This is a genomic window from Veillonella tobetsuensis (genome assembly GCF_001078375.1).
GTDB classification, from domain to species: domain Bacteria; phylum Bacillota; class Negativicutes; order Veillonellales; family Veillonellaceae; genus Veillonella; species Veillonella tobetsuensis.
In genome coordinates, this window is record NZ_BBXI01000009.1 from 173,015 (window position 1) to 230,685 (window position 57,671).

A 57,671-nucleotide genomic window follows, 5' to 3' on the forward strand; every position below is an offset into this window, starting at 1 on the left:
GACCTAACACATAATAAAGGGAATGAGTTAACCCAAACGGGTCGTGAGCAAGGTATTCGTAAATTAATGAGTGTTAATTTGTTGAAACGTTTAGAAAGCTCTGTTAATTCATTCCAACTTACCTTACAACGTATTTATAATCTTATTAATGATACTGTAGACAAGATAAACCGATTTGAGCAATATGGTACAAGTAGTATTGATATGTATGAATCTACTGATACCGAGTGGGATATCGATGATAGTAATACGGAATATTTTACTGTTGGAAATAAGGTTCAAATTGATTTAGCAGATATGGATTATAAAACATGGCGGGCTGAACTTACTTTAGATATTGAGGTATTAAATAGTTTGATGAGTATGTTGAATGTAATAACACCTAAATATGATGGTAAGTTACAATCATTGCTTAAGGTTATATCTGAGAAAATAGAAAATCCAATTAATATTAATAATAAGAAGGTTCTTATTTTTTCTGCCTTCTCAGATACTGCTGAGTATTTATATGAACATGTTAGTGCTTATATAAAGGAAAAATATGGACTTAATACAGCTGTTATAACTGGTTCTATTGATGGTAAAACTACTATTAAGAATTTTAAGGCTACCCTTAATAATGTATTGACATGTTTTTCTCCTATTTCAAAAGATAAATCTGTTTTATTGCCGAATAGTAATGATGAAATTGATATATTAATTGCTACAGATTGTATATCCGAAGGTCAAAATTTACAAGATTGTGACTGTGTTATTAACTATGATATTCATTGGAACCCAGTACGTATCATCCAACGATTTGGTCGTGTGGACCGTATTGGTAGTAAAAATGAAAGTATCAAACTTGTTAACTTCTGGCCTGATATGGATTTAGATGAATATATTAACCTTAAAGGTCGTGTAGAAACAAGGATGAAAATATCTATTATGTCATCAACGGGAGATGACGATCTTATTAACGCTGAGGAGAAGGGTGATTTAGAGTATAGAAAGCAGCAGCTAAAGCGTTTACAGGAAGAAGTAGTAGATATAGAAGATATGTCTACTGGTATTTCTATTATGGATCTAGGATTAAATGAGTTTAGACTTGATCTTTTAGAGTATATAAAAAATCATGGGGATATGGATACAAAACCAAAAGGGTTACATGCTGTTGTTTCATCATCTGAAGAACTTCCAGAAGGTGTAATATTTGTACTGAAGAATGTTAATAACTCTGTTAATATAGATAATCAAAACAGAATCCATCCATTTTATATGGTTTATATTGGTATGGATGGAGAAATTATTTGTGACTATCTAAATCCAAAACAATTGCTTGATGATATCAGATTATTGTGTAGAGGCAAAAAAGAACCGATTGTAGATTTGTGTCAAAAGTTTAATGAAGAAACGAATGATGGGAAAGATATGCAGGAATTATCAAATCTTCTTCGTGAAACAATTTATTCTATTATCGATACTAAAGAAGAAAGTGATATAGATAGCTTATTTACTGTTGGTGGAACCTCCGCACTTATCTCAGTAGTATCTGGCTTAGATGATTTTGAGCTCATTTCTTTCTTAGTAGTTAAATAAGAAGGAGATATATGATGCTAGGTTTATCAAAAGCTACAGAATTTAATCGGCGTATTCCTAAAGCTAAATTCTATGAGAATATAAATATTACGACTTCTTTAAAAAGATTGTTTGTAGATCATGTAAAGAATATTTATTGGAGAAATAAAATTGCGTCTACAACTACTAATTTGTCTGCAGGAAAATACGTAACAGAGATTGAAGTATTTGAAGTCAATCTTAATAGTCCTCAAGTTGATATAGACTTATTAAAATGTATTGATAGTGTAATTCCGTACCATATTCTTTATATCTTAGAATACAATGGTAAGTATCAGGCTTGGATTGGATATAAAGAAACTATGGATATATACAAGAAAAGATCTAAAGTGGATAGATACTATCATACAAATTGGTTTGAAGAAACGGAATTAGTAGTAAGACTTGAAGGTCTTAACCTTGATGATGTATATGAAAACTTAGTACGTCAAATTGCTGGTGATAAGTTACAATCTGATAGTTCTACTGAGAGTTTGAAACAGTCTGTAGAACGTGATAAAGAAATAGAAAGTTTGCAAAAGCAAATTAGTATATTACAAAATAAAATACGAAAAGAAAAGCAGCTAAATAAACAAATAGAAATAAACACTGAGTTGAAGAAGTTAAGAAGTGCATTGGAGAATATATAATGGAAAAAATGAGAATGGAATCAGTAGATATGACTGAAAAAAATATAGAAAAAATGGAATTATTGTTTCCTAATTGTATTACAGAAGCTTTAGATAAAAGTGGAAAGTTAAAAAAGGCTATAAATTTTGAAGTGTTAAAACAAATGCTTTCTGATGAAATTGTGGATGGTGATGAAGCCTATGAGTTTACATGGGTCGGTAAAAAAGCTGCTATCGTTGAAGCAAATAAGTCGATTCGAAAAACCTTACGTCCTTGTATTGAGGAAAGTATTGAATGGGATGATACTGAAAACTTATATATTGAAGGTGATAATCTTGAGGTATTGAAACTTTTACAGGAAAGTTATCTTGGAAAAGTAAAAATGATATATATAGATCCCCCATATAATACTGGAAATGATTTTATTTATAGAGATAACTTTTCATTAAGTATTAGTGAATACGAAGAACAATTAGGCGTATTAGATGAAGGGGGAAATATATTATTTAAAAATACATATAATAATGGTAGATTCCACTCTGATTGGTGTTCCATGATTTATTCACGTTTAATGTTGGCTAGAAATCTCTTATCTAATGATGGTGCAATATTTATTAGTATTGATGATAGCGAATTAGAAAATTTAAAGAAAATATGTGATGAAGTTTTTGGTGCCGATAATTTTATTAATATAATTTCATTAAAACTTAAAAATATAGCAGGTGCTTCTGGAGGAGGACAGGATAAACGATTAAAAAAGAATATGGAGTTTATTCTTCTTTACGCAAAGAATTATAAGGCTATAGAACCATTTGAGAATATTTATTCATATACACCTATTAGTCAATTGGTTGAATTTTATAGGAAAAATGGAATTAGTTGGAAATATACATCCGCATTAGTGAATTCTGGCGATAAAATATATGTTGCTTCAACAATTGATGGAGATGGTAATGAAATAAAAATATATAAACGTGAGAACTATAAGATTGAATCAATTTCATCAATTATGAAATCAGAAAATATAACTGAAAAAGAGGCTTATGATAAATATTCCAATTGTATTTTTCAGACTGCTATGCCACAAAGTTCTATTAGACCAAGAGTAATAGAGAAGCTTAAAGAAATTGGGATAGATAGTGATTTATACTCTATAGAATATATTCCTAAAACTGGAAGAAATAAAGGTAAATTATATGAGCAGTTTTATAAAGGGAAAAATTTCCGTTTATTTGCATGGCTTAGAGATGTAGCCGAAGAAATAGATGGTGTTCTATATAAAAAAGATTTACAAGGAACTTATTGGGATTTTGTAGGAGAAATTAACAATTTAACGAAAGAAGGTGATGTCTCTTTTTTAAATGGTAAAAAACCAGTAAAACTATTGATGCAAATGCTGAAGATGATTACGAATGAAAATGATATTGTATTGGATTTCTTTTCAGGAAGTGCAAGTACAGCACATGCTGTGATGCAACTAAACTTAGAGGATAATGGAAACCGAAAATTTATCATGGTTCAAATCCCTCAAGAAATAGATGATGACTCTGAAAGTACTTATAGTAATATATGTGAATTAGGCAAAGCTAGAATTAGACGGTCTGGTAAAAAGATTTTAAAAGAAAATACAGAAAAAGTGGCTGTTCAAAATTTAGATGTAGGATTTCGTGTTTTTAAGTTAGATGATTCTAATATGACCAATGTATTTTATTCAGTAGATGATTATTCACAAGGCTTACTTTCAAATTTAGAAACAAATATCAAGTCTGATCGTAATGACCTTGATTTATTATTTGGATGTCTTATTGAATGGGGATTACCATTATCTTTACCATATAATTCAGAAAAGATAGAAGGGTGTACTGTACATAATTATAATAATGGAGATTTAGTGGCATGTTTCAATGAAAATATACCAGACTCAGTTATTAAACATATTGCAAAAAAACAACCTCTCCGTGCAGTTTTTAGAGATAGTAGTTTTGCTAATAGTCCTTCTAAAATTAATGTAGGTGAGATCTTTAAGTCCTTAGCTCCGGATACAAAAGTAAAAGTTATTTAGGAGAGAAAGAGATGAAACTACAATTTAAGCATCAAAAATTCCAAGCAGATGCTGCGAAAGCCGTGGTTGATGTATTTGCGGGGCAGCCTTATCTAACTCCATCATATATGATGGATAGAGGTTCTGGATATATCCAGCAATCACTAACAGAGGATTCAGATTTTACTGGCTTTAGTAACCAGAAAATAGCAAAAGAATTAAATGATGAATTAATTCTTAATCGAATAAAGAAAATACAACGAGATAATCAAATTCAATCATCTGATAAACTAGAAGGTAGATATAATTTAACTATTGAAATGGAGACTGGTGTTGGTAAGACTTATACATATATTAAAACTATGTATGAGCTTAATAAACATTATGGGTGGAGTAAATTCATAATTGTTGTGCCCAGTATTGCCATACGAGAAGGCGTTTATAAAACTTTTCAAGTTACACAAGAGCATTTTGCCGAAGAATATGGTAAAAAGATTCGATTCTTTATATATAATTCTGCTCAATTAACTGAAATAGATCGTTTTGCATCTGATAGTTCAATTAATGTAATGATTATTAATTCTCAAGCATTTAATGCAAAGGGTAAGGATGCTAGACGCATTTATATGAAATTAGATGAGTTCAGATCCCGTCGTCCTATAGATATTATTGCAAAAACAAACCCTATATTAATTATTGATGAACCTCAATCTGTAGAAGGGAAACAGACAAAAGAAAGTTTAAAACAATTTAACCCATTAATGACTCTTCGTTATTCTGCAACACATAAGAGTGATAGTATATATAACATGATTTATCGGTTGGATGCATTAGAAGCTTACAATAAACATCTTGTTAAAAAGATTTCCGTTAAAGGAATTACTGAATCAGGAAGTACAGCCACTGAAAGTTATATTTATCTGGAAGGTATTAATCTATCAAAGTCAGCACCTACAGCAACTATTCAGTTTGACTATAAAGGTGCTAAAGATATTCGAAAGATAACTAGAGTTGTTTCGGAAGGCTATAACCTCTATGATAACTCAGGCCAAATGGAAGAATATAAAGAGGGGTTTGTTGTATCTAGAATCGATGGTCGCGATGACTCAGTTGAGTTCATTAACGGGGTAAAGATCTATGCTGGTGATGTAATTGGTAAAGTAAATGAAGATCAACTTCGACGCATTCAAATAAGAGAAACCATTTTATCTCATATTGAAAGAGAACGAGACCTATTTTATAAGGGGATAAAAGTTTTATCTTTATTCTTTATAGATGAGGTAGCAAAGTATAAGCAATATGATGCTTCTGGAGAGCCTATTAATGGTATTTATGCGGATATGTTTGAAGAGGAATATAAGGATATTGTTAATAATCTTCAAACAAAATTTGGTGAAGATGAGTATTTAAAGTATATTAATGCTATTTCTGAGTCTTCTACACATGCTGGTTACTTCTCCATTGATAAAAAAGGAAAAATGGTTGATTCTAAGCTAAAAGATAAAAAAGAGATGACATCTGATGATGTTGATGCGTTTGATCTTATTATGAAGAATAAAGAACTTCTTTTAGATAGAGACCCTAAGAAATCTCCTGTTAGATTTATCTTTTCTCACTCAGCTTTACGTGAAGGCTGGGATAATCCAAATGTCTTTCAAATTTGTACATTAAAACAAAGCAGTAGTGATGTGCGTAAACGTCAAGAAGTAGGTCGAGGCCTTCGTCTTTGTGTCAATCAAGATGGAGAACGCATGGATACGAATGTACTTGGTAATGATGTACATAATGTAAACGTTCTTACTGTAATAGCTAGTGAAAGCTACGATAGTTTTGCAAAAGGCTTACAGGCTGAAATTGCTGAGGCGGTTGCTGATAGACCTAAATCAATCACGCCTGAATTATTTATTGGAAAAGTAATTAAAGATATTCATAATAATGAACAGGTTATAGATGATAAATTGGGACGTGCTATTCATTTTGACCTTATTGTAAATAGATACATTGATAAAACTGGTGCTCTTACTGATAAATATTATGACGATAAGTCTAGTGGTCTAATACAGGTTGCTGATGAAGTAGCTGACTCCAGAGATGCAGTTATAGGAATCATTGATTCCATTTATGATGCTAAATCAATACAATTTGAAAATGCACGCAGTAATAATGTAGAGCTACACTTAGACGAAGATAAAGTTTCTATGCCTGAATTCAAGGCATTATGGAAAAAGATAAACTCCAAATCAGTGTATATCGTTGATTTTGATACGGATGAGCTTGTTAGAAATGCAATTTTAGCTTTAGATAGCAAACTTCGAGTTTCAAAACTTTTCTATAGAGTTGAATCTGGTACAATGAAGCAGATTAAATCAAAAGAGGAGTTAGAAACATCAGGTTCTTTTGTAAAAGAATCTGCTTCAACTTATGGAAGTAAAAATGCTGTAAACGCTAATGTTAAATATGATTTAGTCGGTAAACTAGTGGATGAGACCGGACTTACTCGAAAAGCAGTTATACAAATTCTTCAAGGTATTGAAACTGCAGTATTTAATCAATTCAAAGATAATCCAGAAGAGTTTATTATTAAAGCTGCATCACTTATAAATGACGAAAAAGCAACAGCAATTATTGAGCATATTACATATGATGTATTAGATGAAAAATACGATACTAATGTATTTACAGATCCAACAATTAAAGGACGTTTAGGCACGAATGCAATGAAAGCTAATAAGCATTTATATGATCATATTATTTATGACTCAACAAATGAGAAAAACTTTGCATCTGAATTGGATATAAACTCTGATGTAGCTGTCTATGTTAAATTACCTGACGGATTTTATATTTCTACGCCGGTTGGTCGTTATAATCCGGATTGGGCTATAGCTTTTTATGAAGGTACAGTAAAACATATTTATTTTATTGCTGAAACAAAAGGATCTATGAATTCAATGCAACTTCGTTTGATTGAAGAATCCAAAATACATTGTGCAAGAGAACACTTTAAAGCAATCAGTAAAGGAGACGTTGTTTATGATGTTGTTGATAGCTATAAGTCTCTACTTGATATTGTGACTAAGTAAAACTAAATAGATATTTTATCGGGAGGATAATAATGGGAGTTAGTAAGTTGATTAATTTATAAATGGAGATGATTCTTTGGCTAATTATGCATATAGAGATAAAGAAAGACGACAAATAATATTAGCAAATGAGGCTCTTGAGGAAGATAGGAATAAGTCATTTTACTGTCCAAATCCACGATGTAATAGTAAATTATTTATATGTGCTGTTGATGGCTCTCGGAAAGCATATTTTCGAGCAACTAAATCTGCTTATAAACACATTGATAATTGTCCTTATGCAAATAGTTCAGTCACTTTTGATGAGAAGATATTTAATCAGTCAAATTTTTCTTTTGAAAATGCAATACAAAATCTTTTAGTTGAGAATAACTCAAAACCTGTAATGAGTGACTCTAAAAGCACTTCTTGTGGTGAACATATTAATCATACATTAATAACAATTAGGCAGATATATTCTATGTGTAAACAATTTCCTCCTAATTACTCATATGGAAATGAGAAAATTGGGAAAATGATTTTAGACGATAGAACTGAATACTGGTATCCTAAAGGTGTTTTTGGCTTTAAAATAATTGAGTCTTGTGTAAAAGGTCGCTTTTACGATAATGATAAAAATGAGATTTATTTAGTAGCTCCTATAGCAAATCCCAATTATCATTTTATATTATCTATTCCTGATATAAACCTTTATAGAAAAATAAGAAATATGGTATTTGAAAATAAAGATAAATTTATTATAGTTGCTGGACAATGGAATTTATCTAAAGCAGATGGAAGGACAATAAAATCAATTATACATAGTAATAAACAAATAACTATTATATAATAATAAATAATTTATCGATTATAGATTTTGTTTGGGGATTATATTTTATTTTGAAATATAAAGGTAATTAGGGCGGGTGTTATATGGAATCAGAAACTATAGTTATTCCACCAGAAGCAATTGAAGTTGAAACTTTATCTGAGTATCAATCGGACTTATCGGAACATTTTAATGAACTTCCCAAAGTTGCTAAGTCACTATTAAATGAGGCTAATAATTTATTTTCTAAAATTGAGAATTTATTATATACTACTCCAACTTTAATTAATGTTGTTAAGTCGGCTTTTCCCGATACAATGATACAGGCTGTTCTTACTAATGAACAGAAAGAAAAAATAGCTAAAGGTGTACTAGAGCTAATGACTAAGAAAGATGGTACTCTTTTGGCGACTCTTGTTGATCCTAAAACGAAAAAAGTTATTCATCAGATTCCTCTAGAGTCTATAAAGGTTGGACCTGAAATATCTCAAGCTATGACAAATTTTTCAATGCAAATGCAAATGGCTCAAATTGCGCAGCAAATTCAAGTAGTACAACATGCTATTGAAGAAGTACGACGTGGTCAAGAGTTTGATCGTTTAGCTACAGCCTATAGTTGTCAACAAAAGTTGCTTCAAGCATTAGAAATTAAGAGTCCAAGTTTAAAGGAACATGCTTTAATGCAATTAGTTTCTTCTGCTGAAGATAGTAGAAATCTTTTAATGCTTAGTCAAAAATCAAATATAGAATTTATAAAAAAACAACCTGAAAGCTCCTTTAAAAAATTATTTTCATCTATATCAACAGAAGAAAATGATAAAAGGATAAGTGATATCAGAGAAAGCCTTAATGCAGTAAATATGGTATCATTTGTACAAGCGATGGCCTATCAAAATCTTGGTGAATATGAGGCTGCTAGGATGAGTCTGACTTATTATGCTGAATTTATTAAAGATACTTATACCTCAAATCCAGACTTGTTAGATAGATTAGATATGGTTGATCCAAGCACTGAAAATTATTGGACCAAATCATTACCAGTTATCGAGGAAAAAATTCAAAAACTTCCATATGGGTTTAGTGTGTTAGAAATTAAAAAGATTAAAGGGAGACAAAAGAAAAATGATAAACGAAAATGTAAAGCGAATTTGTAAAGGAGAAGGTTGTAAAAAGGAATTACCTGTTGGGTATAAATACGAGAAATGTGAGTCATGTCGAAATAAATTTATTGAATCTGGGCAAGATATATTTAAGTTTGGTGTGACAGCACTAGCAGCTGTTGCATTATTTGTTATGAGTAAAAAATAATTGGTTTAAATCGCAATATGTAATTAAATAATTTCATATATATTGTTTAATTAACATAGATAGGAAAGACTTAATGTAGTACTCTGTAATTTAAATTTTTATATAGTTCATATAATTAATAGCAAAACCCTTCGCTATGATGCGAAGGGTTTTGCTATACGCTAATACTTATAAATGCAATATAGTTGAACTAAATATTAGTTTGCTTATGAAGAAGGGTGCAGCTTGTATAGTTGTACCTTTTTCTTTACATAATTTTTGGTAGAAACTATATTATTTACATTCATTGATTAAATTGATTTTCATAGAGTAGGGTTTCTTATATAATAGATTTGTAAGTATTTTTCTAGAATGTAGTGGGGAAATGGGAAATGCCAACAACAATAGAAGTAAACAAACAGAGTGTAGAAACATTATTAGGAAGTGGGAGATTTAAACCTTTTGTTATTCCAGAATACCAAAGACCATACGCATGGAGTGATGAGCAAGTTGAGACACTATTTGAGGATTTGTGGGAGTTTACTGCAGGTACTGGTGGAACAGAGAATAATGGATCTTATTTTCTTGGAAGTATTGTTTCTTATGAAAATGATGATGGTGAACAGGAAATTATTGATGGGCAACAGCGTATTACCTCTTTGTTTTTACTATTAAGAGCCATATATACTAGATTAACTGATACCTTAGAATCAGAGAGAACGGCAGAAGCTAAAAATTTCATTAGTAAAATAGAACCTACTATCTGGAGAACTAATAAACTAACAGGGGTTGTTGATTATACGGATATTTTATTAACTTCTCGTGTCATGAATAATGATGGCAATCAAATTCTTAAAACAATACTTGAAACTGGTGAGACTAGTGAAAATGCTAAAGATAATTACTCTAAAAACTATAGACTATTTCAGCGTTTGTTAGATAAACATTCTCTAGAGAATCCTTTGATGGTATATCAATTTATTTATGCATTACTGAATCAAGCTATTTTACTTCCTATAACAGCAGACACTCAAGATACTGCATTAACAATTTTTTCTACATTGAATGATAGAGGATTGCCATTATCCGAAGCAGATATTTTCAAGGCTAAGATTTATAATCAACTCGATGTAGACAACAAGGAGCTTTTTATTAAAGGATGGAAGGATCTTGATGAACAAGCAACATATAATAAAGAAAGTATTCAACAGCTATTTTATTATTATATGTTCTATTTACGTGCTTTAGAAAAGGATATAAAAACTACCACTCCTGGTATAAGAAAATATTATGCTAATGAAAAGTTTAAACGATTATTTGAAGTAGATTTAATGGATAATCTTTGTATAATTTTAAATTTATGGAAGGTGATTAATAAAGGACAGGAGATTGATGGGGAAGCATGGTCTAAGAATAATAAAATTAAGCAATCATTAGATACCCTATCATCATATCCAAATGAGTTTTGGAAATATCCTGTTGTAATTTATTATATCTGTCATAGAAACAAAGAGGATTTTGAAGTTAAATTTACAGCATTTTTAAATAAATTACTTTTGGAACTATTTACAAAGTATTTAATATCTCCAACTGTTAATGCAGTTAAGACAGATATTTTAAAGCTTAATGCTGAAATTGTTAAATCTGATAAGCCTATATTCAATTTTAAAGAAATTGACATGGCTATTCTTGAAAATCATATCCAAAATCCGCATAGAAATCTTGTACGGATGCTACTAAAAATTCTTGCTTATCAAGAACAAGATACCCTTCTACCTGATAATTGGGAAATTGAACATATTTTCCCACAAAAATGGCAAGATAATTATTTCACAGATGTATCAGAAATAACTATTAAAGAAAAGATTGAATACATAGGAAATAAAGTTCCTTTTGAAAAGAAACTTAATATTATCGCTGGAAATGGCTATTTTGGTAAAAAGAAAAAAGAGTATTTATTATCAAATATTTCAATTACTAAGAAATTAGGAACACTAGAAATTGATGAATGGAATTTAGATTCTATCATGACAAGAAATATTCGTATATTAGATACTGTTAAAAATATTTTAAGTCAATGGAATGATAGATATAATAATATTTCCACTGAATCTACTATAGAAGCACAGCCAACAGATTCTGATTTGGAGAAAATTGAAGAGTATAAACGAAAAGGGTGGATATAGGAGAAATGTAACATGTTAGGAGCAATCATTGGCGATATAGTCGGTTCACGATTTGAATTTAATAATTATAGACATAAGGACTTTGATTTCTTTACAGATCAATGTGTGTTAACTGATGATAGTATCATGACATTTGCCATAGCAAAGTCAATTCTTATGAGTCAACCGGATTACAGCAATCTTTCGAAGAATGCAGTGGAATGTATGCAAACGATTGGTAGATGTTATCCCGGTTATGGATATGGAAGTCAATTCTATAGATGGATCTTTGCAGAGAACCCAAAGCCATATAATAGTTATGGTAATGGTTCTGCCATGAGAGTTAGTGCTGCTGGATTTGCAGCACATAGTTTGGACGAAGCAAAGCTTCTTTCTAAATTAGTTACTGAGGTCACTCATAACCATCCAGAAGGTATGAAGGGGGCGGAGGCGACCGCAGTTGCCATATATCTAGCTAGAACTGGCAAAGATATACCCGAAATCAGAGATTATATTAATCAGCATTATTACACTATGGATTTCACATTGGATGAAATCAGAGATACCTATAGATTCGATGAAAGCTGCCAAGGTACAGTTCCACAAGCACTGCAAGCCTGCTTTGAATCTACTGATTATGAAGATGCTATTCGTAATGCTATCTCAATAGGTGGCGACAGTGATACTATTGCTGCAATTTGTGGTGGTGTAGCTCAGGCCTATTATGGTACTCCAGCAGACATTAGAAAACAGGCTTTATCGTTTTTAGATACTAAACTGCTAGGCATATTGACGTCCTTTGAAGAAAAGTATATGCCTACTATATAATTCTTGATTTAATAATGATGACCCATATATACGTATAATAAAGAAACCTATGTCATAATGGCGTTTGTAGTGATCCCAAAAAGTTAGACTTTTATTTCCGAGTAACCTAAACTGGTTGCTCGGAATTTTTTATGCTGCAGTAGTAGCTAAACGATAGTCAACTGGACTTAGCCAGTTCAATCTTTCCTTAATTCGTTTAGTATTGTAATACATAATATAGTTTTTAATCGCCATTTTTAACTCATCATAGCTATGAAAGGTATTGCCATAATACATCTCTTGTTTTAAGATGGCAAAGAAGTTTTCCATTGGTGAATTGTCAAGACAATTACCTCTTCTAGACATACTTTGGAATATATTATGCACATTTAAATTATATTGATACGTTTTCATTTGGTAACCCCAACCACGGTCAGAATGAAATGTCCGCCGATACTTAGCATCAGCAGTTTTTTCAATCGCCTGTTGTTGTGCTGAAAGTATAAACTCAGCTGATGGTGTAGGACTTATACTAAAACTGATAATTTCAAGATTATATAAATCCATAAATGGATCTAAGTATAGTTTTCTGACTTTCAAAGCACCATTTGCATCTAGTTCATAATACTTAAATTCAGTTGTATCTGTAGTAATTTTTTGATGTGGTTGATTACAATGGAATCTACGCTTAATGCGATTAGGTGCAATCCGTCCTTTAACGCCTTTATATGAGTTATATTTTCGGCTCTTACGGGAAAATGCTATTACTTGCAAATTGAACTTTTGCATAATTCGTTGTAATCGTTTCTTATTAACAACAATACCTCGTGATTGTAACAAGGGTAACAATCTTCTATATCCATAGTTGGGATGGTCTTTACGAATATCTTCAATAGCTATTTGTATTTGTAGATCTGAATCTACTCGGTCAAAGCGCTGTTGCCAGTACATATATGTTGCTTTTGGAAAACATAAGGCAGCAAGAATCTCAGTTAGTTTGAATTCTCTTCGGAGACTGCTAATGATTCTTGCTGCTCTTTCATTTTCCGAGCATCCTCGATGCGCAATCTCCTCAATTCTTTTAAATAGGCATTCTCTATTTGAGCATAGCGTAATTGTTTTTCTAGTTCTAAAATACGAGCTTGCTCTGGTGTTAATTCTTTTTTCTTCTTTGGGTTACGAGATTTAGTATGTGTGCTAATCTTTGCTTTTTCATCTGTTCGACTCATGGTAGGTATTCGTCCTTTCGGTCGCTCGACAAAAGCATTGGCCCCATATTTCATAAAATCCGATTTCCAGCGAGCTATTAATGAAGGATTATTCATCCCATATTGTAATGCAATTTGCCGATACGATAATTCACTAGTTAAGTATGACTCTACCACAGCTAGCTTAAATTCTAAAGTATATCTTGTATTATTTTGCTTTCGACACAAACTATCTTTCCCAAATTCTTTAAATGCACTAATCCAACGACAAACTTGCGATGCATCCTTTACACCGTATTTCTTAGCTAAAGAGCTATATCCACCCTTGCTATTTAGATATGCAGTAACGACTTTTAATTTAAATGTTAAGCTATATTTTGCCATAGAAAAACCGACCTCCTTAATGTTAAGATTTTTGGTCTAACATTAAGGGGTCGGTTCAGCAAGTAAAGAAGCTGAGAGATAAATATATGGTCGGTGTAATCTTAGGTCTGCACGGCTCTTTTAAATTTAAAAGAGTTCGATTAAAGAGAATATATTCATGAAAAAAGTATATTTTGTAGTATAATATACTAAATATAGTTTTCTTGAACGGAGGATAAGAATGAGAATTTTCAGTTATAAAAGATTGTTCAAAAAACTGATTGATTTAGATATGACAAACAATGAATTGATGGAAAAAGCAAAAGTAAGTAAAAGTACATTCTATAAAATGAAGAATGGGCAAAATGTGACTACGGATGTTTTGCTTAGGATTTGCAATGCTTTGGATTGTGATATTGAGGAAATAGTGGAGTGTATAAGAATTGATAAATAGATTTTGAAAGGAGGTTAATTATGGATAAAGAAAAGTACTACATGAACTTACCAAAAGATTTATCTGGAAGCATAGCTAAAAATCGCTTTAGATTAGAATTATTATGGGGAATTAGTAAAATAATAGATGAACATAAAGCAAACAATGAATATACGATAATTTTTGATTTTAAATGTGATATCGAACTGCATAAAGATGATGAATTGAATTTTTACCAAATCAAGACGAAAAAAAGTGGTAATTATAATTCGAATAACTTATGTAAGAAAGGCAATAATGAGAATAATTCTATTTTAGGGAAATTATATGCTTTATATTCACCAAATTACAATATAAAATTAGCAATTGTATGTAATAAACAACTTAAAATCAATAATAAGGAAATTGATTTTCCTGAGCAATGTTTTGGAGATTTAGATCAGGATGTACTTGATGATGTTAGGGAAAAGTTGTGTACAGAATTAAATTTAAACACTGTGTGTTTAGATAATGTATTTTATATATTTGATAACATGGATTTATTAAATCCAGAGGATTCTATTAGAGGAAAATTAGTAGAATCTTTCGTTGATATTAAAGGCGAAGAACCTCAAAATCCGAATGCATTATATAGACTGGTCTTTGATTCTGTTAAAGAAAAAGCTTCTTATGAATTTGATTCCGGTACTTATGAAGATGTTGTAAAAAATAAAGGTATTACAAGAAGTGAATTTGATAAAATGTTAAATGCACATAAAAAGGAATCTAAAAATGGAATCAATGAAACACAGGAGTATATAAATAACCTGTCATTAGCTATGCGAAGAAGATATAATACAGCACTGGGTAATATACTTGAAACTCAGCAAAGTAAGTCTTTACGATTAATAAAGATAAAAATTTATAATTATATTAAGGAACATGAAGACTCATTAGACGATATTGAAAGTTATTTAAAAGAAATATCAAAATTATTTGATGACGATTTTGATGTGGAATTTACTGATGATATGAAATCAGTTCAATACATAATGATTTACTATATGTATGCTTCAGGAGGAATTTTATAATGAATGTTATATTTGACAAAATATATATATTTGATGTTGTAAAAAAAGAGGCTTATTCAACAGAATTTAAAAAAGGAGTTAATATTATTACATCGAGTGATATAGATGGAACAGATAGAGGAAAATCAGTTTTATTAAGAAGCTTATACCATGCTTTGGGTGCGGATTCTCACTTTGACTCGAAATGGGGAGAAAAAGATAAGGTCTATATTTTATTTTTTAAGGTGGATAATAAAGATTTTTCGATTTATAGATCTCAAAAATTATTTAAAATATTTAATGCAAAAGGTGATATTATTTTTACTACTATTCATAGAAGTGAATTAGCAGATTTTTTTGGCAATTTATTTAATTTTTCTATATGGTTGCCGCAAAAAAATACAAATCAATTAGTAATAGCACCCCCTGCATATAGTTTTTTACTGAACTTTTTAGATCAAGATGAATACATCGGTACAAAATTTAATTCGTTTAAAAGTCTTGCTCAGTTCAGTAATTTTAAACTTAATGTTATTTACTCACATTTGGGCATTTACAATAAAGAATATTTCGAATTTGTGAAACAAAAAGAAGAATTAGAACTTGAAATTAAAAGTAAGAAAGAAGAAATAGAAGAACTAATTAAAATGAAAGACAGAACCAATTTAATTTTGGATGGTTTTTCATGTCCGGAAACAAGCCATGCCTTAGAAAATGAGCTTAATATAGAAACTCAAAAATATTCATCGCTGATTAATGAAATGAATTCAGTAAGGAATAAGCTTGTTGACTTGAGAAATCAATTAGTTGAACAGAATATCACTTTATCTCAAATATCTAAATTTGAGACAAAAGAAGAAAAGGAAATAAAAACTATTTTAAAATCAAAAGTTTGTCCTGAATGTCATTCTGTTTTAGATTCGACTTTGGAACTAAGGAGTAAGAGGTATAATCATATTAATAATGCTCTTAGTCTGAAAGATGCAATAAAAACAGAAAATGCCCATATTGAAGATGAAATACTTAAAAATGAGGAAATATATTCAAACTTGACTTTGACGTTGGAGGAGCATAATAAAAAGATTTGTAAAAACAAAAAGGAAATCAAAGACTATATCAAGTTCAGAGGACTAAATAAACTAATCGATGAAATTAATAATGATTTGACTATTAATAGCAGAATTATCGACAGCACAAAGGAGGCTCTAAAACCACTACAGAAAGAATTTAAAAGTGTTAAAGATAAAATGAAATCTGTTGATGAAAATTACTATTATTTGATTGATAAATTAAAAATAAGATTCAATTTAAATGAGTTGGAAGCTGACAGTTACGAACAACTATCTAAAAATTTTTGTGCAAGTGGAAGCAACAAACCATTATCAACTGTTATATGGTATCTAACACTCAATGATTTAAAACAGAAATTTAATCCTGAAGGAACAACATTTCCAATGGTTTTTGATAGCCCTAATAATGCGGAGACAGACCAAGAGAAGAAACAGGCATTAGTCGAGTATATTATGGAATCATCAGATCAATTTAGCCAGTTAATTGTTTCGGCAATAGGATTTTCAGAAAAAGATTATAGCATTAATTCGAATATAAATATAAAAGTTTTAGAAAATGAAAAGTATAGCTTACTAAATAATGAGATGTATGTTCAGAATTATGAGCTTTTACAATGTATGAATGATGCTTAATATAGTAGGGGTTAATAAGGAGATGGTTATCTCTTCATTTCCTTACCCATATAAATTCCATAATTTTTTCGTATTTTGTAAAGCTCGTCCATCGTGGTTTTTGAGGACGAATACTCTTGCATGAGGGGATTTTTCTTTTCTTGCAATTTATCAAGTCTGTCTAAAATATCCTTTGAATTTGGCAGCTTTTGAACCGACCTCTTAATGTTAGACCAAAATCTTAACGTTAAGGAGATTGGTTCAGTCTCTTACTTCGGTAAGAGGCTTTTTCTATATCAAAAGTTACAATAAATTTAGTATAATTAAACTATGAATCATTAGTATACATATAAGGTCGTATTATAAGGGAGAGACACATATGATACATCTTAAGGACTTAGGCACTTTTGAATCTGTACCAGATTTAGTGACAGATATTATAAATGGAAATATTACTGCTCTTGAAAGCGAGTTAAAAAGTGGTTGGGATATTCATAAATCTATACAAATTGGTAAATATAGTGAGTATTCACCTCTACAATTAGCGTTAGTGATGGAATGTTTGCCAAGTGTGAAATGGTTAGTTGAACATGGCGTAGATCTAAATGATGAAGAAAATCCAAGCTTCTTATTAGCAGTACGGTATGGTAATCAAGAGATTATAGATTATGTTGTGGCTCATGGTGCTAACATTCATGCTTTGAACTGTGTGAACGTAGATGCCTTTCAAGCCGCTTTATATGGCAAGAAATATGAGAACTTACAACTCATTCATGATTTAGGACATTCAGTACAGAAATATGGTGGACGAGCTTTCAGAAATGTTATTACAGACCAAGACTATGAGGTTCTAGATTTCTTTATTACTAATGGTGTAGATATCAACTACAATAAACCTGATTCTGTGTATCCATTTAAGCCAACCCCACTATGTGTAGCAGCTCGGTATGTGGATTTACTGATGTGTAAATATTTGGTAGAACATGGTGCTGATGTAACCATCACGGAAAAGGATGGTATGCGTCCCTATAGCATTGCTATTGAAAAAGGCGATATGGAAATGGCTGAGTATTTTAAAAATTTAGAGCCTGCTGAGTACCATGATAAACAGAATAAAATGGATCAATTAAAACCGTTTAAACTACCAAAGGGACTAGTATCATTTTTAGAGGGAGATAATCTTTACTTTGAATTGCCAGACTCAGATTTTATCTCTATAGAGTTCTTACCTTTACTTGATACAGTTCCATTTAAATGGGGTCGTCGTAAACTATTACGTTTATCTAAAGAGCTAGGTGAGTACAACGATTATCAAATTGTTTGGGACCCTAAATCTAAAAAGATTTCCTGTTATGATATGGAACATCAAGAACTACGAGAGCTCTGTAAATTTGATGAGTTTATAGAGGATATGGCAGGGCAATTAGAAACTTTGTTTTAATGGATATCGTAAAGGAGAGGCGATACATATGATAGATACATTTGAGAAAACATATACGGATTGGTCCATTGATGTAGGCACCTATAAATATGAAGGTATTACACTGAATGAAGTTGAACAAAATCTGTATGCTATTGAGGACCAAGAGCAAGACTTTGTAGTTATTTCTCCATCAAAGGCAATCTCCATAGATAATAAACTATATAACTTTGTACAGGTTTGTAGTGATCAAGATACCGATTTATTACATATAGAGCTTAGTGTAACTAATGATGGTGACCGAGGCGCCATCATATATGGTAAGAATGAGCTGGGCCACCAAGAGGTGTTACAGATCATAGAAGACTTTATTGCACATCATAAGGTTCCAACATTAGATGATTGGGAAATCGTGTTAGATTTAAGACCTAAGATGGAAAGCTATGTAAAGGATACTGAAAATGATTAATGAGATAATATATGATGAACAGTTAAGACAATATACATTGACCTATGAAGGCATACAATTTTGTTGGGATGAGAAGCCAACGGATGCTAATGTAAATACTGCTAAATTATTAGCTACTAATTATCATAAGAATATAGATTCCATTGTTACTTTCATTCATAACGAAATTCTAGATTGGTATGGCGATGTCACTATTGATGAAGTGAAAACACGGATAGGTATGCCTATTATTGAACCAGAGCGAGATGCTGTGACCTATTGTGAGCAAACCTTTGATGATACGCACATCTTTTCCTTTACATTTTGGGATAATGAATTCAAAGATTTACATTACTTTGCCATAGATGGATAATATATTCTCCAATGATTTAGTTACTATCAATAGCATGCGGAGTCTATTATGTTATATACACCGAATAACCTTTTGTATAAGTATATTCGCTATCGATTTAGACGGATTAAGATTCAATGTAATATGGTATACAATGTAACACCAGAGGAAGAAGATGAGATTTGCCGTAATTTATTAAAAAAGAGAGCGAAGGTATTAATTCCTGTTGGCATAGTATATGGTTTGATATTTGCCCTTACTTTCACTTGGCTATTAGGCACAAGTGAGGAATTGAACCCATTAATGCAATGGGAAGTAAGAGTTATTGACTATGTTATACCATTTTTAAATACCGTTGATTTTAAGTGGTATGCGTATTCACTGAATTTATTGTGGGCAGCCCTTATATTGGCCCCTGTCGGGATTATTAACGTATCTCCTTATATCATTTTTTCCTATATTATAGATACCATTTTGATACGGCGTGAGGTGAAAGCTTTAATAAAAAAATATTCTATTGATGACATAAAATGTGGTTAGATTTTATCTATTTGACTAGGAGCGAGTATTATGAGTCATCTAAAAGATTTCAATTGGACTGGATTTTGGAAAGACACCGATTATGCATTTGAGTCCTATATAGGTAGAGAGGTTACCGATGAGGATATTAAGAATGCTGAAGCTGAACTAGGTTATACATTGCCTGCAGCATATATTGAACTACTTAAAAACCATAATGGTGGTGTAGTAAAGAAAAATTGTTTTATTAACGATGATGACGATTGTGTATATATAACAGGAATATATGGCATCGATAGAGATAAAAAATACTCTCTTTTAGGTGAGATGGGTAATGAATTTTGGATTTCAAAAGTAAAATATCCCCCTATCGGTATCGTTGTAGCCGATACGATTTCCGGCGGTCACGACATGATTTTCCTCGATTATCGTGAGTGCGGTCCAACCGGTGAACCTAAGGTAGTTCGTGTAGACCAAGAATGTGATTACTCAATTACTCTGTTAGCAGATAACTTTGGTGACTTTATTAAGAACTTATATTTCAGTATAGAAGACATTACGGATGAAGAGTTTCAAGAATTAAGTGATGTGGAAAAGGTTAAGCTCCTTAATGAACAAGAGGGCATCGATATCAAGCGTGCGATGGAGTTATTAACTAACATAGGCATCGATAATTTGTCTCCTATATTGTTAAGCGCCTTAGGACGTATGTATAACAATAATGGCCGCGCAGCAGAGGCTATCGAGTTATTTGATCGTATAGATGAGGCACATCGTGATTGGTCTTGGTATTATCGGTGTGGCTATGCTCATGGGATGCTAGGGTATGGTAAGAGCTATGAATCTGAACATGTACAGAAGGCATTACAATTAATAGAAACAGGCATAAAAATGACGAAAGAAGCCCATTTAGATAAACAACTTGGTTGGTGCTGTGAAGTAGTAAAATATCACCTATTTAAAATCAAGCCGAAACAGTACAAGGAGGATTATCCTGTGATATTTGAAACCATTAAGAATGTATTTGATAAGAAAAACAGTCAAGATGCTACAGAAGGTAAAGATGTCGAAGACGTTAATGAATGCGATGAAGATAACTATCCTACATATGATGAAGTGCATTGGATATTTAACAAACATACGTATAGTAGAGATGAGTTTTCAAAAGAATATAATAAAATTGTAGAAAAATATGTAGATGATGATCAAGCAGATGACGATGATAGATTAGAAGAACCTGAAATTCTAGTAACCTATGAAGCTTGGATTGAAAGTGAAGACCAACTCTTTGATAATGAACGTGTTACCGATGAAGAGTTGCTGGAAGAAGATAAAGAAGATGGCATGTGGCAGGAAGAAATTATGGCTCATCTTGTTGCGGATAATGGTACATATTTTACTAGAGAAGAATTACTCTTTAAATTGCACAATTTAATGGCAAATAAAGAATTAGGCGATCATGTATTCTTTGAAGGTATTGAATACGAAGGCCATGAATGTGAAGGATATGGGCTAATAGATAATGAAGACGGTATACCTGTATTCTATATTGTTTGTGGTAGCTAGCTTCTAAATAATGTTTATTTTAAGACTATATATGAATTATGATAGGATGTGACATAATGGGATTAACGATTGAACAATTTAAAGCATTTTCTGAGGCGGAGCAATTACAAACCATTAAAGAGCTTAATGATTCTGGAAATGTAGAGACTATTATTGATGTGTTAACTGATGTGGGCATGGAAAATTTATCTGTACCTCTATTAGGTGAGCTTGGTCGAGCTTATAACAATAATAGTAATGAAAAAGAGGCTATTAAGGTATTAGAAGCTATTGATGAAGAGTATCGTGATGCGGTGTGGTATTATCGCTGTGCCTATGCGTATGGAGCCCTTGTCTTGGATAATAGTGACGGGTACACATCGAATACTATGCAACAGATGCTAAGATTAGTAGATAAAGGTGTACGTTTAGCTACGGAAACGAAACTAGATGATATAAAATCGTACTGTTTTGAAGTCATTGATATGTGCTATTTGAAAATGGATTTTGAAACATGTGAATCTGATTATCCTGATTTATGTGCAGCCTATAATGAGTACGTAGCAGAGAAAAAGAAGAAACGAAAAGGTGTACCTCGTCATCGGACTATCACTGTCGAAGAGATACAAGCTACCGATGATGTATGGACCATTAATGAGCCTATGTATTGGACCATCAATATATATGGATCTTATGATGATTATATAGAATCCGCAAAACCTTTCACCTTAGAGCAACGCTATCTTAATGCTATATCTTGGTACTTCGCAGAGGTTAATAATGGTGGGCATCATCAGTTCTTCTATAACTCTACAGGCATTGTATGGGAAGATGCTCTTGCGGGGTTACGCCTCTTCAAGATGGATATACTAGCAGATAATTTACAATCCGTAATCGATTACTTTGGCGGTTCTGTTCCATTTGATAGAGAAGAACGATGGACTATTTTAAAAGATTGGGACGATGAAGTATTTGATTTCCTCGATAAAAAAGATGATGTATTATATGAATATGATGGAATCTATGAAGATACATTCGTACATGAACATCCAGAGTTATTTGTATTTGATGGGACCTATACGGCTCCAGAATAAATTTGGTGAGATAGACATGTTAGATAAACAAGGCGTATATGATTGTTTGCATGACCATCATATCAATTTTGAAATTACGGATCACGCACCGCTATTTAGTATGGACGATAAACCAGATGTAGAACTGCCATATCCAGAATGGGATGCGAAAAATTTATTTATCCGAGACCATAAGCGGGAGCATTACTATTTAATTACTGTACGCGGTTCAAAGCGTGTAGATTTAAAACAATTCCGTAAGGACCACAATCTTAAAAAGATTTCCTTTGGTTCTGAAGAAGAGTTATGGGAGATTTTGAAGATTAAACCAGGTCATGTATCCCCATTCTGCTTACTAAATGATAAAGAACACAGAGTGCATTATTATATTGATGCGGATTATAAGGATAATCTCATCGGTATTCATCCCAATCAAAATGATGCGACCGTGTGGTTACAAGGAAAAGACCTTGTTAAGCTTATAGAGGATCATGGTACAATAGTGGAATATATTACAATATAAATTACAAAGTTGATTTATTCTTTCTAGGTGTTTGACAAGCTAAATTTAGTTTTGTATTATAGAGATAGAAGTAGGCCACTGACCGATATGTGGGGTATAAATAGTCGGGTTGAAAGTATTACCGCTGACCAATATTGCGGTATATAAATGGTTGGGTTGATAATAAAGTCCTTCGCTACAAGCGGAGGGCTTTTTGTATCTGGAGGGATTATGGAGAAGAGAGGGTTTTATATTGTTAAAGACTCATTTTTTTCAGATATGAATGAATCTTTTTTGAAGGGAAACAAATTAGGAAATAGACCTCATTATTATTGCTTTCAAGATAGTAATAGAGATATATACTGGATGATTCCTTTATCAAGTCAAATTCAAAAGTATAGAGAGATAATTAAGAAAAAAGAGCTTAAATATAAACGTTGTGATACACTTTATATAGCAAAACTTGATGATGGTAAAGAAAGTGTATTTTTGATTCAAGATATGTTTCCTATTACAATAAATTATATTGAACGAGAGTATACGATTGGTGGTAATCATTTTTTAGTTACAAGTAATCATACTGCAAAAATTATAGAACAAAAAGCACGTACTGTACTCGCTTTGCTAAAGAGAGGTATAAAGTTTATGCCAACCCAACCTAATGTTATTCGCATATATAAATTATTAAAAGATAGAATAAATAATGATGATTAATTAAGTTTAACGAGGTATTAGCATGAATTTAAGAGCTTTTAAACGTATAATATTTACATTTGCTATTTCAGTTTTAGGCGTTAGCACATCGTTTGCAGCATTCACATTTGATAAACAAGAACAAGTAGATACAGCCCCTATTGTAGGTTTGTATCGTTTCCAAGTACCGACTGAATTACAAGGTGCATATAATGCAGAAGGCGTTAAAAATTTAATATCCTCTATGGAGAAAGAACCTAATACATTATCTATGAATGTGGCTCATGTAAAAGGTAATCCATCTGAATCATACGTAGTGGAGGTATATAAAGATACGGCTGCCTTAGAAACACACCGCAAATCCGAGCATTTCCAAAACTATATTAACGAGGTTGGTTCTAAACTGACAAATCGTAAATTGTATGATGTACAACCTATGCTATTGATTGAAAAACCAGATGCTTTATCTATCATTAATGATGGCAAATCTGTTGTGACCTTAATGGAATTTACTGTAGATGGCAATGAAGTAGATACAGTGCAAAAACAATATCAACTAGACATTGAACGTGCCGTACGTGATGATGCGGGCTATAAGGCAGGTTACGTATTACGTGAAAGAAACAATAAAACTCACTGGTATGTTATTCAAATTTATAGCGATGAATCAGCTTTCAATAAACATATGAGTAGCCCAGGCTATCGCTTTATGATGAGCCAAATTCAAGGTAGTTTACAAGGGGTAACTACTAAAGTGTTACAAGGCGACATTTTAGTAAATCATGGTGGTCAATTTTTTGTAAGACCATAAAGTTTGATATACTATAAACAGTAAAGTTACTGCTAGCATATATATGTGCTAGCAGTTTTTTGTTATATAATAAGTTAAAGTCTTTATAGACCATAAGGAGTTACATATGACACAGCAAGAACGTTTAATTTATCTTGTAAAAGGATTAGTAGTAGAATATACAGAGAAATATAAAGACGAACACATTAAAATCCCTAATGATGAAGCAGAACAGTTCACACTTTTTAGGTCTCTTTGTAATATTCGCTCTGCAGGATTTATGCCGGCAGAATGGATGAAGATACAAGATGAGTATTTAACTGAATTAGCCCGTGAAAAAGGAATTGTTACCATTAATGATATGGAAAAACGTGCACCTCAGATTTATTTATGGCAAGGCGATATTACGCGCCTTTCAGTGGATGCTATAGTGAATGCGGCTAACAATCAATTGTTAGGGTGTTTTGCTCCAAATCATAGATGTATTGATAATACTATTCACACCTTTGCGGGTATTGAGCTTCGTATGGCTTGTTCTCGTATGATTGAATACATGGATATGCCTGAAAAAACAGGTGTTGCACGTAAAACCTATGGTTTTAATTTACCAGCTAAACATGTTATTCACACGGTAGGCCCTATTATTTATGATTCCCTTACAGATATAGAACGAGAACAATTGGCTTCATGTTATAGGTCTTGTTTAGAGTTAGCCAATGCTTATAGCTTACAATCCATTGCATTCTGCTGTATCTCTACAGGTGAGTTTAGATTCCCTAATGAAGAAGCAGCACAAATTGCTATCGATACGGTGCGTACCTATTTAAAAGAAACTAATAGTAAAATACAAGTGATATTTAATGTATTTAAGGATATAGATTATGACATCTACGATAAATTATTGGGATAAATAATATACTACTTTTGAAATTAATAAAAATACTGTATCATTTAATAATGACATACAAAAGGTTATGAATGATTTGTTAGTTTAATAAGGAGTTAATGTACTATGAATTATAAATACACCTATGAAAGTCCCTTAGGAACTATGATTATGCTTGGTACATTAACGTATTTAACAGATTTATTTTTCGTTGATGAAGCACATGCACCTAGTTATGATGATGCGGAGTATATTGAACAAAAAACCGGCCCTTTTGAAGTGACCATTATGTGGCTAGACCAATATTTTAAAGGTCAAAAACCATTTATTACTCCACCGATACAATTAGAAGGAACAGAGTTCCGTAAGTCTGTATGGTCTGTATTGCAAACTATACCTTATGGGGGAACTACAACCTATGGAGATATTGGTAAACAAATAGCTGAAAAGCAAGGTAAAGATAAAATGTCTGCTCAAGCTGTGGGCGGTGCTGTAGGACATAATCCTATATCTATTATCATTCCATGTCATCGTGTGATTGGTAGTAATGGAAAATTAACTGGCTATGCTGGCGGTATTGAACGCAAGAAATATTTGCTAGATCTTGAAGCGAAACATAAATAGTACATATTAGATTGTAAAATCATATTTAAATAGACTTATAGAAAAAGAAGAAAGAGATTACTCATGATGGATAGACACATCATAGGTAATCTCTTTTGGTATATATAGGGGGGACTATTTAAATTGATTTACTAAGGTACCAATGCCACTAATCGATATAGATACGGTATCTCCTGATTTTAGCCAACCATATTTGCTTTCATTTTTACCGAGTACAACACCACTAGGTGTACCGGTAAAGATAATATCACCCTCTTGTAGTGTAATATACTGAGATACAAACTCTATGATTGCATCTGGTTTAAATAACATTTGTTCTAATTTAGCTTGTTGACGCACTTCACCATTTACTGTTGTGGTAATGGTAGCATTTTCAAAATCAAAATCGTCAGGTGATACGATAACAGGACCGATAGGGGCAAAGTTATCTAAGGATTTGCCAAGAATCCACTGAGAACCTCTAAATTGTAAGGTTCGAGCTGATACATCATTACCTATGGTATATCCTAAGATATGTTCTTTAGCTTGGTCGCGAGATATATTTTTACCCGCCTTACCAATGACGATGACGAGCTCTCCTTCGTAATCATAATGAAGGTTTTCATCTTGAATAAGAACTATATCTTGATGTGACGCTAATGCGTTAGATGTTTTCATAAAGATTTCTGGAAACTCATGTGTAGCAAGACTAGTTTCCGCAATATGGTCCGCATAATTAAGGCCTATACAGATGATATTTTTAGGATTAGAGATTAGTTCATGTTTAGTAGTTGATTTCATAAGAAATACCTCCTTAAGAGCTGGGATATATATCTTAAGATAATTATAATATAAATCACTATGTAAAGAATAATTTTGACGAAATAATTATATAGAGGCATTTTTGTCACATCCTATTTGATATACTTTTAAAAAAGTAATAAAAGGAGGAGACCCTATGTATATGCATAGAAATATGACCGATAAATTTATAGGTACAGTAGCATCTTGTGACATTATAAGTACGGGTAGCTGGTATGGTGATTTACCAGATGGCGTTCCAAAGGAAGTGAAATTAAATCGTAAAGATTACTATATTGAAGAGATACAACATATTTCTATTAAGGAAGCCATAAGTGTTACCTATGGCATTAAATGGGAGCATATCTCAAAACCTGTAGAGGATAAAATAGAATCCTTAACTACTAAGGAGTACTCAATTGACGAATCTAAAAAACAATATCTATTAGAGCTTATGGGGCGTAGATTTTCCGATGATATTGACCTATATGATGAGGATGAGTGTGCTGTCCAAGTGCAGCTCATCAACACTGAGGATCAGGAATTTATATATGAATTTCCTTTTGATAATACCCTGAGGGCCATGTCTATACTATTCAGACAAATCCTAGGTATGCCTACATTACTTTTATTTGATGGAAATCGAGAAAAAGATAGAATTCAAGAGATTCATATTGAAGTGCAAAAAAATATGTACCAAGAATATGGTGACGTAAATACATTGAATTTTAATTGGAATGAGCCTTCTATTTCCATTGATTGTAATAGCAAGCAATTTGGTCACTCTAGCCATAGTCATAGCGAGTATGTAGATAATCAAATGATTCATCAATTGAAGCAAGATATTGACTTTCACATTGGCGAAACGCTATATAGTCTAGATTCCTTTAGTCTTAGTGAAAGTCATGACCTTGATAGAGATCCTGCTCGTGGTGGTATAGTAACAGTACGTATTAAATGGGCGCATAAAGAGGATACATTGTTTATAGGGAATGTAACTGATCAGTATGTGCCCACTTGGTATAAAAATCTAATTAATTTTATATATGCTCATACAAGAGATAAATCTTTACAAGAGTTTTTACAATCAAATCATACATCTGATAGAAGGATTTATACGTATTGTTCCGTATATATTTTTAAGATAAACCAAGAATTTTATTATCGTACTGATAGAAATGATATATATGAAGGGGATATTGTAAAAGTTCCGTTTGGATCCGATAATGCGGTTCGTACTGGTCGTGTAGAATCTATTTCATATCATACGCGTTACGACGTACCTTATGATTTGAAACGAACTAAATTTATTATAGATAAAGACATAGAGATTATTTATGATACCAATCGTTATAGATATGATGATCCATATGATTTATAAGGCATCAAAATAAGTGGTATTCTATATTTTGTACTTAAGTACACTCAACTCATTATATGTCTAATTTCTGTTCTCTATAGAATATGTTGAAATAACTTGCTCATAGTGTTAAGATTATAAGTATATTAATAAGCATGGAGGTCATTGTTATGAGCAAGAATATCGATTGGGATAATCTCGGTTTTGGTTATGTAGAAACCGACTACCGTTATTTGACTACATATAAAGATGGTAAATGGGACGAAGGCGGATTAATTACTGATGCTAACGTTACCCTTAATGAATGTGCAGGTGTATTCCAATATGCACAAACTGTATTCGAAGGTTTAAAAGCATACTACACTAAAGATGGTCACATTGTATGTTTCCGTCCAGATCTTAATGCAGAGCGTTTAAATCAATCTGCGGAACGCCTTGTAATGCCTACATTACCTGAAGGACGCTTCCTTGAAGCGGTTAAAGAAGTTGTGAAAGCGAATAAAGACTTTGTACCTCCATATGGTCATGGTGCTAGCCTTTATATTCGCCCTTATATGATGGGCACAAACTCTGTTATCGGTGTAAAACCGGCTGACGAATATCAATTCCGTGTATTTACAACACCAGTAGGCCCTTACTTTAAAGGCGGTGCAAAACCAATCAAAATCCGTGTTACTGATTTTGACCGTGCAGCACCTCATGGTACTGGTCATATCAAAGCTGGTCTTAACTATGCTATGAGTTTATATGCTATCACTGATGCACATGAACATGGTTATGCTGAAAATATGTATCTTGATGCGGCTACGCGTACACATGTAGAAGAAACCGGTGGTGCGAACTTTATCTTTATTACAAAAGATGGTACTTTGGTAACACCTAAATCCGATAGCATCTTGCCATCTATTACACGTCGCTCCTTGATGTATGTGGCAGAACATTATCTTGGTATGAAGGTTGAACATCGTCCAGTTCACAAAGATGAATTGAAAGACTTTGCTGAAATGGGTCTATGCGGTACAGCTGCAGTTATTTCTCCAGTAGGTCAAATCGATACGCCAGAAGGCACAATTAATGTACCAGCTGGTATGGAAGATATGGGGCCTATGACTAAAAAATTATATGACACATTGCTCGGTATTCAACATGGTGAAATCGAAGCTCCTGAAGGTTGGGTAGTTACGATTTGCTAATTATCTAGGTGATATAAGAGCATAGAGCATACAAAAACCTCCACGATCGTATGAGCGTGGAGGTTTTTAGGTTTAAGACCTTAGTTTTTAGTAAGTCGTTTTAAGTTTAATAATTAGTACTAAGTGTAATAAGTAGTTCTAATTCTAGTTTGATGCTTTTCTTGTACCTACTTTTGCCATAAATTTTTCATTGTTAATAACAAAACGTTCATGTATGCCTTTACCAATGATACCAACACCGTCGGATGCTTCAATATTAAAGGTGATTTTACGCCCTTCCACAGCTGTCACTGTAGCTTTAGCTGTAATTGTAGAGCCCATAGGGGATGGAGCATCGTGGCTAATAGAAAGGGAGATACCTACTGTACCTTCACCTTCTTCTAAATGTGGTTGTACTGCTGCTTGCGCTGCTTCTTCCATAAGTGCACACATAGCTGGTGTAGCAAAGACCTCTAAAGAACCGGATTTCATTGTTTTTGCAATATTAGATTCTGTTACTGTAACCGTTGACGTAGCTGTTTGACCTGCTGATATCATAATATACCTTCTTTCATTAAGAATATTCTCGTTATAATGACATTATACATCTTTAAATAATTTTTATGCTATCAGATTTATATAATTTTTAGGTGCTAATGGCATAATAGTTATAACTACTCTATAGAATCCGTGATATAATATAACTAGTTTTTTTATAAAACGAGGTATATATGAGTACAAGAAAATTAAAACCTTCTGGTGAAGGTTGGGTACAATTGATAGCAGGCATTGGTTTTATAGTCTTATTAATTGTCATTAATATTGTGGATCCAACATTTTATCCCACCATGTGGCATTTAGCTACTAGTGGTTCTATGGAGGAAATAGCAGAATATATTCAAGGCTTTGGCCCAATGGCCATGGTTGTAAGTATGGTCCTAGATATTTTTGTCAATGCCGTAGGTTTTTTGCCTTCAATTTTTATTTCAACAGCTAATGGATTGGTATTTGGTATGTGGCCAGGTATCATTATTTCTTGGCTAGCTGAAACAATTGGTGTAGTTATCAGCTTTTACATTATGCGTTATTTCTTACGAGATGCGGCTGATAAGCTCATTTCTAAGAGCAGTACATTGATGAAAGTAGATGATTTCTCCGGTAATAATGGTTTTGTGGTCATGTTATTTGCTAGATCATTACCTTATTTTCCATCTGGTGTCATCACTGCGCTAGGGGCTATCAGTAAGATTAAGCCTCGAGACTATATTTTGGCAAATTTAATTGGTAAATTCCCATCAACAGCTCTTGAGGTTGCCATAGGAACAGATATTGTCAATTTTCAAGAGAATATGGGTCGTCTTGGCATCATTGTTGTTGTAGCCGGCACTGTATATTTCATCTTGTGGAAGGTGTACAAGCGTTATATGGATAAACGTAATGCTGAACAAGAACATGATCCTAATGCGTAGCATAAATTTGTAATCTTATGTAATTAATCAAATAAAGAGGCGATACTATGAGTTTTTCACTTCCTGAACGGGTAACCTTAAAAGGCCCTAATTTTATTCGAGAAGTATTTGAACGTGGTGTAGGCGTACCAGGCTTTATTAGTTTTGGTATTGGTAATCCTGCACCTGAAGCAATTCCTGTGAAGGTTATCGAAGATGCCTTCGATTTTATCGTTCACGAAAATCCGATGGGGCTTTTACAATATGGTCCTATGCAAGGGGATGCACGTCTATCAGAATTGACGCTAGACCGTTTATCTAAGGTTCATCACATGAACTTAAAAGGACAGGGCTTAATTATTTCAAATGGTGCGGGCCAATTATTAGGCTTAGTACCGATTACCGTATGTGAACCAGGCGATGAAGTGTACATGGATGATTATACTTTTACAAGTGCTATCAATTCCGTACGCAACATGGGGGCCAAAGCTGTAGGTATTAAAACCGATGAATTTGGTATGATTCCTAGTGAACTAGAAAAAGCGGCTCAATCTGGTAAAGGGAAATATATTTATTTAATTCCTAACTTCCAAAATCCAACAGGTATTACAATGCCTCTAGAGCGTCGTAAAGAAATCTACGCTATTGCATCTAAATATGATTTATTTATCTATGAAGATGATCCATATGGTGAAATCCGTTTTGCTGGTGAACATGTGTCTAGCTTTAAATCCTTTGATACGGAAAATCGTGTTCTCTATGCAGGCTCCTATTCTAAAACATTATCAGCAGGCTTGCGTGTAGGTTTCTTGTTGGGACCTGAGGATGTAATTAGCACAATCCAAGCTTTGAAGAATAATACAGCCGGACAAATGCCGTTAGTTACACAAAAGGTAGTGGCCCATGTACTTGATCAAATCGATTATGACGCACATTTAGAAAATGTACGTAAAGTTTATAAATCTAAATGTGATGCTATGATGCGCGTATTTAAGGAGAAGGGGAGTTCTAAGGTTCATTTAACAGAACCAACCGGTGGTATGTTTGCGTGGATGACGATGCCAGATACTGTTGATTGCGATGAGTTTTTTGAGACGTGCATGAATAAAAATGTGGGCATTATCAAATGCGGTGCATTCGCTTCGGATGGGGTAGAGAATGGACATGCATTTCGCTTAAGTTATACTGTGCCAACAATACCAGAAATTGAAAAGGGCATGGAAATCCTTTGTGCTCTTACAAAAGAATATTGTGGTGAATAATTCATGATAAAGCATATATGTATATTGAAAAATATTGAAATACCATGATACAATAGGGCTGTAAATATTTGGTATGTTAGCCTTTATAGATAGCTTTCACCATGATCAATATTTACATAGAGAAAATAATTTTAAAACTATATATTGTTGAGGCAAGTCCTCAAAGAAAGTAGGTGTTTACTATGGGTTGCGGTAGCAGCAGTGATTGTGGCGGATGCCCATCTCAATCCTCTGGTTGCGGTGGCGGCGCTTCTCAACAACCTCAAGATCTTACAGCTCCATTACACGAGCTTAGTTCTGTTAAACATGTAATCGGCGTAGTATCCGGTAAAGGTGGCGTAGGTAAATCCTCCGTTACGAGCTTGATGGCCATTACAATGGCGCGTAAAGGTTACAAAGTAGGTATTCTCGATGCGGATATTACCGGTCCTTCCATTCCTAAGATGTTCGGCATCAAGGAAAAAGCATATGCTGACGAAATTGGCATGTATCCTGTAAAATCTAAAGGCGGTATCGACGTTATGTCTGTTAACCTCCTTTTGGAAAACGATACAGATCCTGTTTTATGGCGTGGTCCTATTCTAGGCAATGTTGTAAAACAATTCTATACAGATGTAATTTGGAAAGACATTGATTATTTATTTGTTGATATGCCGCCAGGAACAGGTGACGTAGCGATTACTGTATACCAATCCTTGAAATTGGATGGTATCATCATCGTTACATCTCCTCAAGACTTGGTATCCATGATTGTTGAAAAAGCAGTTAAAATGGCTGATTTAATGCAAGTGCCTATTATTGGTGTGGTGGAAAACTACTCTTACTTCCATTGCCCAGATAACGGTAAGGATTACCAAATCTTTGGTGAAAGCCACATTGAAGAAATCCTTCAAAAATACGGTCTATTATTGTTGAACCGTTTACCAATTGATCCAACTATTGCAAATCTTTGCGACCAAGGTGATATTGAGTCTATCGAAAAAACAAATTTAGAGAACGTATCTTTACCTGAATAGGATTTATATGATGAAAGCTGTGCATACCATGTGATGCACAGCTTTTTCTCACATCTTTTTATCTTGAAATATATTATATTTATGATAAGAGGATATAAATATATTTTAGTTTTTCCTATGTAGGAGATTTGTGTATGAAAAAAGTTTTAAACTGGATTATTCCAGCGGCCTTTGGTTTAGGTCTTTGGTTTATTCCAACTCCGGAGGGGTTAACACCTCAGTCCTGGCATTTATTTGCCATCTTTGTGGCGACTATCGTAGGCTTTATTACTCAGCCATTACCGATTGGTGGCGTATCTATTGTTGTTATTACTGTAGCAGCGTTGACAGGTACCTTGAAAATTGGTGAAGCTATTTCTGGCTTTGCGAATTCTGCTATTTGGTTAATTGTTGGGGCCTTCTTATTCTCTCGTGGTTTTATTAAGACTGGTTTGGGTAAACGTATTGCTTATAACTTGATTGCTGCATTTGGTAGCAGTTCTTTGCGCCTATCTTATGCTTTAGCTTTAACTGATTTGATTTTGGCGCCTGCCACACCATCTAATACAGCTCGTGTGGGCGGTGTTATCATGCCAATTACGACAAGTTTGGCAAAAGCGTTCGGCTCTGAACCACATGATGGCCCTCGTAAAATTGGTTCCTTCTTGATGCAATCCATTTATCAGGTTAATACGATTACGTCTGCCATGTTCCAAACATCCATGGCTGGTAATACCTTGGTTGCTGCATTAGCACTTCAATCCTTTAGTATTGGTATCACTTGGGGTGATTGGGCTATGGCTGCCATCGTTCCTGGCATTATTGCGTTAATCATTATGCCGTACTTCATTTACAAAGTATACCCACCGGAAATCAAAGATTCTCGTGAAGCTCAACAAATGATTAAAGAAGAGTTAAAAGGCCTTGGTAAGATGTCTTTCCAAGAGTGGGTGATGCTTGGCGTATTTATTTTAGCTCTAGTATTGTGGGCTACTTCTCAATTCACTAAACTTGATGCAACAACTGTTGCATTCTTGGGCATTTCTATTTTGCTTGCTACAGGCGTTCTTATTTGGGACGATGTTAAAAGTGAAAAAGGTGCTTGGGATACATTAGTTTGGATGGGTACATTGATGGGCTTTGCCGGTTTTCTTTCCAAATTGGGCTTCATTAAATGGGCCACAGTTCAAGTGGGTGGCGTTATCCCTGAAGGTTCTTGGGTGATTGCCTTTGTTATAGCGGTTCTTGTAAATACGTATGCACACTATGTATTCGCATCCTTAACAGCACATATTTCTGCAATGTTCGTAGCATTCTCTGCAATCGCTATTTCTGCAGGTGCACCACCAATGTTGACATTGCTCATGATTGCATTCACATCTAACTTGTGTATGTCCTTAACTCACTATGCAGCAGGTCCATCCCCAGTAATTTTTAATACTGGTTATGTTCCGCAAAACACATGGTGGAAAATTGGTTTCTTCGCATCCGTAATCAACTTAATCATCTTCATGGGCATCGGTTCCTTGTGGATGAAAGTTATCGGTATGTGGTAAACCACAAGATAATAGATTAATACATTTATGTATACATAACGCCGTTCCTTATGGGACGGCGTTTTTGTGATACAATAGCAATAGATTACTAATTTTAATAAAAAAGGTAGACCATTAAATAATTGTGTAGGAGGTCATATGAAATTTGATAATCCACAATTAATTAAATACATTAAGGGATGTACGTCCCCATACCATACGGTAGATACTAGTTTACAATTATTAGTAGATGCAGGTTTTACTGAGTTGTCTTTAGAGGAACCGTGGAGCTTAACAACTGGTAATTATGTTGTAAATGTGTATGGCACAACATTATTTGCTTTTCACATAGGAGAGGACTATCGTCATTCCTTACGCATTGCATCAGCACATACAGATTTTCCTGCCATACGTGTAAAACCTAATCCCATTACTGATGTAAAAGGCTATACTAAGCTCAATGTAGAAATGTATGGTGGATTAATACAAAATACATGGCTTGATCGCCCGTTAGGGGCTGCAGGAACCGTTGTTTTAAAAGGGGATAATCCTTATGACGTAGAATCTGTTCTTGTAGACACAAAACGACCGATTGCTATCATTCCTAATTTGGCAATTCATATGAATCGAAATGTAAATGATGGCGTAGCCCTAAATCGACAAAAAGAAATGTTGCCTATAATAATGATGAATCAACAGGGTTCTGATACAACAAAATCTGATGTGGATGAATGGAATACATTTTTGGCAGAAGAGGTAAATTGTGATCCATCGGAAATTTTATCCTATGAAATTACACTATATCCTGTGACAGAAGGTATTTTAGTTGGTACAGAATTTGATTTTATTAGCTCCCCGCGGTTAGATAACTTAACATCTTGTTTTGGTGCATTATCCGGTATTGTAGAAGCGAAGAAAAATAAGGTAGAAGGCATACGCTGTGCTGTATTGTTCGATAATGAAGAGGTTGGTAGCCGCACGAAACAAGGGGGGGCAGGAATGTTACTACCAAATCTATTAGAACGGGTATATCGCAGCCTCGGACTAAGTAGGGATGACATGGATATGGATGTGGCTCGCGGCTTTATGATTTCCTCAGATGTAGCGCATGGTTTGCATCCAAATTATCCAGAGAAAAATGATATTACCAATTTCCCTGTACTCAATGGAGGCGTTACGTTAAAGCAAGCAGCTAGTCAATCTTATGCAGGCGATGCGATGGCAATTGCTATTGTTAAGTGCCTTTGTGAGGAGGCTAATGTTAAATACCAAATTTATGTTAATCGTTCAGATATTGTGGGCGGCTCTACAGTAGGTTCAATTTCATCCTCTATGCTACCGATGAGAACCATGGATATTGGTCTACCATTGTTGGCCATGCATTCTGCTGTAGAGACGATGGGCGCTTGCGATCAAGAACAATTGAATCGTTTAATGCAGCATTTTTTAGGTGATGAATAGATTATAGCTTTGTGATTTCGATACTTTCATTTTGTATTATTAAACACATATGAAAAATTTGTGAATAGAAAAAATTCCATATAGAGATAAAAGATTAATAAAGGTATCTTTTATAATGATTAAGCCTTTTAATATCTAAAAATTATTGTATAATATAAATATGTTTGATACATAATTATATATCAAAAATATTGATAAGTGTTTTGTGAAAAACATGTAATTCGATATGGATGGTATACATGTAAATCAATGAAAAGAAATCTATCATTCGATAGGACTCGGTAGGAGGCAACTATGAAGAAAATTAAATCCGTTTTAGTGGCCAATCGCGGTGAAATTGCAATCCGCGTATTTCGTGCATGTAACGAAATGGGCATTAAGACAGTAGCTATCTACTCTAAGGAAGACACATTGTCCTTGCACCGCAACCAAGCTGATGAAGCGTATTTGGTAGGGGAAGGAAAGAAACCTGTTGATGCATATCTTGATATTGAAGATATCATCCGTATTGCGAAAGAGCATGATATTGATGCCATCCATCCTGGCTATGGTTTCTTATCTGAAAACGAAGGCTTTGCAAAACGTTGTGCTGAAGAAGGCATTATTTTCATTGGTCCACATATTGAACATTTGAATATGTTCGGTGATAAAGTTAATGCTCGTACTCAAGCTAAATTAGCAGAAATCCCTATGATTCCTGGTTCTGATGGGGCGTTGAAGGATTATGCTCAATTAGAAGAGTTTGCTGAAACACATGGATACCCATTGATGATCAAAGCCGTTAATGGCGGTGGTGGTCGTGGTATGCGTGAAGTTCATCGCAAAGAAGATTTGCGTGATGCATACGATCGTGCTAAATCCGAAGCTAAAGCAGCATTTGGTGATGATGATGTATATGTAGAAAAACTCATCGTTGAACCAAAACATATCGAAGTACAAATCTTAGGTGACGAACATGGTAATGTGGTTCATTTACATGAACGTGATTGCTCCGTTCAACGTCGTCACCAAAAGGTTGTTGAAATGGCACCAGCTTTTGCATTGAGTTTGGAAACTCGTAAAGCTGTTTGTGATGCTGCCGTTAAAATCATGAAAAACGTTGGATACGTTAATGCTGGTACAGTTGAGTTCTTGGTAACTGCTGATGGCAGCTTCTACTTCATCGAAGTAAACCCTCGTATCCAAGTAGAACATACTGTAACAGAAATGATTACAGATATTGATATTGTTCACGCTCAAATTCGTATCGCTGAAGGCTATAATTTACACAGCCCAGAGGTAGGGATTCCTGAACAAGATCAAATTCCTTGTAAAGGTACCGCAATCCAATGTCGTATCACTACAGAAAATCCTAAAAATAACTTTATGCCAGACACTGGTAAAATCTTGGCATATCGTAGCTCCGGTGGCTTTGGCATCCGTCTTGACTCTGGTAATGCTTTCTCCGGTGCCGTTGTAACACCTTACTACGATTCCTTGCTTGTAAAAGCAACTGCATTTGGTCCTAATAACGAAGAAACAATTCGCAAAATGCTTCGTTGCTTAAAGGAATTCCGTATCCGTGGCGTAAAAACAAATATCCATTTCTTGATTAATGTTTTGGAACATCCTGAATTCCAAAGTGGTCACTATAATGTAAACTTCATTGAAGAACATCCTGAATTATTTGAATTGAAACCAGATCGTGACCGTGGTACTAAATTATTGCGTTACATTGCAGATGTAACAATCAATGGTTATTCTGGTGCAGGTCCACAACCACTTCCTGAATTTGAACCAATTCAAATGCCTTCTACATTAGATGTAACTCCAGCTCCTGGTACAAAACAAAAATTTGATGAATTAGGTCCAGATGGATTCAGCAAATGGTTAGCAGAGCAAAAACAAGTATTCTTCACAGATACTACATGGCGTGATGCTCATCAATCCTTGTTTGCAACACGTCTACGTACCATCGATATGGCCCGCGTAGCTGGTCATGCTGCTAAAGGTGTCCCTAACTTGTTCTCCTTGGAATGTTGGGGCGGTGCAACATTTGACGTATCCTATCGCTTCTTGCATGAAGATCCATGGGAACGTTTACGCATGTTCCGTCGTGAAGTGCCTAATACATTGCTTCAAATGCTTATTCGTGGTGCCAATGCAGTAGGTTACACATCCTACCCTGATAATGTGGTTCGTCACTTTATTCAACGTGCAGCCGTTAATGGTATCGATGTATTCCGTGTATTCGATAGCTTGAACAGCCTTGATAACATGCATGTGGCTATCGATGAAGTACGTGCACAAAATAAAATAGCAGAAGTGGCATTATGCTACACTGGCGATATTTTAGATAGCAGCCGTCCTAAATATAATCTTGATTACTATGTGAAGATGGCAAAAGAATTGCAAAATGCAGGTGCTAATATCATTGCTATTAAAGATATGGCAGGTCTTTTGAAACCTCAAGCTGCATATAACCTTGTATCCGCATTAAAAGATGCTGTTACAGTACCAATTCATTTGCATTCTCATGAAGGTTCTGGCAATACCATTTACTCTTATGGTCGTGCTGTAGATGCTGGTGTAGACGTAATCGACTTAGCATACTCTGCATTTGCTAATGGTACAAGTCAACCAAGCATGAATTCCATGTACTACGCTTTATCTGGTCACGAACGTCAACCAGAAATGAACATCGATTACATGGAAGAAATGTCTCATTATTTCGGTAGCATTCGTCCTTACTACAAAGGTGTAGATAAAGCAGAAGCATATCCTAACACTGGTGTATACCAACATGAAATGCCAGGTGGCCAATACTCTAACTTACAACAACAAGCTAAGATGGTAGGCCTTGGTGACCGTTGGGCGGATATTAAGAAAATGTACCATCAAGTTAATATGATGTTTGGTGATATTATCAAAGTAACACCTTCCTCTAAAGTAGTAGGGGATATGACATTGTACATGGTTCAAAACAATTTGACTGAACAAGATATCTACGAAAAAGGCGATGTATTAGACTTCCCTCAATCCGTAGTAGAATTCTTTGAAGGCCGTCTTGGCACACCATACCAAGGTTTCCCAGAAGAACTTCAAAGAATCATCTTAAAAGGCATTCGTCCAATTACAGTTCGTCCTGGTGCAGTATTGCCACCAACTGACTTTGAACATGTTCGCAATGAATTAAGTGATATGGGTGCAGCTACAACTGATGAAGATGTAAGTGCATACTGCTTATATCCTAAAGTATTCAAAGATTACTCTAAATTCACTAATGACTTTGGTGATGTGTCTGTGCTCGATACACCAACATTCTTCTTTGGCATGAAACGTGGTGAAGAAATCCAAGTTACTATTGAAAAAGGTAAAACATTAATCATTAAAATGAATGGTGTATCCGATCCTGATGAAGATGGTAATCGTGTTGTTCTCTTTGAATTTAATGGTCAACCTCGTGCTATTAAGGTTCATGATAAACACGCTAAAACAACTGGTGTCGTTCGTCGTAAAGTTGATGAATCTAACCCAGGTGAAATCGGTGCTACATTGTCTGGCTCCGTTGTTAAGATTCTCGTTAAGAATGGACAATCCGTATCTAAAGGTGAACCATTAATCGTAACAGAAGCTATGAAGATGGAAACTACAATTACAGCTCCTATCGCTGGTATCGTTGAAGAAATCTTTGTTCGTGAAGGCAGCCGTATTGAGTCTGGCGATTGTTTGTTACATATTGAAGATGCTATTAAACGTTAATTTCATACGATTTAGCACGTAAGTGCATACTAAAGAACCCCTTATAACACTTTTGATTATAATCTTCTTAAAAAGATTGTAATTCATAGGTTTATAAGGGGTTCTTTTTATACTTTTCCTACTAAATATGGTACTATATATAAACAAAGAACGACTTAGTAATAATCCAAAAAACCAGCCACCATGGCTTGGGGGGATTAAACTAAGTCGTTCATTTATTAATAGCATACCAAATGAAAAAGATTTAGACAAGTCAGTACTATTAAGTAGCATTATATGGTTCTTTTTGTACTTTTTCTACTAAATATGGTACTATATAAGGTATAAGAAAATAGGCGTATTGTGCCTTTTTCAAGATTACTAGCTGATTAGAAAAGGAGTATTAGCCAATGAGATGTCCTTATTGCCAACATACAGACACGAAGGTAACAGACTCAAGAACGACTGACGAAGGGAACAGTATCCGCCGTCGTCGCGAGTGTATTAATTGTGGACGCCGCTTTACTACTTATGAAATCATCGAAGAAGTACCACTCATGGTAGCAAAGAAAAATGGTCGCCGTGAATTATTTGACAGAGGTAAATTGTTAAATGGTTTGCTGCGTTCTTGTGATAAACGAACAGTGCCTATGTCCGTCATGGAAGAGGTTGTTAATAATGTAGAACGAGATATTCGCAATGAAGTAAATCAAGAAATCTCTACAGATCGTATCGGTGAACTTGTACTACAACAATTGAAAGATATCGACCAAGTTGCGTATGTGCGTTTTGCATCTGTATATCGCAAATTTGATAACATTGACAGCTTTATGGCTGAACTGAAAGCACTAAAAAAATTAGATGCCAAAAAGGTAAAGAAATAACAAGAGTATATGATTGATTTACATTGTGATACGATAATGCAATTAATCGACCATCCACATGATGGTGATTTATTCTCTAATAAGTGGAAAATTGATATTCAACGTCTCATTAAGGGCCATAGTCGATTACAAGATTTTGCATTATTTGTGGACTTAAAAGAACAAGAAGATTCTTATGCTAGATATGAATCTATGCGTGCTTTATTTGATATTCAAATGCAAAAATATAGTGACCATATTAGTCATGTGCGCTCTTATGAGGAAATTAAGGCTTGTTATGATAATCATAAATTGGCTGCCCTACTGTCGATAGAAGAGGGTGGTGTTCTTGGGGGCGATTTATCCAAACTTGAAAAGGCCTATAAGGATGGTGTTCGTCTTATAACATTGACCTGGAACTATCCGAACGAATTAGGCGAGCCTAATACAGGAGATCCATATAAGAAACTGACAAAAATAGGGATAGAGTTTGTGGAACGAATGCAAGAATTAGGTATGATTGTAGACTGCTCTCATCTCAACGATGGCGGAACAGAACAATTAGGAGATATTCTTGATGTACCTTTTATTGCTTCTCATTCTAATGCACGAGAAGTGACGGCCCATCGACGCAATTTGCCAGATCACTTGATTCGTCTAATAGGTGAAAAGGGCGGTGTTATTGGCCTGAATTTTGCTCAGTCATTCCTTGGCACTTCATCTATTAGTCGTATTGAAGATATCGTTAAACATGGATTGTATATCATCAATAAAGGCGGTGAAGATGTCATAGCTTTAGGCACTGATTTTGATGGCATTAAACCGAATACGGAAATTAAAGACATTTCAGATATGCATCGTTTATACGATGCTTTTAGGGGAGCAGGGCTTTCAGAGGAACAAACAGAAAAATTGTTCTGGAAAAATGCTGATCGCTTACTAAAGGAGATTTTATAATGACAGATATAAATCCAATCATTGCTGATCGATTTACTGATCATCTAGACGTATTCAGTAAAACGATGGAATTAATGGATGTTATTCAAGAAATAGCAAATCGTTGTATTGTAGCCTTGAATAGTGGTAATAAAATCATGTTTTGTGGCAATGGTGGGTCTGCTGCTGATTCTCAACATCTTGCAGCGGAGTTGGTAGGGCGTTTTAAAAAAGAACGTCGTTCTCTTGCGTCTATTGCTCTTACAACTGATACATCAATTTTGACAGCTGTTGCTAATGATTATGATTTTGATTCAATCTTTGCTCGTCAAGTTGAAGGCTTAGGTCGCTCTGGTGATGTACTTATCGGCATTTCTACGTCTGGTAACTCTAAAAATGTGGTGAAAGCCATGCAAATGGCTCGTAATACAGGAATGCATACAATAGCTTTTACAGGCGAAGGTGGCGGAAAATTAGCTGAACTATGTGATATTACACTTGCCGTTCCTAGTACAGTGACTGCACGAATTCAAGAGATGCATATCTTGGTAGGTCATATTATCTGCGAGCTTATCGAAGAAGGTTATTAATCGAGATAGGGAAGAAATCATAGATTTCTTGAAAGGGGACGACCTATGATTACAAAAACAGTCAATGAATTTCTGACAAATTCACTACCCAACCTAAAAATCGCAGTTATTGGTGATGTGATGGTGGACCGATATGTCTTTGGTGATGTGAGTCGTATATCTCCAGAGGCTCCAGTACCGGTAAATCGCGTGTCATCTGTGAAAGAGGTGCTTGGTGGTGCAGGGAACGTTGCTTCCAACTTGGCTAATCTCGATTGTCATGTATATTTAGGAGCCGTAGCTGGCGTTGATGATCATGGTAGAGTACTCGATAAATTATTGATTGCTGATGGTATTGATACATCTGGTCTTATTTATGATAACAATCGCTCTACTATTACTAAAATGAGAATTTTAGGTGATCGTCAACAGATGATGCGTCTCGATTTTGAGACGATTACTCCGATTACAACAGATGAAGAGGAACGATTGATTTCCTGGTTGGACGGGCTTTGTCAACAAGGATTGCAAGGCATTGTTATTTCTGACTATGGCAAGGGTGTGTGTACACCTACATTATTACAAGAGGTATTTAGATTAGCTCATACCTATAATGTGCAAACTATTGTTGACCCTAAGGGGGCAGATTGGTCTAAATATGGTGGTGCTACTTGCATTACGCCAAATGTAAAGGAATTAGGCGAATCATTAGGTCGTGTTATACCTAATGAGGATGCTTCTGTTATAGAGGCTGCTAAGGAAGTATTAGGTAAACTTAATATTCAGTATATTATAGGTACCCGTTCTGCAAAGGGGATTACTGTTGTAGCAAAGGATGGGCGAACATGGCATAATCCAGCTACGCAACAAGATGTATTCGATGTAAGTGGTGCCGGCGATACGGTCGTAGCTATGATGATTTCTTGCTTGGCTAGTGGCTTATCTATGCGTTTAGCATTACATATTGCCAATGGTGCAGCTGGTATCGTTGTGTCTAAGGTTGGTACATACCCAATTCATCGCCAAGAATTGATTGATTTGTGGCGATCTGTTCGTCAATTAACGGCATCAAGTCCGTTATATACAAAAGAAGAGATGAAGGCCTTAATCGATAAATGGCAAAGTATGGATGAAACCGTTGTATTTACTAATGGTTGTTTCGATATTTTACATCGAGGCCATATTATATATCTTCAAGAGGCAGCTCAACTAGGTCGTCATCTCATCATCGGACTTAATTCAGATGCGTCTGTACGTCGTTTAAAGGGTGAAACTAGACCGATTGTATCTGAAGATGATAGAGCTGCTTTATTAAGTGCTTTACAATGCGTAGATGGGGTTGTTCTTTTCGAAGAAGACACACCAGCTGAATTATTAGCCTATTTGCGTCCTAATATTCTCGTTAAGGGCGGAGACTATAAAAAAGAAGAGATTGTCGGCAGAGAGTCTGTAGATGAGGTAGCGGTACTTTCATTTAAAGAAGGCTATTCTACATCAGATATCGTGAAAAAAATAGCTATAATGTCTAAGGAGGGGAAACTATGATTATTGTAACTGGTGGTGCCGGTTTTATTGGTAGTAATATTGTAAAAGCCTTAAATGAGCGTGGCCGTAATGATATTTTAATCGTCGATGATTTGACAGATGGTCGTAAAATTCGCAATCTTCAAAACTTGGATTATTTAGATTACATTGATTGTGATGACTTTGATGCTGCCATTGCGGATGGTACTTTCAACGTAGGTCCAATCGAAGTTATTTTTCATGAAGGCGCTTGTGCGGACACAATGGAATATAACGGAAAATATATGATGAAGAACAACTATGAAGGTTCTAAAAATTTATTCCATTATTGCCAAGATAGAGCCATTCCATTTATTTATGCATCCTCTGCATCTACGTATGGTAATGGTACAAATGGTTTCGTAGAAACTCCAGAAGCAGAAGAGGCATTAAATCCATATGCATATTCTAAGCTTTTATTTGACCGTTATGTACGTAAATTTGAAGGTGAATATACAGCGCAAGTTGTAGGTTTACGTTACTTTAATGTATTTGGTCCTAATGAAGCACATAAGGATAAAATGGCCTCTCTTGTACGCCAAATGTTCTATAAAAACCAAGAAACAGGTGTTATCAATTTGTTTGAAGGTACTGATGGCTATGAAGATGGTGGTCAAACACGTGATTTCATTTATGTAAAAGACGTGGTAAATGTGAATTTCTATTTCTGGGAACACCCTGAAATTTCTGGTACTTTCAACTGTGGTACTGGTCATGCGCATAGCTTTAATGAATTTATGCAAGCTGTTATAGACTATAATGGAAAAGGCCGCATTGAATACGTTCCATTCCCAGAAGTGTTGGTAGGTAAATACCAAAGCTTTACCGAAGCAGATACTACTAAATTGATGGCCGCAGGCTATGATAAAGGGTTTACACCATTAGCAGAGGCTGTTAAAGAATATTGTGAATTATTAGATAATAACGAAGGATATTTGCGTTAATTCCTGATAATGGATCGTGCAAATTCTTTGATATATGTAAAGGATAAAGTATGAGAAAGGTGTTGTTCCTCGATAGAGATGGGGTTATCAACAAGGATGTTTCCTATCTCTATAAAATATCGGATTTACAATGGGTTGAAGGTGCAAAAGAAGCATTAAAATTAGCCCATGACGCTGGTTATGAACTTATAGTGGTGACAAACCAAAGTGGGGTGGCGCGAGGCTACTATAAGGAAACTGATGTTCAAATTCTTCACGATTATATGGGAAATGAATTGTTTAAGGCTGGCGCACCGATCTTACACTTTTATTATTGTCCACATCATAAGGATGGCGTTGTAGAGCGCTATGCCGTAGATTGTAACTGTCGTAAACCAAAGCCAGGCATGATTTTACAAGCCATCAAGGATTTTGATGTAGATGTAGAACATAGTTTTCTCGTTGGTGATAGTCAACGTGATGTGGAGGCTGCCGAAGCTGCAGGGGTAAAGGGATACCTCTTTACAGAATCTAATTTGCTAGATTTTATGAAAACCATCATAAAGAACTAGAGTAGATATAATTGTTTGTCATTGTAAACCACGTCAGGGGCGTGTGTATTCTTCATTCACAAAGGGGTTATTATGAAGGACTATTCCAATATACTCATCATTAAAATGAGTTCCTTAGGTGATGTCATTCACGCATTGCCAACCTTATATGCATTGCGTCAAAATTTACCGCACGCAAAAATTACCTGGGCTATACACGAGCAATTTGCTAGCCTTTTACCGGGTACACCTTGGGTGGATGAAGTGATTATAATCGACAAAAAACAATTAAAATCTCCTTCTTATTTGTGGAACCTTCGCAAGGATTTACATAGTCGTCATTTCGACATGACCTTAGATTTACAATGTATAGCCAAAAGTGCCATTGTGTCTCTATTATCGGGGGCACCTGAGCGATATGGCTATTGGGAACTTCGAGAAGGTAGTAAATTCGTCAATAAAGCCCTCGTAGGTGCTCATAAATATGACCACGTTATCGAGCGATACCTCGACACAGTGCGCGTATTAGGCGGCGATGTAGAGGGGGTTGAATTTCCAATGCCCCATGACCATGCGGCAGAGAGCGTCATTCGAAAACGTTTAGCTGATCTGGGTGTAACCGATGATTATGTCGTTGTTGTACCTGGTGCTCGCTGGATTGTTAAGGAATGGCCTTTGTTGAACTTTGGTGAACTATGTATTCGCCTTTGTGAAAGTGGTAAGAAGGTTATCATCGCAGGGGCGCCTGATGACAATGAAAAAGGTCTATTCATTGAAAATTATGTAAAGCATGATAATCTCATCAATTTAGTTGGTCAAACGACCATGGCTGAGTTAATCGAGTTGATTCGTCACTGCCATATTTTCATCAGCGCTGATACGGGGCCATTACACATTGCGAATGCATTAAAGAAACCGCTAATAGCACTATTTGGCACTACATCACCACATAGAACGGGCCCATATGGGGGCAGTCACGTTCATATTATTATCTCCCCCACATCTAAGGCTACACCTGAACAGCCGTTGGTGGACGATCCAGATTGTATGGCTCAAATACCTGTAGATGCCGTATGGGATGTATATTCTGAAATGTTGAGAAAGGATTTGTAATGGAACTTGATTATAAACGTATTGTTGTTACCTTTCTCATGCATTTAGGTGATGTAGTCTTAACGACGCCATTTCTAGAGGTGTTGCGCAAAGCAGCACCTCATAGTCATATAACCTATGTAATTGATGAAAAATTACAGGATGTAATGAAATACAATCCTTATATCGATGATTTGATTACTGTCGATAAAAAGGGGCGTCATAATAGTATTAAAGGTCTCAATGAAATTGCTCGTCGTATTAACGAACAAGGTAGACCTGATATCGTTATCAATCTGCATCCTAATGAACGCACATCATACTTAGCGTGGAAGATTAATGGTAAGGTTACGACGGGGATGAGTCATTTCTTATTTAGACCGTTCATGACTCAATATACAAGGCTTGACCGAAAAACTCGCCATGCTGCGGATATGTATATAAACGTGCTTGAGCAATTGGGCGTTACCGATGTATCCAACCATGGATTACATATTGAAACCTGCAAAGAATGGAATGATGAGGTTTCTCGCTTTTATGAAAGCCAAGGCGTTATGCCTCATGATAAGCTTATCGGTTTCAATATCGGCAGTGCAGTACCTGAAAAACGTTGGCCAGCTGAACGCTTTGCTGATGTAGCTGATTACTTTGCTGACAAAGGCTATAAAACTGTGTTCTTTGGTGGCCCTATGGATTTAGAGATGGTTAAACCCGTGGTGGAACATATGAAGACCACTCCGATTGTGGCTACGGGAGCATTTAAAATTGGCTCTTTAGCAGCTGCTATGAAATGGTGTGATCTTGTTATTACCAATGACTCTGGACCTATGCATGTAGCGATCAGTCAAGGTGTACCGATAGTTGCACTCTATGGTCCATCAAATCCTTTTTTCTATGGCCCATACCAAGCTAAATCGATTGTACTAGAATCGATGGACCATTATGAAATTGGTAAAAGCATGAAAAAGGTCATTAAAGAAGGCAAATACAAAGGTATTTCCGTTATTACCGAAGAACAAGTGATTAAGGCAGCTGAAACATTACTGCAGGAATCGTAAGTTATGGATTATATTATTTTTGATTTAGAATGGAACCAACCCTATAGCAATGATATTAGCTTTATGAAGCGAACACGTATGCCGTTGACGGGTGAAATCATTCAAATCGGAGCAATTAAGCTCAATGAAAAGCTTGAAATTGTGGATTCCTTCACAATGTATGTTAAACCAAAATATTTATTACATATGCATAAGCATGTAAAGGCCCTTACGGGGATTACTAATCAAGATTTAAATCGAGGTGTCCCTTTTAGAATGGCCTATAGTCATTTTCAACAGTGGTGTGGCAAGGACTATAAGCTACTTTCTTGGGGAGCTGACGATATTCTTATATTGCGAGAAAATTTACTTCTCCATAAATTAAAGAGTATCGACTATGACTCTTGGGCAGATGCACAGATGTTATATAGCTTTCACAGATATGGTACGACGCAACAGTATTCTGTAGCCCATGCGATGGGGGATTTACAAATATCGACTGAAGAGCTATCAGCCCATAATGCATTGCATGATGCCATATTTACGGCTCATATATGCCAAAAATTAGATTTGCCGAAGGCATTGTTGGATTATGATACGATACGAAAAGAGGCGCCAAATCCATTTTTATATCCGCCGGGTTTGACCTTCTTTATGTATGATAATTTTCAAGAGAAAAAACGCATCGTCCATGATCGACGGGTGCGCTTATCATTCTGCCCTTATTGCCAAGGTCGTCTAGAAACGACACGACCGGAACGCATTCAAGGGGATAAGCACCTATCCATTGGCATTTGTCCAAAACATGGGGAATTTGCCATACAATTAAAAGTAGGAAAATACACGATTAAGTCGGGACATACTAAGTTTTATGTAACAAAGGTACTAAGTCATAGCACCGATGAAATTCGTAGACTATATACAGAAAAATCGGAAATTAACCGAGAAAAAGAACGCCTCTATTACGAGCGTTGTCGAAAGGAATTATTAAATACTTAGAAGAACTGATTACTATACATAGTAATTTTGGTCTAAATAGAAAGGAATGTGAACATGGAACGTAAATATGCTTGGCATAATTATGATGAACAAACATTGCAAGATGTAATGTCATTAGGCGATTCATATCGTCAATTTTTAGATAATGGCAAAACAGAACGTGAATGTGTGGTTCAATCCGTAGCCGTTGCAAAAGAAGCTGGTTATGTAGATTTAAAAGAGTTGATTAAATCAAATACACCGATTAAGGCTGGCGATAAGATTTACTATACGCATATGGATAAATCAATTGCTCTCTTTAATATTGGTACAGACGATATGGATTTAGGTATGAATATTCTCGGTGCTCATATCGATTCTCCGCGCATTGACGTAAAACAAAATCCACAATACGAAGATAGCAATTTAGTATTTTGGGATACACATTACTATGGTGGTATAAAAAAATACCATTGGGTGGCAATACCACTCGCCATTCATGGTGTAGTAGTAAAAACAGATGGTACTCGCATTAATATCAACATTGGTGATAAAGAAACGGATCCTGTATTTTGCATTACCGATTTATTGCCTCACTTAGGGCAAGAACAAATGCAAAAAAATGCAGCTAAGGTTATCGAAGGTGAATCCTTAGATCTTCTCATCGGCAGTCAACCTGTTAAAGGGGAAGAAAAAGAGGGCGTTACTAAATTTATTAACGCTCTATTAGAAAAAGAGTACGGATTTGTAGAACGCGATCTGTTATCTGCAGAGCTTGAAATCGTACCGGCTGGCAAGGCGCGCGATATGGGCTTTGACCGCTCTATGATTATTGCATATGGCCAAGATGACCGAGTATGTGCTTATACATCCTTGGTGGCTATGCTCGAAGTAGATAAGGTAAAACGTACGACTTGCTGTTTATTAGTAGATAAAGAGGAAATTGGTTCCGTCGGTGCTACAGGCATGCAATCTCGTTTCTTTGAAAACGTAGTGGCAGAGATTTTAACCTTAATGGGAAAACCAAATTCCGTTAATGTACGAAGAACATTGGAGAATTCTCGTATGTTATCTTCTGATGTAAGTGCTGGTTATGATCCACTTTACGCATCTGCTTTTGAAAAGAAAAATGCGTCTTACCTAGGTATGGGCGTTGTATTTAATAAATTTACCGGTTCTCGTGGTAAAGCTGGTTCTAATGATGCAAATGCTGAATATATGGGCTTTATCCGTCGTGTAATGGAAGCCAATAATGTAACGTACCAAACGGCTGAACTTGGTAAGGTAGACCTCGGTGGTGGTGGTACCATTGCGTACATCATGGCGTTGTATGGTATGAATGTTATCGACTGTGGTGTAGCAGTTTTGAGCATGCACGCACCGTGGGAGGTTACATCTAAGGCCGATATTTATGAGGCAAAACGTTGTTATGTGGCATTCTTGAATGCAGCAGATGAAACAATCTAGTGTCATGGGGCTTTCACCATTGGTGAAAGTCCATGTTATGTGAGGTATATGATGAATCAAACGGAATTAGGTGCTGCTATTGAGGCGGCAAAAGGAGAGGCGACAGAGGTTAAGACTGTGAAGGTCGATATCTTTGATATTCCTGAAACAAAAGCAGAAGAATATATTGCAACCCGTGAAGCTGTTGCTGAGGCGGCTGCACAGGTGATGAAACCGTATTGTGTAACGGTAAAACGGGAAACGTTGGACGAAGATGAAGGGGAAGCCGTGGTAGGCTATTATGTAACAGGAGAAATTTTAATGTGTGTCATTCTCGACCCATTTGAAGTACCTGTTATGAAGGTGGCCCTTGATAAAGGAACGCTTAAAGACTACATTTTGGCGGCAAATGAACTAACAGAGGATATGTTAGCATCTCTAGATAGATAATATAAATTCTATTTTTATGTACTCTACATAAAGACAAATGTAAAATACTTTACTCTGCTACATTGATGTAGTGGATAAATTTGTTTATAATAGAAGTATTATAGTCTTTGCAGATAGGAAGGAAATCCCCATGAACTTGAAAAAAGGTATTGCCTTAGCACTCACGGCGGCAGCATTGATGGCGTTTGCGGGCTGTGGCACAAATGGAACTACATCTAATGGTGAATACAAGGTTGGCGTAGTACAACTGGTTGAACATCCTGCACTAGATGCAGCAAACAAAGGTTTTGTTGACGCTCTTAAAGAAAAGGGCTTAGCTGACAAAATTACCTTTGACCAACAAAATGCACAAGCTGATCAATCTAACTTGAACAGTATTGCTCAACGATTTGTATCAGATCGTAAAAATTTAATTTTAGCGATTGCAACGCCTGCAGCTCAATCTATGGCGAATGCAACTCATGATATTCCAATCTTGGGTACAGCTATTACAGATTACGAAGCGGCTAAATTAGTTAAATCTAATGCAAAACCTGGTGGTAATGTATCTGGTACATCCGATATGAACCCAGTAGAGCAACAAGTAGATTTGATTTTACAAGTTATGCCGAATGTAAAAACAATTGGTACAATTTATAGCTCTAGTGAAGTAAACTCTCAAATTCAAGTAGAGAAAATGAAAGCTTACGCAGCAACAAAAGGTATTAAGGTTGAAGAGGTTACTGTTTCTAACGTAAATGATATTCAACAAGCATCTCAAAATCTCGTATCTCAACGTGTAGATGCCATATATGTACCAACAGATAATGTAGTAGCATCTGCCATGAGCAACCTTGTGGCAATTACTGATCCTGCAAAAATCCCTGTATTTGGTGGCGAAGATAACCACGTTAAAGGTGGTGCCGTTATGTCCTTGTCCGTAGACTACTACAAACTTGGATACCAAACAGGTTTGATGGCAGCTAAAATTTTAACTGGTGAAGCTAAAATTGAAGATATGCCAATCGAAATGCAAAAAGAATTTAAATTAGTTGTGAGCAAAGATAAATTACAAAAACTGGGCATCACCTTACCAGAGGACTTGATGAACAAAGCGACTATGATTTAATAAACAACTGGTAAGGAGTTACACATGAACTGGAAAAAAGGTATCGCAGTGGCACTTAGTGCAATTACTGTTATGGCAATGGTAGCTGGTTGTGGTTCCGATACCGCTACTAGCAATCAAAAGAAAATCGGTGTTATTCAATTGGTAGAACATCCATCTCTTGATGCTGCTAATAAAGGCTTTGTAGATGGCCTTGCATCAAAAGGTTTTAAAGATGGTGAAAACATTAAAATCGACCAACAAAATGCACAAGCTGACCAATCTAATTTGAATAGTATTGCTCAACGTTTCGTATCTGATAAAAAAGATTTAGTACTAGCAATTGCAACGCCAGCAGCACAAACAATGGCTAATGCATCTCATGAAATGCCAATTATGGGGACTGCTATTACAGATTACGTAACAGCTAAACTCGTTCAATCCAATGAACATCCTGGTGGCAATGTATCTGGTACATCTGATATGACACCTGTTGAAAAAGAGGTAGATCTTATTATCGCATTAGTACCTAATGTAAAACGTATTGGTGCAATTTACACATCTTCCGAAATCAACTCACAACTTCAAGTTGAAAAAATGAAAGCTTACGCAGCTAGCAAAGGTATTACTGTTGTAGAAGCGACCGTTTCCAACGTAAACGATATCCAACAAGCAGCGACAAATCTTGTAAATCAAGATGTACAAGCTATCTACACACCAACAGATAATGTATTAGCATCTGCTATGGCAAACTTAGCACAAATTACAGATACTGCTAAAATTCCAGTATTTGCTGCTGATGAAGGCATGACCATGACTGGTGGCGTAGCGACATATTCTGTAGACTACTATAAATTAGGTTACCAAACAGGTTTAATGGCAGCTAAAGTGCTTTCTGGTGAAGCTAAAATTAGCGACATGGCTATTGAAATGCAAAAAGAGATTAAATTAACTGTCAACGAAGAACGAGCTAAAAAATTAGGAATTACAATTCCTGATACACTTCGTAAAGATATGAAATAATAGAGGAGATTTTGATGTTAGATTTAGTGGTAGGCACCATAACAACAGGTCTATTATGGTCCTTGTTAGCGGTCGGTGTATTCATCACCTTCCGCGTTCTTGATGTGGCTGACTTGACCGTGGAAGGGACGTTCCCTATGGGGGCGGCCATTTCCGCCATTTTAATTACTAGTGGTATGAACCCAATCCTTTCTATTTTACTGGCTGGCGTAGGCGGTATGTTGGCCGGTGCTGTAACAGGTTGGATTCATACTAAATTAAAAATTCCGGCATTGTTGGCTGGTATTTTAACAATGATTGCGTTGTACTCAGTAAACCTTCATATCATGGGTAAAGCAAATGTGTCCTTGCTTCGTATGGATACAATTTATACTACTCTTGGTAATTTATTACATACACCGAATATGTGGTCTGCTGCTATCGTAGGTGTTTTAGTAGCAGTAGCTGTATGCTTACTATTGTTTTGGTTCTTCGGCACTGAAATTGGTACCGCATTACGTGCTACCGGTGTGAATCCTCAAATGATTCGTGCACAAGGTGTTAATACAGATAATATGATTGTTCTTGGCCTATTAATCTCCAATGGTTTCGTTGGCATGTCTGGTGCTCTTATCGGTCAATTCCAAGGCTTTGCCGACGTAGGCATGGGTATTGGTACCATCGTTATCGGTTTGGCGTCTGTAATCATCGGTGAGGTTGTATTCGGTACAAAATCCTTCGTTCGTAGCCTCGTTGCTGTAGTACTTGGTTCCATCGTATATCGTATCGTTATCGCAGCTGTACTTTACATGGGTATGCCACCAAACGATTTAAAATTATTTACTGCAATTCTCGTTGCCATCGCGCTTTCTTTGCCTACATTGAAAGCTAAATGGCTAGCTCGTTAAGGAGGACACTATGTTAGAAGTAAAAAATATGGTAAAAACCTTCTTTAAGGGCACAATTAATGAAAAAACTGCATTACAAGGTATCGATCTTCGTTTAGAAGAAGGGGACTTTTGTACAGTAATCGGTGGTAATGGTGCTGGTAAAAGTACCTTGCTAAACTCCATCGCTGGTGTATTTCCAGTTGACGAAGGGAGCATTACCATCAATAATATTGATGTAACAAAAATGCCAGAATACAAACGCGCTAAATACATTGGCCGTGTATTCCAAGACCCTATGGTTGGTACTGCAGGCAATATGCAAATCGAAGAAAACTTGATTCTTGCTATGCGCCGCGGTAAAAACTTAGGCCTTAAATGGGCTTTCAAAGATAGTGAACAAGCATTCTTTAAAGAACGCCTTGCTCTATTAGGCTTAGGCCTTGAAGACCGTCTATCTGCACGGATGGGCCTATTATCTGGGGGGCAACGCCAATCCATTACATTGCTTATGGCTACTATGCTTCGTCCTGATTTATTACTCTTGGATGAACATACGGCTGCGCTTGATCCTAAGACTGCAGAAAATGTATTGCAATTGACAGAGAAGCTCGTTGCAGAACATAACTTAACCACCCTTATGATTACTCATAACATGCGTGATGCATTGCGTTTTGGTAATCGTCTCATCATGATGGATGCTGGTCGTATCATCTATGATGTAAAAGGGGAAGAAAAGAAAAAATTAACAGTTGCTGATTTGTTACAAAAATTTGAAGTAGCTGGCGAAGGTGCGTTAAGTGACCGTATGATGCTCGGTTCAAAATAAGTACCTAAATAATATAGTCTAAAAAAGAGGGGATATTATCCTCTCTTTTTCATGAAAACCTTTACACTAATGGGATTATACTGTATACTTAACTAAGTCGTTAGACATATCGTAAGCGAAGTATTCGAATCTCCAACGGTTACTTAAGCTTATCGGGATTATTATTTTATAGGAGGTAACATTAATGTTAACTACAGAAGCTAAATTAGCAGTAATTAAAGAATACGCTACTCATGAAGGTGACACTGGTTCTCCAGAAGTACAAGTTGCGATTTTGACAAGCCGCATCGTATACTTAACTGAACACTTGAAAGAACACAAAAAAGACCATCATTCCCGTCGTGGTTTGTTGAAATTAGTTGGTCAACGCCGTAACATGCTTGACTACCTTCGTCGTAAAGATATCGAACGTTACCGTTCCCTTATCGAACGCCTTGGTCTTCGTAAATAATAAAACTAGCCGTCCAATAGGACGGCTTTTTTATTTTATTTCCTTGTGTTATAATGAATTTAGGCAAAGGGAAAAAATGCCGATATTCAATTGTGGCAACACAAAAAAAGGACAGAGCGGCAACTCTGTCCTTTTTTATTGTGCTAGTTGCTATTTAAATCTACTATCTAGCCACTTGATAATGTAATGGCAAGTTACACCACCTATGATAGTGATTATAAGGGAAAAAAGATATTCAATCACGACAACACCTCCTTTCCGTTGCCAGAATAGGAGTTAGCAACAATTAAAGTATATCATATGAAGTGAAAAAATAGCTTATTTTTAATAGATGATATATAATAATAAGGTATACGTATAAGAAGATTTTTAGGAGGAATAGGAATGGAACAATTCCAAATGGACCTAGCTGGTCGTACGCTTACGATCGAGACTGGGGAACTTGCAAAACAAGCTGGCGGTGCCGTAATGGTTGGTTATGGCGATACACGCGTACTCGTTACCGCTACAGGTTCTAAAGAGGCGAAGGATATCGATTTCTTCCCACTCACAGTAGATTATGAAGAAAAAATGTATGCTATTGGTCGTTTGCCAGGTGGCTTTATTAAACGTGAAGCACGTCCACCTGAATCTGCTATCTTGAATAGCCGTTTGATTGACCGTCCTATTCGTCCACTATTTGATAAAGGTGTACGTAACGAAGTACACGTAGTAGCAACAGTTATGTCCGTAGATCAAGATTGTGATCCTGCTATCTGTGGTATGATTGGTGCATCTGCAGCATTGTCTATTTCCGATATCCCATGGGCTGGTCCTATCGCAGGCGTTCGCATGGGTCGTGTAAATGGTGAATTTGTTGTAAACCCAACAAAAGCACAATTAGAAGAAACTGACCTTAATATCGTAGTAGCTGGTACAAAAGACGCTATCCTCATGGTTGAAGGTGGCGCTCAAGAAGTTCCAGAAGAAACTATTCTTGAAGTTATCATGGCTGCTCACGAAGAAATTAAGAAAATCGTTGCATTCCAAGAAGATGTAAAAGCTAAAGTAGGCAAGGAAAAACGCGTATTCGAAAGCAAAGACGTACCTGCTGAAATCGCTGATGCAGTTCGTGCATATGGTCACGATAAACTTGACGCAGCAGTTCGTTGTGCCGATAAACAACAACGCGATGCACAAGAAACTGAAGTACGTGAAGACGTATTAGCACATTTCGCGGACATCTACCCAGATAACTTAGCTGATGTAAATAAAGCATTTGATGCAATGACAAAAGAAATCGTACGTCATATGATCACTGTTGAAAAAATCCGTCCAGATGGCCGTCAACTTGATGAAGTTCGTCCAATTTCTTGCCGTACAGGCGTATTGCCTCGTACACACGGTTCCGGTCTATTCACACGTGGTCAAACTCAAGTATTGAACGTAGCTACTGTAGCGCCATTGTCTGAAAAACAAACAATTGATGGCATCGGTTTAGAAACAGAAAAACGCTATATTCACCACTACAATTTCCCATCCTTCTCCGTGGGGGAAACTCGTTCCTCTCGTGGTCCTGGACGCCGTGAAATCGGTCATGGTGCTTTGGCAGAACGCGCTTTGGTACCTGTAATTCCTAGCGAAGAAGAATTCCCATATGCATTGCGCTTAGTATCTGAAGTATTAGAATCCAATGGTTCTAGTTCTATGGCTTCCGTATGTGGTTCCACATTATCCTTGATGGATGCTGGTGTACCTATTAAGGCTCCTGTAGCTGGTATTGCAATGGGTCTTGTTACACAAGGTGAACACTACACAATCTTAACAGATATTCAAGGTATGGAAGATGCTCTTGGCGATATGGACTTCAAAGTGGCTGGTACAGCTAAGGGTGTAACTGCCATCCAAATGGATATTAAAATTTCTGGTTTGTCTCGTGAAATTCTTCATGAAGCATTGGAACAAGCTCATAAAGGCCGCATGCACATCATGGGCATTATGCTAGATACCATTGCTGAACCTCGTAAGCAAATGTCCCAATATGCACCACGCATTATTACAATGAAAATTGATCCAGATAAGATTCGTGACGTAATTGGTTCTGGCGGTAAAGTAATCCGTAGCATCATTGATGAAACAGGTGCAAAAATCGATATCGAAGATGATGGTACAGTATTCATCGCTTCTGTAGACCAAGAAGGGGCTGCAAAGGCGCAACAAATCATCGAAAACCTTACTAAAGAAGTTGAAGTAGGTGAAGTATACCTTGGTAAAGTAACTCGTTTGATGGCATTTGGTGCTTTTGTAGAAGTATTACCAGGTAAAGAAGGTCTTGTACATATTTCTAAACTTGCAAAAGAACGCGTTGAAAATGTAGAAGACGTTGTAAATGTAGGCGACGAAATTATGGTTAAGGTTATCGAAATCGATAAACAAGGCCGTGTGAACTTGTCCCGTAAAGATTGTTTGAAATAAGAGGTGTTACATGGATATTCGTGGCTTTGAAGTAGTTTCTGCTTTTGAAGAACAAAATATCAATTTACCAACACGTAAAACCACAGAAAGTGCAGGCTATGATATTGAATGCGCTGAAGCTGTTACATTAGAACCTAATCAAGTAGTTCTCGTGCCAACAGGCCTTAAGGCCTTCATGGCATACGACGAATACCTTGCTATCCACATCCGTTCTAGCATGGCTATCAAACGCAAACTAGCTCTTGTGAATAGCACAGGCATTATCGACAGCGATTACTATAATAATGAGGAGAATGAAGGTCATATCATGATCGCCCTCCTAAACTTTGGCAACGAACCTGTTACCCTTGAAAAAGGCGAACGCGTTGCGCAAGGCATTTTCTCTAAATACCTTATCACCAATGATGACGATGCAACAGGCGTACGTACAGGTGGTATTGGTAGTACTGGGACTATGTAAACTATATATAATTCTTTATAGAATGGTGAAAGCCGCTCAACTTATGTTGGGCGGCTTTTTTGTGTGTAAAAAATTACGTATAGGGTTAGATATACTAAAGGTAATCCAGAACCATATTTATTTTGTTTGTTGTGTTATATAGGAGATTAGCTATGGAAACTTTAAAAGAAAACATCATCACAGTAGAAGACATTAAAGCAGAAATTGAAAAAGCAGAATTTGATGTTCCAAGAGAAGATGAGGATTTTGGTGATCGCTATGATCGATTACATGCAGAATGGGCTGTAAAAGGATTAAAGAAGTATAGAGATGAATTAAAGGAAGCCTTTACTGACAAAGAATATTTTAAGGATTGG

Annotated in this window: 53 protein-coding genes and 1 pseudogene (2 of these 54 running past the window's edge); 50 read left to right on the forward strand and 4 right to left on the reverse strand. The window is 35.4% G+C overall.

All coding sequences use genetic code 11. From position 1 onward, the window contains the following. The 9 genes from VEI_RS03625 to VEI_RS03665 form a co-directional block, all read left to right on the forward strand. Positions 1–1,578, forward strand: partial view of a helicase-related protein gene (locus VEI_RS03625; protein ID WP_059361961.1) — the 3' end only. It extends 1,659 nt beyond the left edge of the window; only the last 1,578 of its 3,237 coding nucleotides appear in the window; its start codon lies beyond the left edge, outside the window; the stop codon is at positions 1,576–1,578. 11 nt (positions 1,579–1,589) lie between these two features. Further along, entirely contained in the window at positions 1,590–2,246 is a 657-nt protein-coding gene (locus VEI_RS03630; protein ID WP_223209319.1) for a DUF4391 domain-containing protein, read from the forward strand. Continuing rightward, positions 2,246–4,288, forward strand: a complete 2,043-nt coding sequence (locus VEI_RS03635) for a site-specific DNA-methyltransferase (protein WP_059361963.1) — start codon at positions 2,246–2,248, stop codon at positions 4,286–4,288. The genes VEI_RS03630 and VEI_RS03635 overlap by 1 nt, the downstream gene beginning before the upstream one ends. Before the next feature lie 11 nt (positions 4,289–4,299). Continuing rightward, positions 4,300–7,350 (forward strand): type III restriction-modification system endonuclease, encoded by a 3,051-nt coding sequence (locus VEI_RS03640; RefSeq protein ID WP_059361964.1) that lies wholly within the window; start codon positions 4,300–4,302, stop codon positions 7,348–7,350. A 76-nt stretch (positions 7,351–7,426) separates the two neighbouring features. Beyond that, positions 7,427–8,179 carry a hypothetical protein gene (locus tag VEI_RS03645; RefSeq protein ID WP_059361965.1) on the forward strand — a complete coding sequence of 251 codons (753 nt, stop codon included), beginning with the start codon at positions 7,427–7,429 and terminating at the stop codon, positions 8,177–8,179. Positions 8,180–8,262: 83 nt separating this feature from the next. Beyond that, positions 8,263–9,312: a hypothetical protein gene (locus VEI_RS03650; RefSeq protein WP_059361966.1), complete on the forward strand. Its 1,050-nt coding sequence runs from the start codon at positions 8,263–8,265 to the stop codon at positions 9,310–9,312. After that, positions 9,281–9,466, forward strand: a complete 186-nt coding sequence (locus VEI_RS03655; protein WP_059361968.1) for a hypothetical protein — start codon at positions 9,281–9,283, stop codon at positions 9,464–9,466. Before VEI_RS03650 ends, VEI_RS03655 begins: the two co-directional genes overlap by 32 nt. A 371-nt stretch (positions 9,467–9,837) precedes the next feature. Further along, positions 9,838–11,631: a DUF262 domain-containing protein gene (locus tag VEI_RS03660; protein WP_059361970.1), complete on the forward strand. Its 1,794-nt coding sequence runs from the start codon at positions 9,838–9,840 to the stop codon at positions 11,629–11,631. A 12-nt stretch (positions 11,632–11,643) separates the two neighbouring features. Then, positions 11,644–12,438, forward strand: a complete 795-nt coding sequence (locus VEI_RS03665; RefSeq protein ID WP_059361972.1) for an ADP-ribosylglycohydrolase family protein — start codon at positions 11,644–11,646, stop codon at positions 12,436–12,438. Positions 12,439–12,567: 129 nt separating this feature from the next. Here the strand turns inward: VEI_RS03665 and VEI_RS10170 are convergent. Then, positions 12,568–14,009, reverse strand: a protein-coding gene (locus VEI_RS10170) for an IS3 family transposase (protein WP_223209320.1) whose coding sequence is annotated in 2 segments (ribosomal slippage) — positions 12,568–13,502 and positions 13,502–14,009 — 1,443 coding nt in all. Because the reading frame shifts where the segments join, the coding sequence is not laid out codon by codon here. A gap of 220 nt (positions 14,010–14,229) precedes the next feature. Here VEI_RS10170 and VEI_RS03680 point away from each other — a divergent pair. From VEI_RS03680 to VEI_RS03690, 3 genes are read left to right on the forward strand one after another with little or no spacing between them, the layout of a single operon-like run. Next, positions 14,230–14,442: a helix-turn-helix domain-containing protein gene (locus tag VEI_RS03680; RefSeq protein WP_036754116.1), complete on the forward strand. Its 213-nt coding sequence runs from the start codon at positions 14,230–14,232 to the stop codon at positions 14,440–14,442. Between the two features lie 20 nt (positions 14,443–14,462). Beyond that, complete coding sequence (locus VEI_RS03685) at positions 14,463–15,491, forward strand: DUF4297 domain-containing protein (RefSeq protein WP_059361978.1); 1,029 nt, start codon at positions 14,463–14,465, stop codon at positions 15,489–15,491. Next, positions 15,491–17,173, forward strand: a complete 1,683-nt coding sequence (locus tag VEI_RS03690; RefSeq protein WP_059361979.1) for a coiled-coil domain-containing protein — start codon at positions 15,491–15,493, stop codon at positions 17,171–17,173. Before VEI_RS03685 ends, VEI_RS03690 begins: the two co-directional genes overlap by 1 nt. A gap of 26 nt (positions 17,174–17,199) precedes the next feature. Here the strand turns inward: VEI_RS03690 and VEI_RS10060 are convergent. Beyond that, a pseudogene (locus tag VEI_RS10060) lies at positions 17,200–17,370 on the reverse strand (relaxase/mobilization nuclease domain-containing protein); the annotation flags it as partial. Between the two features lie 161 nt (positions 17,371–17,531). Here VEI_RS10060 and VEI_RS03695 point away from each other — a divergent pair. From VEI_RS03695 to VEI_RS03745, 11 genes are all read left to right on the forward strand, one after another. Continuing rightward, a complete protein-coding gene (locus VEI_RS03695) occupies positions 17,532–18,593 on the forward strand; it encodes an ankyrin repeat domain-containing protein (protein WP_059361981.1) in 1,062 nt (353 codons plus the stop codon). Between the two features lie 28 nt (positions 18,594–18,621). Next, on the forward strand, positions 18,622–19,041 hold the full coding sequence (locus tag VEI_RS03700; protein WP_059361983.1) for a hypothetical protein: 420 nt from the start codon (positions 18,622–18,624) through the stop codon (positions 19,039–19,041). Next, positions 19,034–19,393 (forward strand): hypothetical protein, encoded by a 360-nt coding sequence (locus VEI_RS03705; protein WP_059361984.1) that lies wholly within the window; start codon positions 19,034–19,036, stop codon positions 19,391–19,393. The genes VEI_RS03700 and VEI_RS03705 overlap by 8 nt, the downstream gene beginning before the upstream one ends. 48 nt (positions 19,394–19,441) lie before the next feature. Beyond that, a complete protein-coding gene (locus tag VEI_RS03710; RefSeq protein WP_059361986.1) occupies positions 19,442–19,912 on the forward strand; it encodes a hypothetical protein in 471 nt (156 codons plus the stop codon). 30 nt (positions 19,913–19,942) lie between these two features. Further along, positions 19,943–21,457 (forward strand): SMI1/KNR4 family protein, encoded by a 1,515-nt coding sequence (locus tag VEI_RS03715; RefSeq protein WP_059361988.1) that lies wholly within the window; start codon positions 19,943–19,945, stop codon positions 21,455–21,457. A gap of 56 nt (positions 21,458–21,513) precedes the next feature. Further along, a complete protein-coding gene (locus VEI_RS03720) occupies positions 21,514–22,530 on the forward strand; it encodes a DMP19 family protein (protein WP_059361989.1) in 1,017 nt (338 codons plus the stop codon). Between the two features lie 16 nt (positions 22,531–22,546). After that, the gene (locus tag VEI_RS03725; RefSeq protein ID WP_059361991.1) at positions 22,547–23,032 is read left to right on the forward strand and encodes a prolyl-tRNA synthetase associated domain-containing protein; all 486 of its coding nucleotides are present in this window, start codon (positions 22,547–22,549) and stop codon (positions 23,030–23,032) included. Between the two features lie 210 nt (positions 23,033–23,242). After that, the gene (gene cptIN / locus VEI_RS03730) at positions 23,243–23,725 is read left to right on the forward strand and encodes a type III toxin-antitoxin system CptIN family toxin (RefSeq protein ID WP_059361993.1); all 483 of its coding nucleotides are present in this window, start codon (positions 23,243–23,245) and stop codon (positions 23,723–23,725) included. A 22-nt stretch (positions 23,726–23,747) separates the two neighbouring features. Continuing rightward, complete coding sequence (locus VEI_RS03735; protein WP_059361995.1) at positions 23,748–24,515, forward strand: putative quinol monooxygenase; 768 nt, start codon at positions 23,748–23,750, stop codon at positions 24,513–24,515. Positions 24,516–24,621: 106 nt separating this feature from the next. Next, entirely contained in the window at positions 24,622–25,404 is a 783-nt protein-coding gene (locus VEI_RS03740) for a protein-ADP-ribose hydrolase (RefSeq protein WP_059361997.1), read from the forward strand. A 102-nt stretch (positions 25,405–25,506) separates the two neighbouring features. Continuing rightward, positions 25,507–26,004, forward strand: coding sequence for a methylated-DNA--[protein]-cysteine S-methyltransferase (locus tag VEI_RS03745; RefSeq protein WP_059361999.1), 498 nt, complete (start codon positions 25,507–25,509; stop codon positions 26,002–26,004). Between the two features lie 114 nt (positions 26,005–26,118). On the opposite strand, the gene VEI_RS03750 is transcribed toward VEI_RS03745, so the two are convergent. Then, positions 26,119–26,784 (reverse strand): fumarylacetoacetate hydrolase family protein, encoded by a 666-nt coding sequence (locus VEI_RS03750; RefSeq protein WP_059362001.1) that lies wholly within the window; start codon positions 26,782–26,784, stop codon positions 26,119–26,121. A 157-nt stretch (positions 26,785–26,941) separates the two neighbouring features. On the opposite strand from VEI_RS03750, the gene VEI_RS03755 reads away from it, so the two are divergent. Together VEI_RS03755 and VEI_RS03760 are read left to right on the forward strand one after the other, a co-directional pair. Beyond that, on the forward strand, positions 26,942–28,165 hold the full coding sequence (locus VEI_RS03755) for a hypothetical protein (protein WP_059362003.1): 1,224 nt from the start codon (positions 26,942–26,944) through the stop codon (positions 28,163–28,165). A 149-nt stretch (positions 28,166–28,314) separates the two neighbouring features. Further along, on the forward strand, positions 28,315–29,337 hold the full coding sequence (locus tag VEI_RS03760; RefSeq protein WP_059362005.1) for a branched-chain amino acid aminotransferase: 1,023 nt from the start codon (positions 28,315–28,317) through the stop codon (positions 29,335–29,337). A gap of 144 nt (positions 29,338–29,481) precedes the next feature. Here the strand turns inward: VEI_RS03760 and VEI_RS03765 are convergent, their stop codons facing one another. After that, the gene (locus VEI_RS03765; RefSeq protein ID WP_059362007.1) at positions 29,482–29,874 is read right to left on the reverse strand and encodes a thioesterase family protein; all 393 of its coding nucleotides are present in this window, start codon (positions 29,872–29,874) and stop codon (positions 29,482–29,484) included. A gap of 173 nt (positions 29,875–30,047) precedes the next feature. Between VEI_RS03765 and VEI_RS03770 the strand changes: the two genes are divergently transcribed. The 25 genes from VEI_RS03770 to VEI_RS03890 form a co-directional block, all read left to right on the forward strand. Beyond that, positions 30,048–30,785: a TVP38/TMEM64 family protein gene (locus VEI_RS03770; RefSeq protein WP_059362009.1), complete on the forward strand. Its 738-nt coding sequence runs from the start codon at positions 30,048–30,050 to the stop codon at positions 30,783–30,785. Between the two features lie 47 nt (positions 30,786–30,832). Next, on the forward strand, positions 30,833–32,026 hold the full coding sequence (locus tag VEI_RS03775) for an aminotransferase-like domain-containing protein (RefSeq protein WP_059362010.1): 1,194 nt from the start codon (positions 30,833–30,835) through the stop codon (positions 32,024–32,026). A 182-nt stretch (positions 32,027–32,208) separates the two neighbouring features. Next, positions 32,209–33,042 (forward strand): Mrp/NBP35 family ATP-binding protein, encoded by an 834-nt coding sequence (locus tag VEI_RS03780; RefSeq protein ID WP_059362012.1) that lies wholly within the window; start codon positions 32,209–32,211, stop codon positions 33,040–33,042. A 134-nt stretch (positions 33,043–33,176) separates the two neighbouring features. Further along, on the forward strand, positions 33,177–34,577 hold the full coding sequence (locus tag VEI_RS03785; protein WP_059362014.1) for an anion permease: 1,401 nt from the start codon (positions 33,177–33,179) through the stop codon (positions 34,575–34,577). 138 nt (positions 34,578–34,715) lie between these two features. Continuing rightward, entirely contained in the window at positions 34,716–36,017 is a 1,302-nt protein-coding gene (locus VEI_RS03790; RefSeq protein ID WP_059362016.1) for a M18 family aminopeptidase, read from the forward strand. A gap of 294 nt (positions 36,018–36,311) precedes the next feature. Next, on the forward strand, positions 36,312–39,758 hold the full coding sequence (locus tag VEI_RS03795) for a pyruvate carboxylase (protein ID WP_059362018.1): 3,447 nt from the start codon (positions 36,312–36,314) through the stop codon (positions 39,756–39,758). Positions 39,759–40,147: 389 nt separating this feature from the next. Next, positions 40,148–40,621 (forward strand): transcriptional regulator NrdR, encoded by a 474-nt coding sequence (gene nrdR / locus VEI_RS03800; RefSeq protein ID WP_059362020.1) that lies wholly within the window; start codon positions 40,148–40,150, stop codon positions 40,619–40,621. Positions 40,622–40,630: 9 nt separating this feature from the next. Next, the gene (locus VEI_RS03805) at positions 40,631–41,557 is read left to right on the forward strand and encodes a dipeptidase (protein WP_059362022.1); all 927 of its coding nucleotides are present in this window, start codon (positions 40,631–40,633) and stop codon (positions 41,555–41,557) included. Further along, entirely contained in the window at positions 41,557–42,126 is a 570-nt protein-coding gene (gene gmhA / locus VEI_RS03810; RefSeq protein ID WP_059362024.1) for a D-sedoheptulose 7-phosphate isomerase, read from the forward strand. The genes VEI_RS03805 and gmhA overlap by 1 nt, the downstream gene beginning before the upstream one ends. A gap of 45 nt (positions 42,127–42,171) precedes the next feature. Continuing rightward, positions 42,172–43,650, forward strand: a complete 1,479-nt coding sequence (gene rfaE2, locus VEI_RS03815; protein WP_059362026.1) for a D-glycero-beta-D-manno-heptose 1-phosphate adenylyltransferase — start codon at positions 42,172–42,174, stop codon at positions 43,648–43,650. Further along, positions 43,647–44,612 carry an ADP-glyceromanno-heptose 6-epimerase gene (gene rfaD, locus VEI_RS03820; protein ID WP_059362028.1) on the forward strand — a complete coding sequence of 322 codons (966 nt, stop codon included), beginning with the start codon at positions 43,647–43,649 and terminating at the stop codon, positions 44,610–44,612. The genes rfaE2 and rfaD overlap by 4 nt, the downstream gene beginning before the upstream one ends. A 50-nt stretch (positions 44,613–44,662) precedes the next feature. After that, a complete protein-coding gene (locus VEI_RS03825; RefSeq protein ID WP_059362029.1) occupies positions 44,663–45,163 on the forward strand; it encodes a D-glycero-alpha-D-manno-heptose-1,7-bisphosphate 7-phosphatase in 501 nt (166 codons plus the stop codon). Positions 45,164–45,235: 72 nt separating this feature from the next. Then, positions 45,236–46,255, forward strand: a complete 1,020-nt coding sequence (locus VEI_RS03830) for a glycosyltransferase family 9 protein (protein WP_059362031.1) — start codon at positions 45,236–45,238, stop codon at positions 46,253–46,255. After that, the gene (locus tag VEI_RS03835; RefSeq protein WP_059362033.1) at positions 46,255–47,292 is read left to right on the forward strand and encodes a glycosyltransferase family 9 protein; all 1,038 of its coding nucleotides are present in this window, start codon (positions 46,255–46,257) and stop codon (positions 47,290–47,292) included. The genes VEI_RS03830 and VEI_RS03835 overlap by 1 nt, the downstream gene beginning before the upstream one ends. A 3-nt stretch (positions 47,293–47,295) precedes the next feature. Then, positions 47,296–48,270: a 3'-5' exonuclease gene (locus tag VEI_RS03840; protein WP_059362037.1), complete on the forward strand. Its 975-nt coding sequence runs from the start codon at positions 47,296–47,298 to the stop codon at positions 48,268–48,270. Between the two features lie 54 nt (positions 48,271–48,324). Beyond that, entirely contained in the window at positions 48,325–49,716 is a 1,392-nt protein-coding gene (locus VEI_RS03845) for an aminopeptidase (RefSeq protein ID WP_059362039.1), read from the forward strand. Positions 49,717–49,767: 51 nt separating this feature from the next. Beyond that, positions 49,768–50,145 carry a hypothetical protein gene (locus VEI_RS03850; protein ID WP_059362041.1) on the forward strand — a complete coding sequence of 126 codons (378 nt, stop codon included), beginning with the start codon at positions 49,768–49,770 and terminating at the stop codon, positions 50,143–50,145. A gap of 130 nt (positions 50,146–50,275) precedes the next feature. Beyond that, the gene (locus VEI_RS03855; protein ID WP_059362043.1) at positions 50,276–51,253 is read left to right on the forward strand and encodes an ABC transporter substrate-binding protein; all 978 of its coding nucleotides are present in this window, start codon (positions 50,276–50,278) and stop codon (positions 51,251–51,253) included. 24 nt (positions 51,254–51,277) lie between these two features. Next, complete coding sequence (locus tag VEI_RS03860; protein WP_059362045.1) at positions 51,278–52,255, forward strand: ABC transporter substrate-binding protein; 978 nt, start codon at positions 51,278–51,280, stop codon at positions 52,253–52,255. Positions 52,256–52,269: 14 nt separating this feature from the next. Continuing rightward, positions 52,270–53,142 (forward strand): ABC transporter permease, encoded by an 873-nt coding sequence (locus tag VEI_RS03865; protein ID WP_059362047.1) that lies wholly within the window; start codon positions 52,270–52,272, stop codon positions 53,140–53,142. Between the two features lie 10 nt (positions 53,143–53,152). Next, positions 53,153–53,950, forward strand: coding sequence for an ABC transporter ATP-binding protein (locus tag VEI_RS03870; RefSeq protein WP_059362051.1), 798 nt, complete (start codon positions 53,153–53,155; stop codon positions 53,948–53,950). Between the two features lie 184 nt (positions 53,951–54,134). Beyond that, positions 54,135–54,401 carry a 30S ribosomal protein S15 gene (gene rpsO, locus VEI_RS03875; RefSeq protein ID WP_009372127.1) on the forward strand — a complete coding sequence of 89 codons (267 nt, stop codon included), beginning with the start codon at positions 54,135–54,137 and terminating at the stop codon, positions 54,399–54,401. Between the two features lie 384 nt (positions 54,402–54,785). Then, the gene (locus tag VEI_RS03880) at positions 54,786–56,855 is read left to right on the forward strand and encodes a polyribonucleotide nucleotidyltransferase (RefSeq protein ID WP_059362053.1); all 2,070 of its coding nucleotides are present in this window, start codon (positions 54,786–54,788) and stop codon (positions 56,853–56,855) included. Positions 56,856–56,865: 10 nt separating this feature from the next. Continuing rightward, entirely contained in the window at positions 56,866–57,315 is a 450-nt protein-coding gene (dut, locus tag VEI_RS03885; RefSeq protein WP_005379026.1) for a dUTP diphosphatase, read from the forward strand. A gap of 152 nt (positions 57,316–57,467) precedes the next feature. Then, positions 57,468–57,671, forward strand: partial view of a hypothetical protein gene (locus VEI_RS03890; protein WP_059362055.1) — the start only. The gene runs 618 nt beyond the window's last position; 204 of the gene's 822 nt are visible here — the first part of the coding sequence; its start codon is at positions 57,468–57,470; its stop codon lies beyond the right edge, outside the window.

What these genes read in the sequence shown, in the direction of transcription:
- VEI_RS03630 (WP_223209319.1), top strand. Translation starts at nt 1,590, where the DNA reads ATGATGCTAGGTTTATCAAAAGCTACAGAATTTAATCGGCGTATTCCT.
- VEI_RS03635 (WP_059361963.1), top strand. Translation starts at nt 2,246, where the DNA reads ATGGAAAAAATGAGAATGGAATCAGTAGATATGACTGAAAAAAATATA.
- VEI_RS03640 (WP_059361964.1), top strand. Translation starts at nt 4,300, where the DNA reads ATGAAACTACAATTTAAGCATCAAAAATTCCAAGCAGATGCTGCGAAA.
- VEI_RS03650 (WP_059361966.1), top strand. Translation starts at nt 8,263, where the DNA reads ATGGAATCAGAAACTATAGTTATTCCACCAGAAGCAATTGAAGTTGAA.
- VEI_RS03655 (WP_059361968.1), top strand. Translation starts at nt 9,281, where the DNA reads ATGATAAACGAAAATGTAAAGCGAATTTGTAAAGGAGAAGGTTGTAAA.
- VEI_RS03660 (WP_059361970.1), top strand. Translation starts at nt 9,838, where the DNA reads ATGCCAACAACAATAGAAGTAAACAAACAGAGTGTAGAAACATTATTA.
- VEI_RS03665 (WP_059361972.1), top strand. Translation starts at nt 11,644, where the DNA reads ATGTTAGGAGCAATCATTGGCGATATAGTCGGTTCACGATTTGAATTT.
- VEI_RS03680 (WP_036754116.1), top strand. Translation starts at nt 14,230, where the DNA reads ATGAGAATTTTCAGTTATAAAAGATTGTTCAAAAAACTGATTGATTTA.
- VEI_RS03685 (WP_059361978.1), top strand. Translation starts at nt 14,463, where the DNA reads ATGGATAAAGAAAAGTACTACATGAACTTACCAAAAGATTTATCTGGA.
- VEI_RS03690 (WP_059361979.1), top strand. Translation starts at nt 15,491, where the DNA reads ATGAATGTTATATTTGACAAAATATATATATTTGATGTTGTAAAAAAA.
- VEI_RS03695 (WP_059361981.1), top strand. Translation starts at nt 17,532, where the DNA reads ATGATACATCTTAAGGACTTAGGCACTTTTGAATCTGTACCAGATTTA.
- VEI_RS03700 (WP_059361983.1), top strand. Translation starts at nt 18,622, where the DNA reads ATGATAGATACATTTGAGAAAACATATACGGATTGGTCCATTGATGTA.
- VEI_RS03705 (WP_059361984.1), top strand. Translation starts at nt 19,034, where the DNA reads ATGATTAATGAGATAATATATGATGAACAGTTAAGACAATATACATTG.
- VEI_RS03710 (WP_059361986.1), top strand. Translation starts at nt 19,442, where the DNA reads ATGTTATATACACCGAATAACCTTTTGTATAAGTATATTCGCTATCGA.
- VEI_RS03715 (WP_059361988.1), top strand. Translation starts at nt 19,943, where the DNA reads ATGAGTCATCTAAAAGATTTCAATTGGACTGGATTTTGGAAAGACACC.
- VEI_RS03720 (WP_059361989.1), top strand. Translation starts at nt 21,514, where the DNA reads ATGGGATTAACGATTGAACAATTTAAAGCATTTTCTGAGGCGGAGCAA.
- VEI_RS03725 (WP_059361991.1), top strand. Translation starts at nt 22,547, where the DNA reads ATGTTAGATAAACAAGGCGTATATGATTGTTTGCATGACCATCATATC.
- cptIN (WP_059361993.1), top strand. Translation starts at nt 23,243, where the DNA reads ATGGAGAAGAGAGGGTTTTATATTGTTAAAGACTCATTTTTTTCAGAT.
- VEI_RS03735 (WP_059361995.1), top strand. Translation starts at nt 23,748, where the DNA reads ATGAATTTAAGAGCTTTTAAACGTATAATATTTACATTTGCTATTTCA.
- VEI_RS03740 (WP_059361997.1), top strand. Translation starts at nt 24,622, where the DNA reads ATGACACAGCAAGAACGTTTAATTTATCTTGTAAAAGGATTAGTAGTA.
- VEI_RS03745 (WP_059361999.1), top strand. Translation starts at nt 25,507, where the DNA reads ATGAATTATAAATACACCTATGAAAGTCCCTTAGGAACTATGATTATG.
- VEI_RS03750 (WP_059362001.1), bottom strand. Translation starts at nt 26,784, where the DNA reads ATGAAATCAACTACTAAACATGAACTAATCTCTAATCCTAAAAATATC.
- VEI_RS03755 (WP_059362003.1), top strand. Translation starts at nt 26,942, where the DNA reads ATGTATATGCATAGAAATATGACCGATAAATTTATAGGTACAGTAGCA.
- VEI_RS03760 (WP_059362005.1), top strand. Translation starts at nt 28,315, where the DNA reads ATGAGCAAGAATATCGATTGGGATAATCTCGGTTTTGGTTATGTAGAA.
- VEI_RS03765 (WP_059362007.1), bottom strand. Translation starts at nt 29,874, where the DNA reads ATGATATCAGCAGGTCAAACAGCTACGTCAACGGTTACAGTAACAGAA.
- VEI_RS03770 (WP_059362009.1), top strand. Translation starts at nt 30,048, where the DNA reads ATGAGTACAAGAAAATTAAAACCTTCTGGTGAAGGTTGGGTACAATTG.
- VEI_RS03775 (WP_059362010.1), top strand. Translation starts at nt 30,833, where the DNA reads ATGAGTTTTTCACTTCCTGAACGGGTAACCTTAAAAGGCCCTAATTTT.
- VEI_RS03780 (WP_059362012.1), top strand. Translation starts at nt 32,209, where the DNA reads ATGGGTTGCGGTAGCAGCAGTGATTGTGGCGGATGCCCATCTCAATCC.
- VEI_RS03785 (WP_059362014.1), top strand. Translation starts at nt 33,177, where the DNA reads ATGAAAAAAGTTTTAAACTGGATTATTCCAGCGGCCTTTGGTTTAGGT.
- VEI_RS03790 (WP_059362016.1), top strand. Translation starts at nt 34,716, where the DNA reads ATGAAATTTGATAATCCACAATTAATTAAATACATTAAGGGATGTACG.
- VEI_RS03795 (WP_059362018.1), top strand. Translation starts at nt 36,312, where the DNA reads ATGAAGAAAATTAAATCCGTTTTAGTGGCCAATCGCGGTGAAATTGCA.
- nrdR (WP_059362020.1), top strand. Translation starts at nt 40,148, where the DNA reads ATGAGATGTCCTTATTGCCAACATACAGACACGAAGGTAACAGACTCA.
- VEI_RS03805 (WP_059362022.1), top strand. Translation starts at nt 40,631, where the DNA reads ATGATTGATTTACATTGTGATACGATAATGCAATTAATCGACCATCCA.
- gmhA (WP_059362024.1), top strand. Translation starts at nt 41,557, where the DNA reads ATGACAGATATAAATCCAATCATTGCTGATCGATTTACTGATCATCTA.
- rfaE2 (WP_059362026.1), top strand. Translation starts at nt 42,172, where the DNA reads ATGATTACAAAAACAGTCAATGAATTTCTGACAAATTCACTACCCAAC.
- rfaD (WP_059362028.1), top strand. Translation starts at nt 43,647, where the DNA reads ATGATTATTGTAACTGGTGGTGCCGGTTTTATTGGTAGTAATATTGTA.
- VEI_RS03825 (WP_059362029.1), top strand. Translation starts at nt 44,663, where the DNA reads ATGAGAAAGGTGTTGTTCCTCGATAGAGATGGGGTTATCAACAAGGAT.
- VEI_RS03830 (WP_059362031.1), top strand. Translation starts at nt 45,236, where the DNA reads ATGAAGGACTATTCCAATATACTCATCATTAAAATGAGTTCCTTAGGT.
- VEI_RS03835 (WP_059362033.1), top strand. Translation starts at nt 46,255, where the DNA reads ATGGAACTTGATTATAAACGTATTGTTGTTACCTTTCTCATGCATTTA.
- VEI_RS03840 (WP_059362037.1), top strand. Translation starts at nt 47,296, where the DNA reads ATGGATTATATTATTTTTGATTTAGAATGGAACCAACCCTATAGCAAT.
- VEI_RS03845 (WP_059362039.1), top strand. Translation starts at nt 48,325, where the DNA reads ATGGAACGTAAATATGCTTGGCATAATTATGATGAACAAACATTGCAA.
- VEI_RS03850 (WP_059362041.1), top strand. Translation starts at nt 49,768, where the DNA reads ATGAATCAAACGGAATTAGGTGCTGCTATTGAGGCGGCAAAAGGAGAG.
- VEI_RS03855 (WP_059362043.1), top strand. Translation starts at nt 50,276, where the DNA reads ATGAACTTGAAAAAAGGTATTGCCTTAGCACTCACGGCGGCAGCATTG.
- VEI_RS03860 (WP_059362045.1), top strand. Translation starts at nt 51,278, where the DNA reads ATGAACTGGAAAAAAGGTATCGCAGTGGCACTTAGTGCAATTACTGTT.
- VEI_RS03865 (WP_059362047.1), top strand. Translation starts at nt 52,270, where the DNA reads ATGTTAGATTTAGTGGTAGGCACCATAACAACAGGTCTATTATGGTCC.
- VEI_RS03870 (WP_059362051.1), top strand. Translation starts at nt 53,153, where the DNA reads ATGTTAGAAGTAAAAAATATGGTAAAAACCTTCTTTAAGGGCACAATT.
- rpsO (WP_009372127.1), top strand. Translation starts at nt 54,135, where the DNA reads ATGTTAACTACAGAAGCTAAATTAGCAGTAATTAAAGAATACGCTACT.
- VEI_RS03880 (WP_059362053.1), top strand. Translation starts at nt 54,786, where the DNA reads ATGGAACAATTCCAAATGGACCTAGCTGGTCGTACGCTTACGATCGAG.
- dut (WP_005379026.1), top strand. Translation starts at nt 56,866, where the DNA reads ATGGATATTCGTGGCTTTGAAGTAGTTTCTGCTTTTGAAGAACAAAAT.